The following is a 44,256-nucleotide window of genomic DNA, read 5'->3' as shown; positions in this document are numbered from 1 at the left end:
GCTCCTCGAGCCCATCGGCAACATCCCGCCTGCCGAAGCCGAAGCGAACTACTATGCTGCCGCTGAGCAGATCGTTATGGCGGCGTGACTCACATCTAATGGCCTCCGGCAAACCCGGCGCGGTTCAGACCGGCTATGCTCGCAGAACGATGACCTTCGACCCTAAAGCCATCACAGGCATCATCCTAGGAGCAAGGTGCCCTGACGCTGTCGTAGATCATGCGAAGGGGTTGGCCGCGTCTCATGGTTTGCATGTTGCGCAGATGGTCCCGGATGAAAGTACGTTCCAGCTCATCTTGCAGGACGTTGATCTTACATGAACTCGGGCGCAGTGGCTCATCAGAAGTCCTCAGTTCCGCGTTCTGCCTTGAAAGCCTAGCAGGTCGACGAACTGATGGGGGTGCTCCGCAAATGAGCGCCTGATGATCGCAGTGGCGCGCACGCACCAGTTTGTGCAATGTGCCGCTGTGGCTGGGATAAACCCCGAGATCCTGATCTGGGCACGCGAGACTGCTGGTCTCGATCTGGAGACGGCTGCGCGCAAGATCGACCTGGGCGCAGCGCGTGGGGTATCTGGCGCTGAGCGCCTAGCCGCAATGGAGGCTGGCGAACTCGTCCCCAGCACCTCTCTCCTTCGTCGAATGGCCGATAAATATCGGCGCCCAATGCTAACTTTCTACCTCCCAAAGGTGCCCGCTCCGCCGGAATTGGGTCAGGATTTCCGAACTCTGCCCGATCAGGGCGACGAGTCCAACGTGCTGCTCGCGAGCTTACTCCGAGACGTTAAGGCTAGGCAGGCCCTCGTGCGAGAGACCCTCGAGGACGACGAAGACGCGATCGAGGTCGAATTTATCGGTTCCGGCAAGAGGATCCTCGACGCCGCCGAACTCGGCCGAGCGATAGCTCGCGCGATCGGATTTGATCGGGCTGAGTACCGAGCAAGAGCGAAAGGAGAGGAGGCGTTTGCTTACCTTCGGTCGTTGGTTGAGGCCAAGGGGGTTTTCGTTTTGCTTGCAGGTGACTGCGGGCACTGGTCCACGGCGATTGACGTCAGGATCTTCCGCGGGTTCGCGATTGCCGATCCGCTTGCGCCGTTCATTGTGATCAACGACCAGGACGCGAAATCGGCTTGGGCGTTTACCCTTCTCCACGAGCTCGCGCACCTACTTCTCGGCGAAACAGGTGTCAGCGGCGGCACGCCGGCAGCTGGTGTCGAGCAATTGTGCAATGATGCTGCCGCAGCGGTGCTAGTGGACCGCGCCGAGATTGGTAACCTGCGGGGACGCTTAGGAGGCGGGGGTGGCGACCTCGATGTAATTGCAGCGTTCGCTGACAACGCCAACATCAGTCATTCCATGGTAGCCTATCAGCTGTTTCGCGCGGGCGTCGTCGATGAGGCTCGCTGGACAGAGCTGCGGGACAGGTTTCGCGCACTCTGGCTTGGGCAAAAGGATCGCGAGCGACAAAGAAATCGTGGCAAAGCCGGCGGTCCCAACTGGTACGTCGTGCGCCGGCACCGGCTCGGTTCTGCGCTGTTGGCGCTCGCGCGCCAGGGGATGGCCGACGGCTCCTTAACGCCAACGCGCGCCGCTACTATGCTTGGGGTGAAGCCGATGAACGTCTACCCGCTTCTGGCTGAAGCACGGCGAGCCCCGAACTGATGCTCTATCTGCTGGACGCCAACGCGCTAATTACCGCGCACAACACTTGGTACGGTCAAAAGCGGGTTCCCGAGTTTTGGAGCTGGCTCATTCATCATGGTGCAGCGGGCACCATAAAGCTGCCCCAAGAGATCTACGCCGAGGTGGAGGCCGGAAAAGACGAGCTCGCGGCTTGGATGCGTGATGCGGTCACGAAACAGGCACTAATGTTCGACGAGGACAGCGACCTGGAGGCGGTTCAAACTGTGCTGGCCCGCTATGGTGATCCGCTGACGGAAGACGACATGATTAGGATCGGGCAAGACCCGTTCCTCATCGCGGCCGCCATCGGTAAAGCGGACCGCTGCGTTGTCACTGCCGAGGTCTCGAAGCCAAATCGGACTGGCGCGCGTCGACATGTCCCCGATGTTTGTGGAGATTGTGGTGTCAGCTGGATCAGTCCTGTGACCTTCATCGCCGAGCTCGACTTCTCGACGGATTGGGATTCTATGGATAAGCTGGTGGGATGATTGCGGTGGAACGTCGCTAACGCATTTTGCTGCTGATTTCGCCATTGCTTCATCTGGGCGGGGAGCATTGTATGAATGCGCGGACCGAAATCATCCCGGACAACGCTAAAAGTGCCATCCTTGGGGAGTCAGCGCGCTATTCGTTTTGGGCTTCCGCTGAACATCTAGCGTTGATTTCAAGCCTAGTTGGAGGCTTTCTCGTTTTCTGCGGCATGGGATATTACAAGCGACTCTTTGCGGAGTTTGCTTTGGACCCTGGGTTGGTGGAGATAAGCAACTTTCAGTTGATTGCTAAGGGAGTAGACTGCTCCTTTTACTCCCTAATTCAACTTGTCGTGAGAAACTGGTACCGCTGGGGGCTGAGCATTGTCATAGGATCTGTCATTGGCCTCATCCTAATCGCGTGCCTTTGGCACCGCGGAGGTATGGCTCTTTTGGATCGGATTGAGCCCGTAAACGCCCGCGTAGGTCGATGGACAATGACAATCCTCAAGTGGAACTTCGCGATTCTGTTGGCCTCGACAGGATTCCTCGCCGGCTCAAATGGAGGCGGCGCCCAAGCCTCATATTTGCAGCAGGTGCGGGCTAACCCGACAAACTGTTATGCCCTAGATGGAAAGCTCTATTCGGGCGTTATTTTAGCTCAGGATCGTCAAAGAACGGTGCTGATACGGCCTGACCGGACTATGATTGTAGATAATTCGAAGTTAAACTACGTTATTGCTTGTGATCGGTACTAATTGTTCAGTGTCTTCGATCTCGTAGGGAAAACGGGGCCGCGGACTCGCATTTTGGTGGATGGGTAAGGTCGCTGCAGCTGAAGTACATCGGCGTACGTGCCGCGGAGCCAGCGCTCAGCGTCCGCCGGGTCTAGGATGGTGATCATAGCCTTCGGGTGGATGGGCTCAACCAGTTCATTTGCGTCACACGTCACCATCGTGAAGCCGGGGCCGTCGACGGTTCGCTGCCAAAATCCCGCTACGGCGAATATCGGCTGATCGGCAACGCTGAACCACATCTCGCCCTTCAGCGGCGGCTTGCCGTCCCCGAGATCGTGCTTCTCTGGGGTGAACTCGGCGAACTCGGTTATCGGGATGATGCACCGGTTCTCCGGCGTCTCAGCGAGCCGGCGCCACTGCGGGAGCTTGAGGTTCCTCACGTTCGTCATCGGGTAGGCGGCTTGTCCGCCGAGGACGTCCCAGGTCATCACGTCCCAAGCCCGTTTCCCGTCCTGGTCGCGGATGACATAGTTCCGCGACTTCGGCCGCAGCTCCACCGGGTCGAACCGGTTGTCTCGAGGGCGCTCGGTAAACAGCTCGGCCGCAGATCCAAACAGCGTTTCGGGTTCACCGCGATAGCGGGCTCTATTGCACATGGGGCCAAGCTAGCATCCGGATTCTCATCTGCAACGTTGTCTATGCCGTCTCGACGGCGCTGCTCTGGAATGGTGGCCGTTCGCCGGTCGCATCACGGGACGAAGCAGCATGACCGAAGCTGCGACAGCGACAGGCGACGAACAAGTGGGGGAGGAAGCATCAGGCGCTTTCAGCATGAAGCCACTGATGTTCGAGACCTTCGTCTGCTCGATGGCGATGATGTCGTTCGTGGCGCTCGCGGGCCCCATCGCGCGCGTGCTTGGCCTCGAGCCATGGCAGGTCGGCGGGGCGATGACCGCGTCGGGCATCGCCTGGATGATCATGGCGCGGTTCTGGGGCGGCCTTAGCGATCGGCGCGGCGCTCGTCGCTTGACGGCTTGATTGGATCGGGGGCGCCGCGATCAAGCGTTACCGCTCGGTTAGAGAATGGGATGACCAAATTATCGCTGCAACTTTGCCATCGCTTCCACTTCGATGGTTGTAAGCTCGTCGATTGTCAGGTCGAGCGCAGAGCGCTGCGTCTTCAAGTCGACCAACCTTTCCCGGATGCGGGCAATCAATCGCTCCATTTGCTCCTTATGCTCGGGATCGGCATCGTAGAGATCGAGAAACTCCTTGATTTCCTTGATGGAGAAGCCAAGGCGTTTGCCGCGCAAAATCAGCTGTATGCGTCCGATCTCACGCCTGGAATATGCCCGGGTACTGCCTACCCGTTGAGGGGCGATAAGCCCCTCCTTTTCGTAGAAGCGTAGCGTGCGAAGTGTCAGTCCGAGTTCCTGAGCGACATCCTGGATGCCGTACACTTGTAAATCCGCATCCTTTGCGCGGGTTCTCCCCTTGTGCGTGGGGTTGTCGCGATCCGCGTCCTTAAGCGTTTCATCGTCCTCGGCGAGGTGGAGCGAGTTCCCCATGCCATCCACTCCCTGTCCTCCAATCACGGCTACCCTACCACTCAAGCGCATAAGCCTCGTAGCTTGACAGGGGATAGAGGCTCAGGCGAGCTTTTTGTTCTCCTCCTCGATCAAATCCTTCTTCGAAAGTTTGCCGATCAACGTCTTGGGCAGGCTGTCCCGGAATGCGAAGGCCTTGGGCATCTCGATCTTGCTGAGGCGATCCTGCAAAAAGACCTTGAGTTCATCGACGGTCAGGTTCGATCCCTCGTGCAGCGCGATGAACAACTTGGGAGATTGACCTCTGTAGGCGTCAGGAATCGCGATTGCGATCGCCTCCTTTACCGCCGGGTGCTGGTAGGCCGCATCCTCGATGATCCGGGGATATACATTATATCCGCCACAGAAGATGATGTCCTTGATGCGGTCGACGAGGAAGAGATAGCCATCCTCATCAAAATAGCCGATATCGCCGGTTCGTAGCGCGCCATCGACGAAGACAGCACTGGTTTCTGCAGGGCGCTGCCAATAGCCCTTCATCACCTGAGGGCCGCGGGCGCACACTTCTCCGCGTTCTCCCTGGGGAAGAATCCGCGAGGGATTCTCCGGATCTCGGATCTCGATGATGGTGCCGGGGAAACTTGGGCCGCAGCTATTGTCCTTCACCGTCCCAAACAACGGGTTGCAGGCGATGATCGGGGCGGTTTCGGAGAGCCCATATCCTTCCACGACCCTGGCACGCGTGCGTGCCTCGAACTCCTCGCGTACCTCGAGCGGGAGCGGTGCGCCGCCGGATATACAGGCGCGCACGGCCGAGAGATCGGGTATCTCGTCGTCCGGAAGCGCGTTCAGGGCAACATAGATCGTAGGCACGCCGAAGAACTGTGTCGGCGGCTTGCGCTTCATCGTGTTGAGAACCTGCTTCATCTCAAACCGTGGCAGCAGGACGATTTCGGCGCCGATTTCGACTGAGAAGTTGAGCACCGTCGTGAGTGCGAAGACGTGAAACATGGGCAGGACGCCGAGAGTTCTCTCCTGCTGCGGGCGAAGTCCTCCCACATGCACCACCATCTGGGCGCTGTTCGCCGTGAGGTTGGCGTGGGTCAGCATTGCGCCCTTGGGCACGCCGGTTGTGCCTCCGGTATATTGAAGGACCGCGACATCATCAGGGTGACGTTCTACCGCGTCAGGTTCGGCATCATGGGCGAGAAGCGCCTTGAGCCGGACATGAAGGCCTTCGTCGAGTATCCGCGCGTGGTCTTTTCGCTTGAATAGCGCAAAGCCCAGGCCTTGCAGCCAGGGCAGCATATCCCTCATGCCGCACAACACGATCTTGTCCAGCCCGGCACGTGGCGCGACGGCTTGCACTTTCTCGTGGATTATCCGGACGTCCGGTACCGCCATCATGCGCGTTCCCGAGTCCCGGATCTGATGCTCCAGTTCGCGCTCCGTGTAGAGCGGGTTGAAGTTGACCACGATCGCACCCACGCGCAGCGCCGCGAAGTACAATATCGCGAAATAGGGGCAGTTCGGCAGGCACAGGCCGAACCGATCGCCCTTGCGCAGCCCCTGATCCTGCAATCCACGTGCTGCACGGCGAACGAGTTGCCCCACCTGCGCATAAGTCCAGGTTCGCCCGAGAAAGTCGATGGCGACGCGTTCGGGATAAAGGTTCAACGCATTGTCGAGGAGGTCGGTCAGGAGCCGTGGCGGAATTGCCGGTTCCGGTATCGACGGGAAGGCGCTGATGGCGGGCTGGGGCATGGCGATCTCCAGCATCAGAAGTGGAAACGTCCGCCGAGCGACAGCACGACGGCGTGCGCGTCCTCGAGCTTGCCGTCCATCAGGATCGGCGTCTGCACGGCCGTGCCGGCATAGGCCGCTGTCGTGCGATCAATAGTCGTATCCTTGAACGTAATATACGCTGCGCCCGCATCGAGCGTGAACCGGGAAGACACGGCATAGCTTGTGCCGGCAGCGAAATTCCAACGGTTGCTGTCAGGCACTCGAGCGTCCCGATTGCCGTTGCGCGTCGGGGTCTGGGCGTGTTGAACGCCGGCACGAACGGTCCAGGCTGGTGTGACCGCGTAATCGATGCCGCCTGCGAAGCTCCAAGTGTCCCGGTAATTTTGCGGGATTGAAACGTTGAGCGGCGCGCCGAGCCGGATAGCGTCGAATTTCGACCAACCCATGCGGGTCACCTGACCGTTGAGGGTGACCTTGGGCGACACCGCCACGCGCGCTCCGAAGATCGCCTGCCAGGGGGTCTCGAACGTGGCGTTTGCATTCACTACGCTGTTTTGCCCGGCGAGCGGACCAAGAAGACCGGTCGTCGTCACCGAACCGTCGAGATTATGCTTCACGCTCGACTTGTAGCTGGCGCCCAGTTGCATGGGGCCGGCGCGATATTGCAGCCCGGCCGACCAGCCAAGATCCCAACCATTGCCTTTCAGCTCCTGGTGGCCGTCGGCGAGAAGAGGCGATAGGTTCGGCAGATAGTTGGACAATGATGCGTCGGCATATTCGATATTAAGCGCGGCGCCGATGCTAAGATTTGGCGTAACGAGGTAGGCGATCGATGGCTGGATGTCGTATGTTCGCAGCTTGGTCTTGTCGGCGCTATACCGTGCCCAGCTGTCGGCATCATAATTGGTTGTGAAGCTATAAGGGGAGGCGACGGTCAGCCCCAAAGCGAGCCGTGATGTCAGGCCGACGGCTATCGCGCCGGAGGGTAGTACGCCATTATTGATCGGATCACGAGAGCGTTGGCTCCCGCCTACAGCCGCAGCCGACTGCCCGGGACGGACAATGAGCGTGTTGACATTGTCAACCGACCCTTTGGGAAGGATTACGCTTACGGCCTGGTGGGCATCGACTCCTTCCATGCCGGCGATCGCAGCCGGATTCCACCAGAGGGACTGTACGCCCTGGTCGGCGACCTCGCCCGAAAAGGCTCGTCCGGCACCTCTGGACGATTGTTCCTGAAGGTAAAAGGCCTGCGCGCTCGCGGCTTGCGGCGCGAGCAATCCAGCCGCCACGGCCGATGTTGCGATCCCAACTTTCCAATTTTTGCCTGCCACGCCCATCTCCCCTTTCGTGATTGTCAAATTCCTCGTGCTTATCGAAGGCGCGTCCATGTCTGCGTCTTGCACAGGGGCCAGACGATGCAGCCCTTGAGGCGCAAATGATCCCGATCGGCTAACGTGACCGTCGCGCTGTATGTACCGCCATCCTCAGCGTTGTAGATGGAACCACCCGACCAACTGCCCGACTTCCACGTAAAACCCTGCAGAATCTGCAATCCACGAAGCGGACGACCGCGCAACGCAGCGGTCTTGTTCTTTTCGTCACGTAGTTCGGGGTTGGCTTTGATCCCGTCGGAACTGATCAAGGCACCGCAGATCGATTGCCCGCAGCGGGTGATTTCCACGACGCCATGACGGCTCTCGGTTTGCCAGCGACCGACAACGGCGTCGGCGGGCAATGCAGTGCTCGAAGCCAGTAGTGTCAGAATGATCGACATTGTTCCTCTCCGCGCGCCTTCAGGCGACCGTCTGTTTCACGTCTGGAGCCAATATGCGGCAAATCAGCGTCCCATAACCATCTCAATGACGTATAGGTAAGTCAATAGCTCAATGCGTCATCAAAATGCCTATTAGGTTGTGTGCGAATTGGAGGGGTCAGGCGCTGCTGGCCCCGTCGTCAGGGTTCGGGCGTGTTCGTGTGTGACGCCGTCAAGCTATTGATCTGTGCGTGCCTTCAAGCAAGGAAAGATTGCGATAATTGCCCAGTTCCTGAATGCGCTGGATGGAACGCGACACTTCGCCGTCAGCCGCCCCGTTCGCGGCAACGACCAGGCGCCCGTAGCCGCCGGCGTGAATGCGAAAGTCGCTCCAGATCCGGACGCTATCCCCGATGATGCAGGAGACGAGATGGCCCGGATGGAAGTCGGCCCGATCGACAACCGGCTCGGCGTAGCTATCGTTCGCCACAACGACGATGTGGGTTGCGCGGATGACCAGGCCCGGCAGCGTTTCCATCCACTGCAAGGTATCACTGAAGGGGCCGACGTCGGGAGCAGACCAGAACTGCGCGTCCGCGCTGACCGAGGTTGACGTTAGCGTCGTGGTGACCGCTTCACTGTGCCTTTCCCAGGCCAGCCGCCCGTTGGCGGACCACTCCGTTTCCAGGTGGCGCCGGTTGCGATCGATTCCAGAGGCGCATCGCTGCTCCAGGATCAGCCATTCCTTCTCCCGGTCATTCTCATCGACCAGGCGAATCGTCTGAAATGCCATGGCGGGCAATTCGAGTGCAGGAAAACGGCGCAGATGCATTTCGCCGACGATCTGACGCCGGAGGGGATGCTCAGAAAATCGCATGTGTGCGCCTTCGAAAACAGGTGCAGTGGCGCTTGGGGAGAGGCGCAGCCGTCGATAAGACGGGCGCGAGCATCATCGCCGGGATGAGAGTGCGCGGTTTTTCACTGGCGAGCATCCGTACGTTCCTCGGCCAAGACCTCCGATATCAAGCCTCCCGGGAACCGGTGCATGACGATTCCCTCGACGGCGTGAGAAGAGTGCCAAAGATTTTAGTTGACGTAAACGTCATTTCACGCACCATTAGGTAATCAGATGTCCGATTCCCTGGAGAGGCTATCATCGATGCGTAATGTGGTTGTTGCGGGCTATGCCCGGTCCCCCTTTCACCTGGCAGGCAAGGGCGCGCTGGCGCGCGTCCGCCCTGACGATCTGGCCGCTCAGGTCATTCGCGGACTGATTCAGCAGACCGGCGTGAAGGCCGAAGATATCGAGGATATCGTGCTGGGCTGCGCTTTTCCTGAAGGCGAGCAGGGCTTCAACATCGCGCGCCTTATCGGTCTTCTCGCCGACCTGCCGCTCTCTGTCGGCGGCATGACCGTTAATCGCTTCTGCGGATCGTCGATGAGCTCGGTCCACATCGCTGCGGGCCAGATTCAGCTTGGCGCCGGCGAGGCCTTCATCTGCGCGGGCGTGGAGTCGATGAGCCGCGTGCCGATGATGGGGTTCAATCCGCTGCCGAACCCCGAGCTCGCGAAGAAGAGCGCCGCCTATATGGGCATGGGCGACACGGCGGAGAATATCGCGACCAAATATCAGATCACCCGTGCCCAGCAGGAAGCCTTTGCGGTCGCCAGTCAGGACAAGGCGGCCGCGGCTATCGCGGCCGGCAAGCTCGAGGCCGAGATCGTGCCGATCACGACCAAGGCGGGCGTGGTCGACAAGGATGGCACGCCGCGTGCCGGCACGACGACGGAAACCCTCGCCGGGCTGAAGCCGGCCTTCAGCCAGGACGGCACGGTAACGGCGGGAACGTCCTCGCCGCTGACCGATGGCGCAAGCGCAATCCTGGTCACGAGCGAGGATTATGCGCGCGCGCATGGACTGCCGATCCTTGCCCGCATCAAGTCGGTTGCTGTCTCTGGCTGCCAGCCGGAGATCATGGGCATCGGACCGGTCGAGGCCTCGCGCAAGGCGCTGCAGCGGGCGGGGCTCAGTGTGGACCAGCTTGACGTTGTCGAGCTCAACGAAGCCTTTGCGAGCCAGTCACTGGCCTGCATCAGCGACCTGGGGCTTGACCAGTCGAAGGTCAATCTGGACGGCGGCGCCATCGCGATAGGCCACCCTCTGGGGGCGACCGGTGCGCGGATCGTGGGCAAGGCCGCGGCTCTGCTGAAGCGCGAAGGCGGCAGCTATGCGCTTGCCACCCAGTGCATCGGCGGCGGTCAGGGCATCGCCACCGTGCTGGAGGCGGCGGAATGAGCGAGCAGGCCATCAAGCCAGTCGGCGCCCCGCCGGAAACCATCAAAAAGGTCTGCGTGATCGGCGCAGGCGTCATGGGCGCCGGCATCGCAGCGCAGGTCGCCAATGCCGGCGTGCCGGTGCTGCTGCTCGATATCGTGCCCAAGGAGGGCGGCGATCGTGACGCCGTGGCGAAGGGTGCGGTCGCGAAGATGCTGAAGACCGATCCGGCGCCCTTCATGTCGAAGGCTGCGGCGAAGCTCGTTGAAACGGGCAATATCGACGACCATCTCGAGCGGGTGGCCGAATGCGACTGGATCGTCGAGGCGATCGTCGAACGGCTCGACATCAAGCAGGCGCTCTACGCCAAGCTCGAGCAGCTCAAGCGTCCGGGCACGGCGGTATCGTCCAATACCTCGACGATTCCGCTTGGCCATCTGGTCGAGGGGCGGGACGATCAGTTCAAACAGGACTTCCTGATCACCCATTTCTTCAATCCGCCGCGCTACATGCGGCTCATCGAAATCGTGACCGGCCCCGACACTGATACGGCTGTGGCGAGGCGCGTCTCGGATTTCGTCGATCGAAAGCTCGGCAAGCGCATCGTGCCGGCGCGGGACACGCCGGGCTTCATCGCCAATCGCATCGGTACCTACTGGCTGGCCGTCGCGATCAATGCCGCGATGGACCAGGGGCTGACGGTGGAGGAAGCCGACCAGATCGGCGGAAAGCCGATGGGCGTGCCCAAGACCGGCATTTTCGGCCTTGTCGATCTCGTTGGCGTCGACCTCATGCCGCTGCTCACGAAGAGCCTGTCCTCGACGCTGCCGGCAGGTGACGCCTATTTCGACACGGTGAGGCCGATGCCGCTCGTCGACAGGATGATCGCGGAAGGCTTTACCGGGCGGAAGGGCAAGGGCGGTTTCTACGCGTTCGACAAGGCGACGAAGACCAAGAAAGCGCTCGATCTCGCGACCGGCGAATATCGCGTATCGGTGAAGCCGGCTTCCTTGCCGGGCCGGGCCGAGAAGGACCTGGCAGCATTGGTTGCTGCGCCCGGCAAGGTCGGCGCCTATGCCTGGGAAATTCTCGGCAAGGTTCTTTCCTATGCCGCGAGTCTGGTCGGTGAAGCTGCGGACAACATCGTCGGCATCGATGACGCGATGAAGCTCGGCTACAACTGGAAGTTCGGGCCGTTCGAACTGATCGATCGCCTCGGGCCGGGCAAGCTCGCCGAACGGCTGGCCGCCGAGGGGCGGGATGTTCCCGCGATCCTCAAGGTAGCCGGAGATCGGCCTTTCTACCGGGTGCAGGACGGCCGTCGGCAATATCTCGATGCCGCCGGCGACTATCATGATGTCGTGCGGCCCGAGGGCGTGCTGCTGCTGGAAGACATCAAGCTCCATAGCCAGCCGATCCTCAAAAATGGTTCGGCGGCACTCTGGGATGTCGGCGACGGCGTTGCCTGCCTTGAGTTCACCGGCAAGATGAACGCGCTCGACGGCGATGTGATGAAGCTGATCGGTCAGGCGATCCCGGTCGTGCAGGACAAGTTCAAGGCGCTCGTCGTCTATAATGAGGGCAGCAATTTCTCCGCCGGCGCCAATCTCGGTCTTGCTCTGTTCGCACTGAACATCGCGGCATGGGGCGAGATCGAAAAGCTCGTCGCGGGCGGGCAGCAGGCCTACAAGGCGCTCAAATATGCGCTGTTCCCGGTCGTGAGCGCTCCGGCCGGCATGGCATTGGGCGGCGGTTGCGAGATCCTGCTCAACAGTGATGCCGTGCAGGCCCATGCCGAAAGCTATGTGGGTCTGGTCGAGTGCGGCGTGGGTCTGATCCCTGGCTGGGGCGGATGCGGTGAAATGATCGATCGCTGGCGCTCCAGTCCCGGCATGCCCAAGGGGCCGATGCCGGCCGTAGCCAAGGTCTTCGAGACGGTATCGACAGCCACTGTGGCAAAGTCGGCCGCCGAGGCGAAGGAGCATGGCTTCCTGCGTCCCTCGGACGGCATTACGATGAACCGGGACCGTCTGCTGGCGGACGCCAAGGCGAAGGCACTGGAACTGGCCGACGGTTACAAACCGCCTGTGGCTCCGGAATTCCGCTTGCCTGGCGCGGGAGGCAAGTCCGCTCTTTCGATGGCTGTCGAAGGCTTCCAGGCCCGTGGCCTCGCCACATCTTACGATGGTGTCGTATCCGGCGCGCTCGCCGACGTCCTGACGGGCGGCGAGAAGGATCTCATCGACATCGTGACCGAAGAGGATCTGCTGGCGCTCGAGCGCAAGGCCTTCATGCAACTGGTGCGCGACCCGCGGACCCAGGCGCGCGTCGAGCAGATGCTCGTCACCGGCAAGCCGCTGCGTAACTGATTGGCGGCCGGCGGCCGGATGGCCGACCGGTCAGGAGATATAAATATGCAAGTCTATGACGCCCCGTTGCGCGACATGCGCTTCGTGCTCAACGAACTCCATGCCGATGACGGCTTCGGGGATATTCCCGCGCTGTCGGAGTTCACACCGGATCTCACCGATGCGATCCTCGAGGAGGCGGCGCGCTTCTGTCGCGACGTCCTGTTGCCGATCAACCGGTCGGGCGACGAGGAGGGGTGTCATCTGGAAAACGGCGTCGTGCGGACGCCGGCGGGGTTCCCCGAAGCCTATAAGCAGTTCGCCGAAGGTGGCTGGACCGCGCTCGCATCCGATCCGGAATGGGGTGGGCAGGGGCTGCCGGAAGCGGTCAACAAGCTGGTCGAGGAGATGATCTGCTCGTCCAACCTCTCCTTCGGCCTCTACCCGGGCCTCACCCATGGTGCCACCACTGCGATCGAGGGCCATGGCAGTGACGCGCTCAAGCAGGCCTACCTGCCCAAGATGGTGAGCGGCCAGTGGTCCGGCACGATGTGCCTGACCGAGCCTCATTGCGGTACCGATCTCGGGCTCCTGCGCAGCCGCGCGGTCCCGCAGGGCGATGGCAGCTACAAGGTCACCGGCTCCAAGATCTTCATCTCCGCCGGTGAGCATGACCTGACCGAGAATATCATCCATCTCGTGCTCGCCCGCCTGCCCGACGCCCCCAAGGGCGTGAAGGGCATCAGCTTGTTTCTCGTCCCCAAATATCTGCCCAGGGAGGACGGTACTCCCGGTCAATCGAACGGCGTCGCCTGCGCCGCGATCGAGCACAAGATGGGTCTCAAGGCGTCGGCGACGTGCCAGATGAACTTCGATGATTCGATCGGCTGGATCGTCGGTGAGCCTGGCAAGGGCATGGCCGCCATGTTCACGATGATGAACACGGAGCGTGTCTCCGTCGGCATCCAGGGCCTGGGTGTGGGCGAGGCGGCGTATCAGGCGGCGGCCTGGTATGCGAAAGATCGTATTCAGGGTCGGGCGCTCTCGGGACCCAAATATCCCGATCAGGCAGCCGATCCGATCATCGTTCACCCCGATGTTCGCCGCATGTTGATGACCATGCGGGCTTATAATGAGGGATGCCGGGCGCTCTCGGCCTGGGTCTCGCGCGCCCTGGACGCGGAAAAACATTCTCCCGAACCCGAAGTGCGCCAGCGTGCGAGTGACTTCATTGCGCTCATGACCCCCGTCGTCAAAGCGCTCTTCACCGACCTTGCGTTCGACAGCGCGAACCTTGCGGTCCAATGCTATGGTGGCCACGGCTACATCCGCGAAAGCGGCGTCGAGCAATATGCCCGCGATGCCCGGATCACCATGATCTATGAGGGGACGAACGGCGTTCAGGCGCTCGATCTCGTCGGCCGCAAGCTCGGCGCCCATATGGGCCGCTATCTGCGCAGCTTCTTCCATCCGGTGTCGGCTTTCATCGAGGAAAACAACGTCGACGGACCGATGAAGCCGATGATCGAGGCGCTCGCCAAGGCGTTCGGGGCGCTGCAGCTTTCGACGGCCACGGTCGCGCAGCGGGCGCTCAAGGATCCCGAAGAGGCGGGCGCGGCGTCGGCGGACTATCTGCGTCTGATGGGCCTGGTGGCCATGGGCTATTGCTTTGCCAAGGCGACCAAGATCGCAGGCTTGCAGCTCTTCTTCGGCAGCGAGGACAAGCGCTTCTACGATGCCAAGATCAAGACGGCGACGTTCTTCTTCGAGCGTATCCTGCCTCAGGCGACCGCCAGCTTCCTGGCGATCAAGGCAGGCAAGAAGTCGCTGATGGCGCTGGAAGACGACGTGTTTTGACGCTTCCGGCAAGCCTCGAAAAGCGGCTGGCCATTCCAGCCATCGTTGCGCCGATGTTCCTTGTGTCGGGACCGGACCTTGTCGTCAGTTGCTGCGAGGCGGGACTGCTTGGTACTTTCCCGGCGCTCAACCAGCGCACCAGTCAAGGTTTCGGTGAATGGCTGGATGAAATCGAGGAGCGGCTGGCTCCCATGCCGGGAGCGGCGCCCTTCGGCGTCAACCTCATCGTCCATAAGAGCAATCCGGAGGCTCGACGCCGATCTGGAACTGATCGTTCGGCACCAGGTGCCATTGGTCATCACCTCGCTCGGCGCCATCGCGGATCTTGTCCAGGTGGTTCAGGGCTATGGCGGGCTGGTCTTTCACGACGTGACGAACGTGCGTCATGCGGAAAAGGCGCTCGAAGCTGGCGTCGACGGTCTGATCGCGGTCGCTGCCGGCGCGGGGGGACATGCCGGCACGATGAGCCCGTTCGCACTGGTTGACGAGATACGGCGCTTCTTCCAGGGGCCGCTGGCGCTTTCCGGCGCCATCACGCGCGGCCACCAGATCGCGGCCGCGCAGATGATGGGGGCCGATCTTGCCTATATCGGATCCCACTTCATCGCGTCGGAAGAGAGTCTCGCCTCGCCGGCACAGAAAGACATGGTGATCGGGGCCGGACCAGCGGATATCGTCTATACGGACCGGGTCACCGGCGTCGGGGCCAATTTTCTCCGGCCCTCGCTGGAAGCCGCGACTCTCCCTGAGCCACATGGCGCGCTTTCGGTTTCGGAGGAGGCCAAGGCCTGGAAGACGATCTGGTCGGCAGGCCACGGTGTCGGCGCTACCACTGCCGTCCAACCGGCCCGATCCATCTGTGAGAGACTCATTGCCGAATATCAGGCGGCATTACAATCAGAGTAGGATTGATCCATGAAGGTGCTTGTGCCCGTCAAGCGGGTTATCGATTATAATGTGAAACCGCGCGTGAAGGCGGATGGGACGGGCGTCGATTTGGCGAACGTGAAGATGTCGATGAACCCGTTCGACGAGATCGCCGTCGAAGAGGCTATCCGCCTCAAGGAAAAGGGAGTCGCGACCGAAATCGTGGTGGTGTCGATCGGCGTCGCCAAGGCGCAGGAAACGCTGCGCACCGCGCTCGCCATGGGGGCCGACCGCGCGATCCTCGTCCAGACTGACGATGAGGTCGAGCCGCTCGCCGTCGCCAAGATCCTGAAGGCCATCGCCACCGAGGAGGCTCCAGGCCTGGTGATCCTCGGCAAGCAGGCCATCGACGATGATGCCAATCAGACCGGCCAGATGCTGGCAGCCCTTCTCGGTTGGGGGCAGGGCACATTCGCCAGCAAGGTCGAAGTATCGGGCGAGACTGTCGCGGTGACCCGTGAGGTGGATGGCGGTCTGGAGACCGTAAGCCTCAAACTGCCGGCGATCGTGACGACCGATCTGCGTCTCAACGAACCGCGCTATGCGAGCCTGCCCAATATCATGAAGGCCAAATCCAAGCCGCTGGCGACGAAGACGCCGGCCGATCTCGGTGTTGAGATCGCCTCGCGCCTCAAGACGCTCAAGGTGACCGAACCCCCCAAGCGCTCGGCGGGCATCAAGGTGGCCGACGTCGATGAATTGGTCGCCAGGCTCAAGGAAATGGCGATTTGATAAACTTTCAAACGCGCCGAACTTGCCGAACCTCTCCCATGCAAGTGACGGCGCACCCCGCTTCATCCTGTGCGCACAGAGATGAAGCGGGGGCGGATTTCTCGGAGAATAAGTTATGAATACGCTCGTCTGGGTTGAACATGACAATGCGTCGGTCAAGGATGCGACGCTATCGGCCGTCACCGCCGCTGCCAAACTTGGTGAGGTCCATCTGCTGGTTGCCGGTGCGGGCATCGGCGGCGTGGCCGAGGCTGCTGCGAAGGTCGCGGGTGTCGCCAAAGTCGTAACGTTCGACGATGCGGCGTTCAAACACGCTTTGCCCGAGAATGTCGCGCCGGCCGTCGCGGACCTGATGCGCGGCTATGACGCGTTCGTGGCGCCTTCCACTTCGAATGGCAAGAACATCGCGCCGCGCGTGGCGGCCTTGCTTGATGTGATGCAGGTCAGCGACATCCTGTCGGTGGAAAGCGCTGACACGTTCACGCGTCCCATCTACGCGGGAAATGCGATCGCGACGGTCCAGTCGTCTGATGCAAAGAAGGTTATCACGGTGCGTGGCACAGCCTTCGAGAAGGCGGCCCGCGAGGGTGGCTCGGCCAGTATCGAGGCTGCGACGGGCACGGATGCGGGACTTTCCAGCTTCGTGGGTGCCGAGATCGCCCAGTCCGAGCGCCCGGAACTCACCTCGGCCAAAATCATCGTCTCGGGCGGGCGAGCGCTGGGCTCGGCCGGGCAGTTTCATGGCGTGATCGATCCGCTGGCCGACAAGCTGGGCGCGGGTGTGGGCGCAAGCCGCGCAGCGGTCGATGCTGGCTATGCGCCCAACGATTTTCAGGTCGGCCAGACCGGCAAGATCGTGGCGCCGGAAGTCTATGTCGCCGTCGGCATATCGGGTGCGATTCAGCACCTTGCTGGCATGAAGGATAGCAAGACCATCATCGCGATCAACAAGGATGAGGACGCGCCCATCTTCCAGGTCGCCGATATCGGCCTGGTCGGCGACCTCTTCAAGATCGTTCCTGAACTGACCGAAAAGCTTTGAGGTAAGCGATGACCGGTCTGGAAGAGATCGAACAGTTCATGGCGGCCGGCACCCGGCCGCCCATGATGGACCTGTTCGACATCGATCTGCTTGAGGCGGAGGAGGGGAAGGTCGTCTTTGTCGCGACGCCCACCTCGCAGACCTACAATTTCATGGGCATCGCCCATGGTGGCTATGCCGCGACGCTGCTGGATTCGGCCTGCGGCATCGCGGCGAACTCCGCGGCCCAAGTGCCCATCAACTGCGTCACGCTCGAACTCAAGGTCGCCCATCATGCGCCCTTGACCGACAGGGTCGGGATGGTCCGTGCAATCGGCCAGGTGGTGTCGATGGGCAAGAGGGTGGCGCATACCGAGGCGCGTCTGATCGACATGGCCGGCAAACTCTATGCCTCCGCGACATCGACCTTGCTGCTCGTCGATCGGGCGGCCTGAACAGGAAAGAAGATATGGAAGTCGTTATCCCGCACAGCCTTGGTAAAATCGAAGCGAAGAGCAGGATCGAGGCCGGCCTGCCCAAGCTGGCAGCGCATATCCCGGGAGGCGGTTCGCTCAGTTCCGAGTGGGTATCGGACTACGCACTACACTTGGTCATCGGGGCGATGGGGCAGAATATCCCGGTGCAACTCGACATTGAGGATAGCGAGATTCGCGGCGACGTCAGCGTACCGCTGTTCCTCAAAATGATGTCAGGACAGATTTCGGATTTTGTGAAAACGAGCGCCGAGAAAATGCTCAGCAAGGCATGATGAATTTACTGGCCGCAGGACAATATCGTTGCTCTGCGATGGTTGAGTTTACGAGAATCTGCCCTGTTTCCTAGCCGATAGTGTCCGCGCGAGGGCTTTGTGATGGAAGAAATCGCTCCCCGAGTTTTCAGGATCATTAGCCGTCAGCTCGGCGTCTATCCGGATCAGATTGCCCTTGCTTCGTCTTTCTACGATGACATCGGCGTGGATAGTCTCGATGTGCTGGAAGTTGTGATGGCGCTTGAAGACGAATTCGGACTCACTATCCCGGATGAAGCCGCCGGTGAGGTCAAAACAGTAGAGGATGCGGTCAAGCTGGTCGAAGCATGGATAGCCAAGTGAGATAAAACCCACGATCCTCTGAAACCGCAATTCACGACGACAATGAAATCTAGATAGCTCTTTGGTCGCCTGACGTATCACTTCCATGATCATGGCTACCGTGATCGCGCATAGCCGCAATATGCTTTGCGCCAGAAACGGGATTTCATCTATCGCTTTGCCCACTCGATGACGGAATGGTGTTTCCGAAAAGAATATAGCGAACCATGTTATCTAATGACGAATTGCTGTCTTCTCACATTTGACGAACTGGCTGGTAACGTCGGAGCGGGAAGATGCATGAAAGAGGTAGATCATGCGATACCGTTCATTAGGCCTGGCTACAGTCTTGATTGTCACGAGCACCGCTTGGGCGCAGACGCCGTCGGATAACCAACATGCGCTGATCGGACCGCCCCAACTCCACGCCCTTCCCGTCACCGCTCCGACGCTCGTCGAGGCCTATGGTCCTGATCCTCTGCAGATCGGTGAACTGCGCTTGCCTGCAGGTCCTGGCCCGTTTCCCGTCGTCATGGTCATTTACGGTGGCTGCTGGACCAAAGGCTATGAGACACTGGCAGGCACGGCGCCGTTGGCGAGCGCCTTGACGGACAAGGGCGTGGCGACATGGAATATAGAGTATCGACAGGTTGGTGACACCCGCGGCGGGTGGCCTGGGACCTTCCAGGATTGGGGAGCGGCGCTCGATCACTTGAGGGTGCTGGCACGAACCCAGCCTCTGGACCTGAAGCATGTGGTGACGGTGGGACATTCTGCCGGCGCCCACGCTGCCCTGTGGCTGGCGGCCCGTCCCAGATTGCCTGCCGACAGCGAGGTCCGCGGCGCTGATCCACTGAAGGTTTCCGCCGCGGTCGCCATCGACGGCCCAGGCGACCTGCGAACCCTGTACGGGTTCGACAAGGATAGCCGAATGCGTTCTCGGCAGTGCGGAACATCAACGTCAGCAACGTGATTTCATCGCCGGTCGTCGAAATCGTAAGCGCCACAAGGACCAACCATCCCCAGCCTTGCCGAAACTCAACTCCCACTCACTTAACCTTCCGCACAGCCCCGCACTTTCCGGGTCACTCTGCACACTTCAAATCTCAACCGACAATCAGGTGAATAGCTTTAGCGTCGTTCTGCCAACCACTTAAGCGCCGATAGGCTTGGCATGAACAGATATTCGCCTCCCTTCATGACATTGAAAGTCTGCACACCGTCGATGCGCTTGCGCGCGGGCGCCTGCGGGATGGTGAACCGACCGTCCTCCTCATGCAGGCCGACGATTGGATCGCGCTCTTCGCCAAGGTCGACGAAATTCCCGCGATTGATCCATTCCTGCTGCATGAACTCGATCGTGTCATAGGCACGCGCGCTGATGAAGATGAAGAACAGGCCGCGATCGCCTTTCTTATCGTCCTGCGGCGTGACATCCTCGGAATAGACCGGCCCGAAGGTCGAGGAACGACGGATGATCCTGTGGATGTTGACGTCGGTGAGCAGCGTCAACTCGGAGTCGCGGGGATTGAGCCGGCGCATATGGCAGCCAAGCGGCACAACGCGACCTTTGGGGTCATCCTTGAAGCTGAAGTCGTTGTTGCGCTGCGGGTCGGCGCCGAGGTCGGGATCGTCGTGATCGGGCGACAGCGTCAAGGGCGCGCCGGAACGCCAGCGACCGAACATCTTGGCGGCTAATAGCTCGCGTTCCTCCGGCGTCTCGCCATGCGCCTTGAGGAAGGCGTTAAAACAGCCGACCCGGCTGTTGTACTTGCGCATAACGACGAAGGTGCCGTTCTTGCCCAGCCCGGCGGGCTCGGGCATGCCAAGCGGTTGGCCGTTCTCGCTTTCATATCCAAGAATGAACTCGCCCGCCTTGATCGGGCGCTCCTCGCCCGGCAGCGGATCGACGCCGCTACCCTCGACGGCGGGCTGGGAGATCGAATCCCGGAAACCGAACGGGTTTTTCGCGCCATCCGGCGCGCCGAAACGATGCTCGCCGAGCAGGGTCACGCCGCTGCTCCGGTCGAGTTCGGTGCGCGCCGTCGCCAGCGCCTTATCGAGCGCAGCATCATCCACGGCGTAGATAGTCAGCGCGAGATGGCAGTTGCCGGGCTTGAACACCTCTTCCCAGTTTTCAGGCGCGTTGGGCCCGAAGTCGCGAAGCTGCTCCGCGCGTGCGGCCATGCCCTGCTGGAAGGGGAGCGGGAATGTCTTGAGCTGCGCTTCGGGAACGCCGAGCGCCTTCAGCCCCTCGAAGCTGAGTGCGGCCCCGATCCAGAAATCAAGATCCTCGCTCCAGTTGTCGGCAGATGCGATATGGGGCGCGAGCCGGCCGAGAAGATCGCGCGCGCCCTCCGCCTCGTCGAAATGGAGCATGGCGTGGATACCGACATAAGGCTCGGGCCGGCTTCGCAGGATCAGCGCCTGAATGTCGTGCAGATCGAGCGTAACGCTGTCGCGCCGGAAGCGCTCTTTCAGTTTCTGAAGGATCGCCATGGCTCAGCCCACCTTGTCCAGGAATTCGTTGACCGCATGCTCCATCCGCTGAAGGCGGCGCACGTCGACGACGGTCACCTGCGGGTTGGCGACGAACCAGCCGGCAGCGGTGATCTGATGCTCGGCGATGAAATCCTTGACCTTGGGGCTTGCGATGCCAGGCCAACCTTCGACCGAAGCGAAAAGCAGGTCCATCAGGTCGGGGATCTTGGTGGCGAAGTCGTTGATATAGGTGTCCCAGTCGCCGTCATAGGCGGTGGCGAACAGGATGCGTGTGTCGTTGTCGAAGAACACGAACCGCATATTGTGGAGCGTGCCGACCTTCTGCGCGCCATCGAAATTGCCGTTCACCAGCCCGAAGATGCGTTTCAGCCGGTCCGCGCCGCCTGGCTTCAAGTTTGCGATGGCTGTGAGCTCGGAGACATTGCCGGACTGGGCGCCGACACGGCCAGCCGAGCCCGCCGTGCCCTTGAGGTCGGGATTGTGCTTCGTCACCATCTGCTCAAGGGCGAGCTTGGCGAGCTGCGGCGCGTCGCCGGCCACTTCCTCGATCCGCCGCCGGATGGCTTGAAGGCGGGTTTCGTCGATCTGCGGGGTATCTTCGGTTTCGGCCATGGCTGGCCTCCTTTCGTGATTGCGTGTGACGATCGGTGCGTCAGTCCGGGATGGCGTCGATGTTTGTCGGCTCGACACGAGGCTGGGCGTTCATCTCATGGCGGTAGCGGGTGGATCGCTCATAGGCGGCGATGCGCACCCGCATGATCGATCCGAGCGGCTGATGATCGCGGATACCGTGCCAGGGATTGAACGACAGCACGTCATCGCCATAGACCCGCCGCGCCGGCGAATAGGCGTCCTGCGGCGGGATGCGCAGCGTGGCGATCGGCTGGTGTGGCGACAGCTCTTCGGGCCAGAGCACCGCCGCGTCCTCGACAGGCATCTTGTCGAGATCAGCGCAAAGTTGGGCGCGCAGTTGATACTCAGCACCTTGGTCGCGGAAATGCTCGACAACCAGATCGCGCATGGTGGCATCCTCCACCGTGCCGACGTCCTTGCCGGTGAGCGCGCGGACATTGTCGGAAAGCGGCGCGGCGCTGATCTTGGCGATGTAATCGCCAAAACGGATCGCCGCCATCGAGTGATAGGTCTCGCCAAGCAGATGGTCGTTGTCGCGCGCGAGACCGCGCAGCGTGGCGCCGGGCTCGACGCCGACCGCTTCGACCGCAGCTTCCACGCCGCGCGCCACCCCAGCCATCGCTCGCTGGAGAAAGACCGGGTTCTGGGCATTCTTCTCCAGAAGGCTGATGAGCTGGCGATATTTACCGATCGTGCCGAAGCTCAAGGTCGGGATGTTGACGAGCAGGAAATCCTGGTTTTGGCCCTGGTCTTCGGGGAGAAGCCGCTCGCCTTCGACGCCGATCACCTTGATCGCCATGCCGCGCGGGGCGGGAATCGTGTCGGAGTGAATGTCGCCCGGCGCTGATGAGAGGCGGATCACCATGGAATAGGTGGCCGGGCGAGCGAAAAGCCCCTGACGCAGATGCTCCGGCAGTTCCGGTACGACGAGTTCGCCCTTGAGGAACCCGTGGCTCTTGGCATGGGCGTCGCGCACCGCATGGCGGTGGCGTTCGAACGCCTTGCGGTTGGTATTCGCCATGATCTCAAGGATCTCGGCGGTCAGCCGCTCCTCGTCCTTGCCGAGAACCTCCACGTCCGGAGAATAGCCAATGTAGGTTTGAGCCAAGAGCGCTCCTTCACACTGAGATTTCGTTGCCCAGGAACGATTTCGGGTCGAAATCGCCGTTGATTTCGGATATCAGTTGATATCTGGTCTCACTGAGAACGCGGAACCTCCGAAAAGGTTTCGCACGTCTCGCCCGTTGGTTGGAGAACGAACCCATGCCGCTTACGCGCAAGGACACGCAGCGCCAGACGCGGGACCGGCTGATCGCGGCCGCGCATTCCTCGATTATCGAGGAGGGGGTCTCTGCCATGTCGATTCGCAACATCTGCAGCGCCGCAGGGCATTCGCAGGGCGCCTTCTACTCGAACTTCGCCAGCAAGGATGATCTGCTGGTCGAGATCCTGCAAAGCCATATCCAGGACGAGGTCACACTGCTTCGCGACCTGGTCGCGCACTGCTCCGGCGACGATATCGAGGCGACGCTGCAGGTGCTGGCCGCGCGGCTCGCGAAGTTGGCCGACGAGGCACAATGGTCACTGCTCTCGATCGAATTGCAGCTCCATGCCCGGCGCGATCCGGCTTTCGCCGAGCGGCACCGGGAGGGCAAGGCGGCCTGCTATCGGATGTTCGGTGAGCTCGTCGCCGATCTGACGCAACGCTTCGCACTTCGTCCGGCCTTGCCGCCGATGCAGACCGGTATCGGTCTTTACGCGGTCTGGATGGGACTGGCGGTGCAGGGCGATGTCGAAGGCGCCATGCCGCGCGACGAGATGCTCGTCGGCTTCTTCCGCGCCATGGCAGGACTGGGTTCGTCGCATGAGGAGCAGGCGTATTCGTGAGCGGGATCGTGTCAGATCGTCGACGCATCGGCTGCGATGAGCACGGACACCCACTCGTCGGCGAGGTGGATGAGCATCGGCGCTTCCATATCCGCTTCCGCGCCCGGGACGCCGACATCGACGAACTCGGCCATGTCAACAATGCGGTCTGGGTGACCTGGATTCAGGATGTGTCGGTGGCGCATTGGCTGACGGCCGCGCGGCCGCAGGATCGCGACCGGTTCGTCGCGGTCGTGCTGCACCATGAGGTCGACTATCGCGGCAATGTCCGGGCGGGAGACGAGGTCAGTGCGATCACCTGGGTCATCCGAGCGCCGCGGGGTGCCCGCTATGCACGATGTGTCGAATTCCATGCCGAAGACGGCCGGACGATCGTCGCCTCGCTGACCCAATGGGCCCTGGTCGATCGGGAAACCGGCAAACTGGCCCGCGTCCCGGTGGAGGTGGCGGCTCCGTTTCTAAGTGACGATACCGCGCAGAAGGAAATTGGATGAGCGATATCAGGAAAGTGGCGGTTCTCGGCACGGGAGTCCTCGGGAGCCAGATCGCCTTCCAGACGGCCTATAGCGGCTTCGATGTTGTCGCCTACGACATCAGCGAGGAAGCGCTCGAACAGGCGCGCGCACGGCTGGCGGCGCTCGTCGAAACCTACACGAACGAGGTGTCGGGCGCGGCTGGCGGCAAGGCGGCCGGGGTGCTCAAGCGGATCGCTCTGCTGAGCGATCTCGGCGCGGCCGTCGCGGACGCGGACCTCGTGATCGAGGCGGTTCCGGAGGTTCTTTCGATCAAGCAGGCGCTCTACGAGAAACTGGCGGGGGTCGCGCCGGACAGGACGATCTTCGCCACCAATAGCTCGACCCTGCTGCCGAGCGACCTGAAGGCTTACACCGGCCGACCGGACCGGTTTCTGGCGCTGCACTTCGCCAACAGCATCTGGAAGTTCAACACCGCCGAGGTGATGGGCACGGACGACACCGATCCGGCCGTGTTCGATGCCCTGATCGCCTTCGCCTCCGCCATCGGCATGGTGCCGATCCCGGTGCGCAAGGAGAAAGCGGGTTACGTCCTCAATTCGCTTTTGGTGCCGCTCCTGAACGCGGCCGCCGATCTGGCGGCCGGCGGCTATGCCGAGCCGGAAGATGTCGACAAGGTCTGGCGGATCGCCACCGGCGCGCCGATGGGGCCGTTCCAGATCTACGACATCATCGGATTGAACACCCCCTACAACATCCTCTCGCATGGCGACGAGCATGCTCAGTCGCTCGCCGCCTGGCTGAAGGAAAACTACATCGACAAGGGCAGGCTCGGCATCGCCTCGGGCGAAGGCTTCTACAGCTACAAGCCCTCCGCAGACTGATCCCAACAAGAAGAACAGGAGTTCGCCATGCACTATAGCAGCGGAAACTATGAAGCCTTCGTGCGTCCCCGCAAGCCCGAGGGCGCCGACAAGAAGACGGCCTGGTTTGTCGGTTCGGGGCTGGCGGGGCTTGCCGGCGCGGCCTTCCTGATCCGCGACGGCGGCGTTTCCGGCGACCGCATCACCATCCTTGAAGAGCTGGAAATCCCTGGTGGCGCGCTCGATGGTCTGGACGTGCCCGAAAAGGGCTTCGTCATTCGCGGCGGCCGCGAAATGGAAGAACATTTCGAGTGCCTGTGGGACCTTTATCGCTCGATCCCCTCGCTGGAGATCGAGGACGCCAGCGTGCTCGACGAGTTCTACCGGCTCAACAAGGACGATCCCAACTTTTCGCTCCAGCGCACGACGCAGAACCAGGGCCAGGACGTGCCCGACAAAGCGCTGTTGACGCTAAACGACAAGGCCCAGAAGGACCTGCTCTCGGTCTTCCTCGCGACGCGCGAGGAGATGGAGAACAAGCGTATCAACGAGGTCTTCGGCGAAGACTTCCTCAAAAGCAATTTCTGGCTCTACTGGCGCACCATGTTCGCCTTCGAGGAATGGCATTCCGCGCTGGAGATGAAGCTCTACCTGCACCGCTTCATCCATCATATCGGCAGTCTCGCCGACTTCTCCTCGCTCAAGTTCAACCGCTATAACCAGTATGAATCGATGGTCCTGCCGCTGGTGAAGTGGCTGACCGATCACGGCGTCACGTTCCGCTACGGCGTCGAGGTCACCGATGTCGATTTCGACATCCAGCCCGGCCGCAAGCAAGCGACCCGCATTCACTGGAAAGAGCGCGGCGTCGAAGGCGGCGTCGATCTCGGGCCAGACGATCTCGTCTTCATCACGATCGGCTCGCTGACCGAGAATTCCGACAATGGCGACCACAGGACGCCGGCGAAGCTCAATGAAGGACCGGCGCCGGCCTGGGACCTGTGGCGCCGCATCGCCGCGAAGGATCCGGCCTTCGGCCGCCCCGACGTGTTCGGCGCCCATATCCCGGAGACGAAATGGGCCTCCGCCTCCATCACCGCCCTCGACGCCCGCATTCCGGCCTATGTCGAGAAGATCACCAAGCGGAACCCCTTTACCGGCAAGATCGTCTCCGCCGGTATCGTCACGGTGAAGGACTCGGCGTGGCTGCTGAGCTGGACGGTTCATCGCCAGCCGCATTTCAAGAAGCAGCCCAAAGATCAGATGATCGCCTGGTTCTACGCGCTCTTTGTCGATTGCCCCGGCGACTTCGTGAAGAAGCCGATGCAGGAATGCACCGGTGAGGAGATCACCCAGGAATGGCTCTATCACCTCGGCGTGCCGGTCGAGGACATTCCCGAACTCGCGGCATCCGGCGCCAGCACCGTTCCCACGATGATGCCCTATATTACCGCCTTCTTCATGCCGCGCCAGGCGGGTGACCGGCCGGACGTGGTGCCGGAGGGCGCGGTCAACTTCGCCTTCATCGGCCAGTTCGCGGAATCGAAGCAGCGGGACTGCATCTTCACCACGGAATATTCGGTGAGAACCCCGATGGAGGCCGTCTACACGCTGATGAATGTCGAGCGCGGCGTGCCGGAGGTCTTCAACTCGACCTATGATATTCGTACACTTCTTGCTGCGATCGGTCCGCTGCGGGACGGCAAGGGCATCGATCTTCCCGGACCGGCCTTCCTGCGCAAGCTGCTGATGAAGAAGCTCGAAGGCACAGAGATCGCCAAGCTGCTCGAAGAGTTCCATCTGATCGAGGAGTGAACAAAGACCGAAAGGCACGCGCGGCGTGTGAAAGGTGATGAATGGCCGACGACGATCAGAAGAGCGAACGCGCCGCCGAGGTGACTGGGGCGCACGGCCATCATCACCATCATGAGCCGGACGGCGAAACGCCGTCCGGTCACGTCGACCATGATCCGGTCTGTGGCATGGTGGTCGATCCCGCCAGGACCGCTCACAAGGCTGAGTATGAAGGCGAGCGTTACGCCTTCTGCTCGGCCGGCTGTAAGGCGAAGTTCGACGCCGACCCCGTGCATTATGCAGCACGGGTAGCGCATGCCGAGCCGCACCATGAGGGTGCTGCTACCCATAGCGATCATTCCCACCCTACGCGGCCATCTTCTCGCATTCTTCCGCGCAACCTTTCAGCCGAGGGACTAGCGAGTGCATGCCGTCCTTCCCGATTGGGAACGCATGATGAGCAGGAGAGGGAAGGGGGAGCACCACTCGAGCAAACCTGTAAACGCTCGCGATAAATGGCGGCGTTCTGATCGCGCTATTTGACGTTAGCGATATCTAATTTGCCCGCGAGTCGAAGGACCGCGTGTGTTCGAGACCGCGCATACCGATGAGAGCGGTTCGAGCCCCCAAACGCAAAATTTTCCTATAAAGATGGGGCCGATCAGCGCGCGTGGCATGCGCAGGAGGATTCTTCAGGTGTCTGAACCGCCACTGCTGAATGCAATTGACGCGTCGCTGCGAAACCTATCGTTGCGACAACGCGTTATTGCGGGAAATATCGCCAACAGCGAGACGCCTGGATATAAAGCGCGTGATGTCAACGCGCCTGATTTTGCTAAACTTCTTGAGAGTACTTTGAGTCCGAGAAACGGGCCACAGATAGCACGACCGCAGGTGGCAATTACCGCAAGCATGGCAGCATTGGGGGCTCGTCCGCCACAGCTGTCCAATGAGATCGTACTCGATAGAGACACAAGTGAAACAAAGCCAGACGGCAACAACGTGACGTTGGAAGACCAGCTTCTTAAAATGGGCAATATTCAGGCTGAATTCTCAACGGTCGCGGGGATCAGCCGCAAGCTGGATAGCTACATGAAAACCGCTCTCGGTACAAAGCGAGGGTAAATACCAGCTCCAACGTGCTTCTAGTGTCGGCTTTTGGATCAACCCATACCCGTTACGCGGATGCCGTCTTGGCCTCCGCGGAGCGCACATAGGCATAGAGCGTCGGTTTGGAGATGCCTAGCATGGAGCAGACTTTGGCGATCGGCATCGTGTTCTCGTGATATAGCCGAACGGCCAGGTCGCGCTTGTCCTTGCTGAGCGCGGTCGGCCGTCCGCCCTTCTTGCCACGGGCGCGGGCGGCAGTGAGGCCTGCCTGGGTGCGCTCGCGGATCAGGTTACGCTCGAACTCCGCCAGCGCACCGAACAGATGGAACGTCAGCTTGCCCGAGGACGTATTGGTGTCGATCGCCTCGTGCAGGCTCAGCAGCCCAACCTTCTCTTCGTCGAGATAGGTCATCCACCCGATCAGATCGCGCAGCGAGCGGCCAAGCCGGTCGAGCCGCCATACCACCAGTGTGTCGCCGGCACGAAGCTGCTCCTTCACCTGGTCGAGGCCGGGCCTGGCGGCGGTCGCGCCCGACGCCTTGTCGGTGATGACCTTCCCGCACCCGGCCGCGAGCAGGGCATCCTTTTGCAGGTCGAGATTCTGCTCGGCGGTCGAGACGCGCGCGTAACCGATCTTCATGGTTGGCGGCTGTTGCGGCGCCGGCGACCGGCTGTTGGCAAGGAAGTCGTCATTGACAGGATTATGTTGCCCTAGTTTTCTTTACCGGGTAGATTTACGTCGAACAGGCCGGTTTTGCAATCGAGCGGATCTCGCAACGTGGCAGGCAAGCAAATCTCCGTTTTCCTTACCTCCGGCATGGACCGTCGGCGGTGACCCACCCGGCGCTCGTTCCGCCACTGGCGACCGAGCGCTATCGCATCCTCGAACCGCATCTGACCGAAAACATCCCGCTCGCGGACCTCGCTCGCACCGGCACGGTGAGCGAACGAACATTGCAGCGTTGGCTCGCTCGCTATCGGTCAGACGGCCTCGTCGGCCTCGCGCGCATCTCGCGCGCCGATCGGGGCAGGTTGCAACTGCCGGACCACCTGGTCGAGCTTGTCCGCGACCTTGCCATCAAGCGTCCACGTCCCCCGATCGCCGCCATTCACCGGAAGGTCCAGGAACTCGCCGTCGCTGAGGGGCACCGGTCACCAAGTTATTCGGCCGTCGCGCGTGTCGTCAGGGCAATACCGGCAAGCCGGATCGCCGTGGCCTCCGATCCGGCCGCCTATCGCGACGAGCACGAGCTGGTGCATCGGCGTGAAGCCGCGGCCTCAAACGAGATGTGGCAGGCGGATCATACCGTGCTCGACATCATCGTGCTCGATGACAACGGAACGCCGGTGCGCCCTTGGCTGACCGTCATTCTCGATGATCACAGTCGGGCCATCGCCGGCTACTTCCTTAGCCTCGACGCGCCGAGCGCCCTCAATACCGCGCTGGCATTGCGGCAGGCGATCTGGCGCAAGCCCAATCCCGAGTGGATAATCAGCGGCATCCCCGAGCAGCTCTACGTCGACAACGGCTCGGATTTCATCTCCGAGCACATCGAGCAGGCGTGCATCGCCCTCAAAATCCGCCTCATCCATTCGCTGCCGGGTCGCCCGCGCGGGCGCGGCAAGATCGAGCGGGTGTTCCGCACCATCAACGACATGTTCTTGTCAGAGCTGCCCGGACACACAATCGCTGGCAAGCCGTTGTCGGCCCCGGCACTCACGCTCAACGAGTTGCATGCCCGGTTCGAGACGTTCGTATGCGACGTCTATCACCGCCGCCCGCATGGCAGCACCGGAGAACTCCCGATCACGCGATGGCAAAAGGGCGGGTTCCTGCCCGCCATGCCGGACAGCCTCGAACAGCTCGATATGCTGCTCGTGCATGTGCCCAAGCCCCGCAAGGTGCTGCGCGACGGCATCCGCCTGATGGGCAGGCGCTATGTCGAGCCGACGCTCGCCGCCTTCGTCGGTGAACAGGTCGAGGCGGTCTATGATCCTCGCGACCTGACCGAAATCCATGTCTACCACCAAGGCCAGTTCGTCTGCCGGGCGCTCAGCCCCAAGCACGAAGGTAGCCCGTCGCTGCGCGCGATCCAGCGAGCGCGGCGCAGCGCAAGAGAGCGCGACAAACAGGCGCTCGCCACCCCGGAGATCTTCGATGGCGACCAAGAGGATACGGCTTCCCGGCCCACCACCTATCGAGGCCTCCGGCTCTACGCCGCTGACGATTGAGTTCCCGGCCGAGCAGCCGTTCCTGCCGACGCGCGAACATGCCCGGTTCGTCGAGTTTGCCGAAGCCTGCGGGCACTACCGCTATATCGGCGTGTGTCACGGGCGACCGGGAGTCGGAAAGACGCGATCGGCGCGGAAGTTTGCCAGCCTTCCCAATCTGCAAGGCTATGGCGCAATGAGTCCCATCGCTCCGGCGCTGGCGGAGGAAATCGCTCGATGCCGAGCCATGTTCTACACGGTTTCGGTCAGCAACACGCCCAAGGCAATCGACCAGGCGATGGGAGTCAATCTAACGAAATTGGGCTACGCGCGCATGACCATCGTCGCTGGCTCGGTGGATGACGTAGACCATGACGCTGCCCGCATGGCCTGTCCGCTCGTTATCCTCGATGAAGCCGACCGGCTGACCATCAAGTCGCTCGAACACCTTCGCGACATGGCCGATCGCCGTGGGTTCGGATTGATCCTGATGGGAATGCCGGGCCTTGAAAAGCGCCTCGCCCGCTATGCCCAGCTCTACTCACGGATCGGCTTCGTTCACGAGTTCAAACCGTTGACGGAGACGGAAATGCGCTTTTTGCTCGCCACCCACGTCAGCAATTTCGGCATCACCTTCGATCCGACCCAGCTCGACGCGATCGAGGCACAGGCAGCGGTAATCCGCATCACGCGCGGCAACTTCCGGCTGATGGAGCGCCTGTTCGCCCAGATGCGCCGGATCATGACCCTCAACCGCGTCGATGACGTGTCGCCCGACATCGTGCAGGCCGCCCGCGACTGTCTTGTGATAGGACCAGGCAACTGACAAATATCGCGATAAGAAAGCCGACATTTAGCGAGGACGTTTACACAAACCCTGCGAAACCGTTGCCGCCGGATTCTCAAAAGCCGTTCTCAAAATGGCTTTCTCAGAAAGGGCGTTCCACACGGAGTTGAGAGAATGAAGCACAATGCTCATCTGCTAGCTCGGGTGCGTAGACGCTCGCGCTAAGTGGCGGCATTCTGATCACGCTATCAGACGTGCTCCAAGCTAAGCAGGGAAGAGCTCGGCGACCCGAAAAACACCTGTTTGTCGTACATCCCTGTCGAAAACAGGGTTTTCCGTCAATCCGCCGCCGGCATTGGCGGGCATTGGGACATATCCGCCATTATTGCATTACGTGTCCAACGGCAGGTTTTGCCAAGAGTCGACGTCTAGAACATCCGCGCTCACTCATCCAAAGACAGGAAGCGAGGGAAAGCTCCTTCGCTGCGGGAGCCGCGCACACATGGGCGCACAACCACCGCAGTATCGGCAACTACCTTTGTTCAAGCGCCGCCCACGCCAGAATGCCAGTCACAAGGTCGGCTGGTACGTGACAGGAAATTTGGCTGGCGCATAGTTCCAACCATCCCCTCACCGGCTCCCAAGATGGGAACAGATACGTTCATCTGCTCGTCAAGCCATCTGAAGATGAAATACACGTTGCACGAACTTTCGCGTCGTAAAGAAAATGGTTCCCGCTGCAGCGGTAACGAAAATAGCAGGCACTAAAGCCGTTAAATTGGAGATCTGGACCGCTATTAGCACCACTGCTCCACCAGCAGCGAAGGCGATGGCTGTCGGGATCAGCGGTCGTAGAGGGGAGTAAACGGCAAAGTGTAAATGGATCATCCTCCGCCGGATCAAGGCCCTGGCGATGTACCCCAACAACAGCCCCGAGGCGATTCCGACCATACCGAAACGTGCCAGGAGAAAGGAAGCCACTATGCCGATTACTGCGCCTGCTACCGTTATTACAAGCCCTTGCCCCGGCGCGCGATACGCGAACAGCAGATCGGCTATGCCGAAGCCAGCCTGCAGAATCTCGGCAAGGCACAGGATCAGCATTGGAGCATAGGCGGCAGGATAATAGCCGCCCAGCAGACGAAGTATCGCCGCTCCCATGCCGGCGATCAGCAGGAAGGTCGGCAACTGCAGATCCAATATCTTCCTGCTCACGCCGGCGATGGTGTGCCTCGCCGGACCGAGACCGGAAAGTCGCAACTCCCGCGCAACGATGGGCGTCAACAGCGCATCGAAGGACTGTCGCACCTGCCGAAGTGGCGTGCAGACCTGCCGTGCCACACCATAGATGCCTGCCGGAGCATCACCTAACATCAAACCGACGATGTAAAGGTCTACGCGTTCTGCAAGCGCGGTGACGCAATCCGTCGCCGTCACCCAGCCATTGTGGCGGATCGTGCTGAACAACTGCCGAAAATCAGAGGGCCTTATGGTCACGCCTCGCATGTCAAAGCTCCGCAGCACTGCGGACAGAGCAAAGACAATCGCCGCAAGCGTCCCGGCGGCATAGCCTATCACGAGGCCAAATTGCGGGGCGCCGAACCAGAAGGCGACCACGGATACCAGAACCGCCACATAGGGTTCGATGATGCTCCTGCAGAGCACCTCGTAGCGGACAAGCCCCTGCCAGCGTGTGGCGGCAAGCAGGAGATCCAGCAACGCTTGCCCAGTGATGATCGGCGCCATCCACAACAGGGTCCGGCCAACTAGTCCCAGCCCCGGCAAGAGCAATATGCAGGAAACAATCAGCACCGTTACCAGCGCACTGGCACCGACGACGATCAGACCGGTTTCGAGCAGGCGGTCACCCGGCGATGTTGAATGCTCCGCATTTTCCAGGATCTGGAAAAGCATGGTCTTCATGCCCGCCCCGCCGATGGTGATGGAAACCTCAACGACGGCGAGCGCGACGCTGTACGCACCGTAAAGCGTGGCGCCATATAGGACGGCCGCCACCAACAGGAAGGAAATGCGGGCACCGAACTTGATCGCGAACCCGCCGCCCACCGCCAGCGCTCCGCGCTGGAGCCGTCGATTTCCATCAGAACTCTGCGCGTCGGGTGCCTTAGGCGGCGACCCGTCAACGGTCATTTGGGGCCATTCGGGGGAGGCGGCGTTGCAGGCGTGTCCGGCTGCACCTCCGGCTTGCGCTTGCGATGGCCGTGAACATGCAACGCGTCGATTTCCGCCTGCCTGGACTGGAGGTAGGATGCCCGAGAAGCCGCATATGGATCCGGCGAGTCGCGGAATTTCTGCAACTTGTCGGCGAATTCAACACGGTCGTCCAAGGTTCCGATGATGGTGGCGGGCAACGTATACCAGACGCGGTTGAAGGGCTTTCCAACTGTCGAGGGCAATAGCAGCTTGTCTACGGACAAGCCGACCAGATCGCGCACCGTAGTCGGCCCGACGAGCGGAAGGAAAAGAAAGGGCCCCGGCTTGATGCCATAGAAGCCCATCGTGTTGGCAAAGCTGTTGCGCCTTTTGGGAAGCCGGAAGGGCTTCTTCTTCGCCACGTCGACCACGCCGGCAATGCCGAGCGTGGAATTGACTCCAAAGCGCCCGACCGTTTCGAACGCTTTCCCGATCTTGTGCTGCAGAATATAATTTACGAAAACGACCGGTTCGTTCAGATTATTGAAGAAATGGCGCAATCCCGCGCGAATGAAGGACGGCACTATTTTGGAATAGGTCTTTGCCGCGGGTGCGACGACCAGCTTGTCGGCCGTCTGCACGACGGCGTAGGTCTTGAGGTTCACTTCCTGAAGAGGATCCTCGCGGGGCGGACGCGGTCTCGCACTGACGACGATCTCGTCATCTTCCGGATTTGCCTGCTGGGCTTGCTCGGGTGCGGCGCTGGCGGCCTGCGGCACAGTGTGGGTCGGCGCAATGGTGGCTTGCCCCGGCTCGGTTGCAGCGCTGGCGGCCCGCGGCGCGATCTGACCCGGTGCAACCGTGGCTTGCTCCGATGCGGAGGTGGACTGGGCATCCAAAGCGGGCACTACAACGGAAAGGACCGGCACCGCGATCAGTTCGTCGGGCGTGCCTGCCGGGTCCGCCGCCGCAGGACCGCTGGCCAGGAGCATCGCCGCTATGAGAGGAGAAACACCCATTATTGGACATTCATGGCAGTGTGTCTCGCTGCATTCGGCACGGATATGGGGCGACTGTCACCGACATTCCGATCGTCCGGAGAGGTCGACAGGACGGGTTTGGCGGGCGCAAATCGTTCCTTATCAGCAAACTCAAACGAAAGTCACCGCCCATTCGTGGGCCGGCGGGCACCGGATGCAGGCCATCTCCGCAACCGCCCTTGGGAGCCTGCCTGAACCGGCGATGACGGCCATTGCAAATCGCTTGCTGAGCGGGCACCTTAACCCGTAGATTACGCTTCAATGACGCTTGCCATCACCGACCTGTCACGAGACCGTCGGATAGAAGATCCGACCAACCTGTGGATTATCCATCCAGCGGCGCGCCGCCTGCTGCCCTGGTTCCTTGCGCGCGGGATCTCCGCCAATGCCGTTTCCCTGGGCGGGCTCGCCTTGGGCACGGTAGCGGCGCTCGCCTACGCGCAGTGGAAAATCTGGCCTTTCGCCCTTGCCGGCTTGCTGCTGTCCGTCGGCTGGCTCATCGCCGACGGCCTGGACGGGATGATCGCGCGTGCCACCGGCACCGCCAGCCCGCTGGGGCGCGTGCTGGACGGGGTATGCGACCACGGCGTTTTCATCCTGATCTATGTTGCGCTGGCCTTGTCGATCGGCACGGTGGAAGGCTGGGCATTGGCGGTCGCCGCCGGCGTTGCCCATATGGTGCAATCCAACATGTTCGAGAGCGAGCGCGCCCGCTTTCACCGTCGTTGCAAGGCAGTGGCGATGATCGCGCTTCCTGCGCCCAGCCGCAATCCGCTCGTTCGCCTGTATGATTTTGGCTGGGGGATGTTGGATCGCGTCGCGGCGCGATTCGATGACGTGCTGCAGCATCACCCTGCGCCCGCGGACCTTGCGGCGACCTATGGAGCCTTGGCCGCCAAGCCCATGCGGCTGATGAGCCTGTTGTCCGCCAATGTTCGGGTCTATGCGATTTTCCTTGCCTGCCTCATCGGCAATCCGCGCCTGTTTTGGTGGGTTGAACTCGTCCCACTGAACATCATCCTTATCCTCGGACTGTTCCAACATCGCATGGTCGAAAAACGCCTCGGAACAGTGTCGATGAAACACTCTTCACGAATTGAAGGAATAATGAAGTAATGCCGGCCATTAACATCGCCATCGTTGGTGTAGGAAACTGTGCCAGCTCTCTCGTGCAGGGGCTTTCCTACTATCGCGAAGGTGCAAATGAGACCGTCGGGCTCATGCATTGGGACCTGGGCGGCTATAAGCCGAACGATATCCGTGTCGTCGCTGCATGGGACGTGGATCAGCGCAAGGTCGGTAAGGACGTGTCGGAGGCGATTTTCGCCAAGCCCAATTGCACGGCCATCTTCTGCGAAACCGTGCCGCCTACCGGCACGAAGGTGCAGATGGGGCATGTTCTCGACGGCGTCGCCGAACATATGGCGGACTATGACGACAATCGGACCTTCCTGCTTTCGAGCGAGCGCGAAGCAACCAAGGCGGAAGTGGTCGCAGCCTTGCGCGAGACCAAGACCGACGTGCTGATGAACTATTTGCCAGTCGGCTCGCAGGCCGCCAGCGAGTTCTACGCCGAATGCGCGCTCGAGGCGGGCGTGGCGTTCGTCAACAATATCCCGGTGTTCATCGCCAGTGACCCCGTATGGGCGGAACGCTTCACCAAGGCTGGCGTGCCGATCATCGGCGACGACATCAAGGCGCAGCTCGGTGCCACCATCGTGCATCGCGTGCTGACCGATCTGTTCGCCAAGCGCGGCGTCAAGCTGGAGCGGACCTATCAGCTCAACACCGGCGGCAACACCGACTTTCTGAACATGTCGAATCACCGCCGTCTCGCCTCCAAGAAGATCTCGAAGACCGAGGCGGTGCAGTCGGTCGCTGCCGAGCGCCTGGACGACGAGAATGTTCATATCGGCCCGTCCGATTATGTGCCGTGGCAGAACGACAACAAGGTGTGCTTTCTGCGGATGGAAGGGACCATGTTCGGCGGCGTGCCGATGAACCTCGAGCTGCGCCTTTCCGTCGAGGACAGCCCCAACAGTGCCGGCGTCGCCATCGACATGATCCGGTGCGCCAAGCTGGCCAAGGATCGCGGGCTGGCGGGGCCGATCGATGCGGCATCGGCCTATTTCTGCAAGCACCCGCGTTTTCAGATGACCGACGATCTGGCGGCGCGCGCGGTCGACGAGTTCATTGCACTAGCAGCGGAATGATCGACACCGGCATTGTTCTCGCGGCAGGCGAAGGCTCGCGCCTTCGTGCTGTCGCGCCGCTCAAGCCGCTCTGCCTCGTTAACGGGCAGACCCTGCTTGCCCATGCCGTGTTCGGCATGGCGCAAGCCGGGCTTGCGCGAACGATCGTGGTCGTTGGCTATGAGGCAGAGACGATCGAAGCCTACCTAGCCGCGAACAGCTGGCCGATCCGTGTCGAGACCGTACGGGTAGAGGACCATCGGTATCCCAACGGGTCGTCGCTGCTCGCCGCCGAGCCTCTGCTGGACGGTGTGGAGGCAATCCTTGCGATGTGCGACCATCTGGTCGAGCCACATTTCTATCGGCGCATGGCCGGCACGGCGACGGGCGGCGGTGCGGCGCTCGGGATCGATCGTCGGATCGACAACGACTGGATCGACTTGGACGATGTGACGTGCGTTCAGACGGAGGGCGATCGTCTGGTCGGCATTGGCAAGGGCCTGGCCTTCTATGATTGCTTCGACACAGGCGTCTTTACGGTCGGCAAGGGCCTCTTCGATGCACTTCGCGGATTGGAAAAGCCCTCTCTCACCGAAGGGATGCGGCGCCTGGCATCCGACGGGGCCGCCGGCATCAAAGATTGCAGCGATCTTGAATGGATCGATGTGGACGATGAGCGGGCGTGGCGCATTGCGGAAACATGGCTAACATCAAGCCGTCATCGCGAGGGCGACGCTCAACATCGGCGCTGATAGCGGCCGGATAATGAGGGGGGTGGACACCTAGTCGCGAGATTGGAGGACCAGGAGGACGTCGCGCGCTGGACGGGCACGAGATAGAACGCCGTCGCGATGCTTCGCGCAAAATCGATGGGTTTAAAGGCACGACGAAGCTCCTGATCGACCGAAAAGAGGCGCGAACCGCCGGGAGCCAGAAACGCTGCCGATGACTGCTTTCAGCGAGAGCGGCCGTTCCCGCGCTGATCGGGAACGTCTTGAGTTGGTCGAAAGCGGCCACGCATGCGCCTGTCGGAAAACACATGATTTCCGACACCCTGAGCGACAACCCTGTTTCCGCGATCGTCTTGTCTTAGAAAATGATCGACAAACCCTGTCGCTTTGATGCAGTGTACAGAAAGCTGATTTCGAGGGTTTGTCGTACATGCTCATTGGATACATGCGGGTTTCGTCCGCGGACGATCGCCAATCGGTGGATCTGCAGCGTGACGCGCTCACCATGGCGGGTGTCGACCCGCGGCACATTCATACCGACAAGGCTTCCGGCGCACGGGACGATCGACCAGGCCTTAAAGCCTGCCTCGGCTATCTGGCTGAAGGTGACACACTGGTGGTTTGGAAGCTTGACCGCCTCGGGCGCTCTTTGCCCCACCTCCTCTCGATCATAGCGGACCTGAAAGAGCGGGGTATCGCATTCCGCTCCCTTACCGAGCAGATGGACACGACCACCCCCCACGGCGAGCTGCTGTTCTCCCTGTTCGGTGCTTTGGCACAGTACGAGCGCGCTTTGACGCGAGAGCGAGTGATGGCCGGCCTCGCCGCTGCAAAGCGGAGAGGGCGTAAGGGCGGAAGGCCGCCGGCGATCGATGCGGAGAAGATGGAAGCGGTCATGCAAGCACTGGCATCCGGCACCAGCAAAGCGGCGGTGTGCCGGAATTTCGGCATCGCTCGCTCTACGCTCGTGGGCACCCTTGCTCGTACCGGGTGGACGGGTCCTTCAGACGCTTAGCCGCGTCCGCTCATGGGTCGGAAGCCCCCGGTCCGCTCTCGCCCCACTTCCGGCGGTTGCGAGTGACGGCCTGTTCAAAAGCGGTCGTACCCCCCCGCTGCTGTTGGCACGTGAGATATCGTGATCAGGATGCCGCCACATAGCGTGCGCGTTACGCCCATCTCGAGACTGTCCGCTAAAAGATCGTCGTTCGGACAGGACCGCGCAAGACGGTGGCAGCATGTAAGCGCGCACGGTGCGGGAACGGCTTCCGTGTCGACGCAGCAGAGGGAAGGTAGCTCAGCTGCGCTGTTCGCCAGGTCCTCCAGATTAGGTCCTACAGCAGCTGGCAAGTTTGCCTATTTAGACAGCTCGATAGCGTCAGCGAACGTGACGGTGAGCAACACGGTTCCTGCATCGTCTTGCACCTGGATTTGGTGCTTCAAATCGAGGCGGCCGAGGCGCACCGAATGCGAGGCCAGGTCGCGCGCGGCTTGAATGGCCTTTAGGTGGGCCTCCGCGAGGTTCTGAAGCTCCTGCCCCTGCTCATCGGGAACTTCGATGTCGTTGATGATGCGGAAGTAGAAGCGCGCCATAACGCGGCAATGCTCACCTCGCGCTCGGGTTCCAAGCTTCCCCTTGGGTCATGCTCATTCGTCGACGAGCAGCTCTGAAGGCGGAAGCGGGTTAGCCGGCGCATCTATGGTTTAGTGTCATGTCGCTACGTGCCGAGGCTGGGTATGAAGATAGGCGGCGTCGAAGGTTGCGACTTTTCTGAAGCGGTCCCAATCACGAACTCGGAGCATACCGGAGGAGCGCTCAATGAGCCCTTCGTCACTAAGCTGCCGAAGCATGCGGTTGACATGGACGCTCGTAAGGCCCGTCGCGTCGCCAATCTGCTCTTGTGTGAACGGAAGTCGCGTGTTCTCCGCAGCTCCGAGACCGGCTGCTTCACTGCGGACGACAAACTCGCAGAGCATGTGGGCGATTCTGGTCCTAGCATCGCGGCGGCCGACGTTGAGCACCCACTCACGAAAGATAGACGCATCAATCAGCGCGTCGCGCCAGAATGCGGTGCCAATCGCAGGCTGCCGCGCAATGAGATCACGCAGCGCAGCCATCGGCATCCAAACGAGCTCTACGTCTGTCACTGCGTGCACGGAGTGATCGGCACGCTCCAGGAACAAGTGCTGAAGGTCGAGCATGTCGCCTGCAACGTGGAACGATACGATCTGGCGTCCTCCGTCAGCGGAGAGCTTACTGCGCGCAGCGTACCCGTCGATCAGCAAACAGCATTCCTGTGGCCTTTGGCCCTCCCGAACGATGTACGTGTTAGCGCGCGCGCTAGCTACACGATGAGGCAAGGCACGGATGGCGGCTACGTCTTCTGGCCGGATGTCAGCAAGACGCTGCACCTTCGCAATGAAGCCGCGCAGGGGATGAAGGGCGTCGTTCATTGTCCATCCTCAACGAATTCTGCCGCCGTCAAACTTCTGTGCCTTCCAATCGTTCCATGTATGGAATGGGTGTGCGATCGCGAGACGCTTAAGCCTGCGTTGGAGGTCAACCGTTTCAGCATCTCGCTCCGCGTCAACGTGGCCGAAGGGGAACTGCCCGAGTTCATCCGTGAGCTTCAGCGGGTCTGGTGCGCGGCTCACGCCATAACGTGATGCGGAGGTGTCGCATTTCCACGTTGCGCTTACATCGGGGTAGTTTCGTAGTTTGCCGCCAGTTAGAAAAGGCACATTCCGCCGCAAGATAGAAATGGCACACGCCGCTCTTGGCAGCGGGGGCTGCGTGGAGCCCTCCTCATAGCGCAGCGCTGCCCCCGCTGATGCCCATCACGCCCGGCTCCTGACCCCGGACCCGCGGCGCACGCAGTGGGCCCGGTCACACCGCCTCAACCGCCGGTGCTCGTGCTATCGGGTATGGTATCCACGGAGCTCCGGTCGGACAGGCAGCTCGCGCCCACTTTCGGCCGTTCGACCTCTATGTCATGCCTGCTTCATGAGCGGAAAGTTCACGCGGAACATGGGGGCAGCCTTGTCAGCTTGCGCGCTTGCGCTCGCTGGATGTGCCGAGGGATGGAAGGCGAGTGAGGCCGATAGCCGCGATTGGCTTCCCGGAGCGTTCCCCCATCTCAAGCGAGTAATCGTGCTTCTTCGGACATGTCAGCCCAAACGGCCAAGCGGTTATAACAACATCTGGGTTGACGGATCGAACGACGACGAAAGGCCTCACTGCACCTTCGGTGATGACAGCGGGATCGACCAAATTAGGTCGGAATTGAAGCAGGCTGGAGTTCTTGGCGTCTCTTACTGGCCGAGCGGCACTCCCCGTGGACGAGTGGATTGGGCAGAGTTCGTCTTATTCCGAGAAGGTATTGTCACTTCGGGATCCAGCACGTCCGTGATGTACAAGGCGGAGCCACAGTCTTGCGTCGGTACAACTGAGGGTGACGGAAGCTTCCGAGTGACGTCTCGTTCCATCTCTACCGCGCGATGCCATTGGTTCTGGACCCGATCCGAAGGATAAAGCGGAACGCCGCTTCCCACCCACTCCTGGCCATTGCGAGCGGCGGGCTGTCCAAAAGCGGCTGACATCCCTGCGCTCGTGAGGATGTACGACAAACAGGTGGTTCCGGACACCCCTGCAATCCCAATCTCGGGAGGTCTGCTATACCTGGTGCGCGATGGCACAGTCTCTTTTGAGTGTGTTGATGGCGATTGAAGCACCGGCTGCAGCCTGGTCCTTGAAGGGCATACCCAAAGAGCACCGCCGTTGGCGCGTTCCACCGCAAGCTTCCGGACGAACCAAGCCCGAGACGACCTTGGAGCCGATCGTTGGAGGAGGTGGGTCAGGCGCCTCCTCCGGCGCGACCTTAGGCTCGACGATATCGAAACCGGCTTCCGCTTTCCTCGCGAAACAGCCATTCGGGCATTGCAGCCCTCTGGCTGCAGAATGGAGGTGATTTCCATAGACACACAATCTGCAATCGCGGTGGCGATGCTCTGCATCGCCTTCGCGGGTCTCGTGATCAAGATCATAGAGGCCGCCCGTAAATAACGGGTGAGGGGGCAGGCTCTGGCAGGCCTGTCCCCAATATGCAGAAAGGGCGCACCGCTGGCACGGCACGCCCTTGGAGATGATTCCATAGAAACAATCTGCATGAGCTATATAGGCCGGTGGGCCCTGATGGTCAACGTGGAGGCGAGCGGTAGGAGAGGGGAGGGAGCTTGGACAGGTTTCCCAGTAGGAAGCGCCCTCCTCCCGGCCCCCAACAGCAGCCCCTCTCATGGAGAGGAGAACCGCGGCTGCACGTCGGCTTTGAACATTTGGCTGTAAGCTGCAAGATGTCGCGCTATGCTAGCTCCAACGACAAGGCATCAACGGAGATCTGATGATTACCAGGGGTTCGGAATGGCGTCGCTGGGAGCCCCATATTCACGCGCCGGGAACTGTACTGAACAACCAATTCCGCGGACCCGATCCATGGACCGGCTATATTGACGCCTTAGAGGCCAGCTCGCCGTGCATCGAGGCTATCGCTGCGACCGATTACTATGTAACAGATACCTACTCGCAAATCTTGGCCTACAAAGCGGCAGGCCGGCTTCCGGATGTCGGGTTGATATTTCCAAATATCGAGCTTCGGCTCGATGTGACTGCCCGAAAAGGGTACGTTAACCTGCATCTTCTAGTAAGCCCGGAAGACAACAACCACTTGGTGGAAGTAGGACGCATCCTCAAGCGCCTGCATTTTCATGCCTTTGATGACTCCTTTGATTGCAGCCGGGACGAGCTTATCCGTCTTGGCCGTCGCGCAAACCCGAGCCTGGCAGAGGATCGGGCTGCGCTAGCGCACGGTGCCACCCAATTCCGCGTGAATTTTGCGCAGCTGCGCGAGGTGCTCAAGGGCAGCGAGTGGGCCAGGAAACACATTCTCGTTGCAGTAGCCGGTGGCGCGGATGATGGAACGTCGGGCTTGCGTCAGGCGGCAGACGCAACTGTCCGACAGGAGATCGAGAAGTTCGCGGACATAATCTTCGCAAGTAGTGTTGCCCAGCGAGAGTTTTGGCTCGGCCGCCGAGGCGTGTCCGTCGACCAGCTTCAGGACGGGTATGAAGGCTGTAAGCCCTGCCTCCACGGAAGTGATGCCCATGATCACGCTAGCGTTGGTAATCCGATCGAGAACCGCTATTCTTGGATCAAAGGCGCTGTGACATTCGACGCGCTACGTCAGGCATGCATTGATCCTGCGGGTCGTGCGTACGTCGGTGCTGAGCCGCCACACACGGCCATGCCCTCACAGGTGATCTCGGAAATCGAGCTCGGCAACGCCGCTTGGGCTACAACCCCGAAGTTGCCGCTTAATCCCGGTCTCGTCGCCATCATCGGCGCCCGCGGTTCTGGGAAAACTGCGCTCGCCGACATGATTGCAGCTGGCGCCGATGCGATTCCGCCAGCTGCCTGGAAAGCTGACGAAAATATAAGTCCATCATTTCTCGCCCGTGCTCGCTCTCTGATAGGCGACGGATCATCAACCCTCACTTGGGGCGGAGGAACAACCGTCACGCGGTTTCTGGACGGCCGTGACGCAAATAGTGCCTCCGCATTTCCGAGGGCACGTTACCTCTCCCAGCAATTTGTAGAGGAGCTGTGCTCTTCCAAGGGCGCTTCGGAAGGCCTCATCCATGAAATCGAACGCGTCATTTTCGAGGCTCACCCGCGCGATCAGCGAGACGGAGCGGTAAACTTTGCTCAGCTGCGAGATCGCTGGACTATGCGTTTCCAGCAGGCTCGTCAGCGAGAGAGTGAAGCGATTTCGACGATTTCCGAACGGATCGCAGAGGAGATCGAAAAGGAAACGCTTGTCACCTCGCTGAGCAATCAAGCCGCTCAAAAGCGACTTTTAATCGAAGGGTACTCAAACGACCTTGCTAAGCTGGTCGTTAAGGGCACAGAGGCTCAGGCACAGCGTCACGCTCAGCTTAATGCGGCAGCTCAAGGCGTTAACTCCCGTATCCAACAATATGCCAATCAGCGACGGACCTTCCTCGCCATGCAGGACGAAGTTCGCAGCACCAAGGTCACGAAGGCACCAGAGCTCCTGCGCCAAGCTCAAGCTCGCCATGCAAGCAGCGGCCTCAGCGCAGCGCAATGGGAGGACTTTCTCCTCGTCTACAAGGGCAACGTCGAAAAGGCACTGCAGGAATACATCATCTGGGCCGATCAGGAGATTGCAAACCTTCGTGGCGCCCCCCCGCCACCGACTTCGAATCCGAGCGTCCCACTTGTCGCGGATGACGCAGACCTGGCCACACTACCCTTGGCGCTCATCCAAGCTGAAATGCATCGCCTTGAGCAACTCATCAGCGCTGATCAGGTCGTGCGAGGGCAGTATAATGCACTGTCTGCCCGCATTGCTCAGGAAAACAGTGAACTACAAGGAATTGATTCTTGTCTGCTGGACGCGCAGGGAGCTGCGGCACGACGGAAGGACCTTCAGGTCGAGCGGGACGAAGCCTACGCCCGAATTTTCGAAGCCATCATCAACGAACAGAATGCATTGGCAAAGCTTTACGCGCCTTTGATGGCTCGCCTCGCAGCCGCGCCTGGAACACTCGGAAAGCTTAGCTTTTCTGTTGGCCGGGTGGTAGACGTTCGCCGCTGGGGAGCGTTCGCTGAAGATAATCTTATAGATTGTCGCAAATCGGGTCCTTTCTTCGGACGTGGCTCGCTAATTGATCTTGCGGAAACCACGTTTCGCACGCCTTGGGAGACGGGAAGCTCCTCAGATGTGCAAATCGCTATGTCCGGCTTCATCGCCGCTCACACACGTGATCTGTTTGCGCATGCTCCTTTTGCGCAAAGTCAACGGGCAGAGTTTCGTTCATGGTCAAAGAGCTTTGCGCATTGGCTGTTCAGCACCGACCACATCTCAGTCCGTTATGAAATAAGATACGACGGCATAGACATTCGGAAGCTTTCCCCTGGCACTCGCGGCATTGTCCTGCTTTTGCTGTATCTCGCGTTGGATGATGGGGATGATCGTCCCCTAATAATCGATCAACCGGAGGAAAACCTCGACCCGAAATCGGTTTTCGACGAGCTGGTGTCGCTCTTCATATCGGCCAAAAGCAAGCGGCAGGTGATCATGGTGACGCACAATGCTAACTTGGTCATCAACACCGATGCTGATCAGATCATCATCGCAGAATGTGGTACACATCAGAGCGGTGGCCTTCCGCCTATCACCTACGTTGCCGGAGGTCTGGAAGATGAACACATACGCAAGGCTGTCTGTGACATCCTCGAAGGGGGTGAGCAGGCATTCCGCGAGCGAGCGCGCAGATTGCGCGTAAGGCTGAAAAGATAGCGAGCTTCAGGCCACGCTACGTGACGGGGCAGCGCCGCTGCCCCGTCCGTTTCCGGTCACGCAGCTGCCTGGACGTGCCGGACCATCTCTCGCTTCCATCCAATCATTGCGATGGCGCCGGCTACGAGAACGCCAGTGGAGAGCACTGCCGCCACAGGGGTGGAAAGTCCCGCGTGTGCGACTTCGTACCCTCTCATGACCGTCATTTTGGAAGCGGAGCCGCACAGAACCTACACCAAAACTGAGGTCCGGTGTAATTGAAACTGATGATGCACCTGATGGGTGTGCCGCGAGCCGATCGACGACGATTGATCATGC

At 60.9% G+C, this 44,256-nt stretch carries 41 protein-coding genes and 1 pseudogene; 28 read left to right on the top strand and 14 right to left on the bottom strand.

Annotated elements, in window-relative coordinates:
* Positions 1 to 422 precede the first annotated feature (422 nt).
* From CA234_RS19570 to CA234_RS19560, 3 genes are read left to right on the top strand one after another with little or no spacing between them, the layout of a single operon-like run.
* On the top strand, positions 423 to 1,661 hold the full coding sequence (locus CA234_RS19570) for an ImmA/IrrE family metallo-endopeptidase (protein ID WP_206431249.1): 1,239 nt from the start codon (positions 423 to 425) through the stop codon (positions 1,659 to 1,661).
* A complete protein-coding gene (locus CA234_RS19565) occupies positions 1,661 to 2,170 on the top strand; it encodes a DUF4411 family protein (protein WP_126002541.1) in 510 nt (169 codons plus the stop codon). The genes CA234_RS19570 and CA234_RS19565 overlap by 1 nt, the downstream gene beginning before the upstream one ends.
* Positions 2,171 to 2,196: 26 nt before the next feature.
* Positions 2,197 to 2,910: a hypothetical protein gene (locus tag CA234_RS19560; RefSeq protein WP_126002540.1), complete on the top strand. Its 714-nt coding sequence runs from the start codon at positions 2,197 to 2,199 to the stop codon at positions 2,908 to 2,910.
* Here CA234_RS19560 and CA234_RS19555 read toward each other — a convergent pair.
* A complete protein-coding gene (locus tag CA234_RS19555) occupies positions 2,907 to 3,545 on the bottom strand; it encodes an SOS response-associated peptidase family protein (RefSeq protein WP_126002539.1) in 639 nt (212 codons plus the stop codon). The genes CA234_RS19560 and CA234_RS19555 overlap by 4 nt on opposite strands.
* A 109-nt stretch (positions 3,546 to 3,654) precedes the next feature.
* Here CA234_RS19555 and CA234_RS19550 point away from each other — a divergent pair, with 109 nt between their 5' ends.
* Positions 3,655 to 3,927 carry a hypothetical protein gene (locus tag CA234_RS19550; RefSeq protein ID WP_017503288.1) on the top strand — a complete coding sequence of 91 codons (273 nt, stop codon included), beginning with the start codon at positions 3,655 to 3,657 and terminating at the stop codon, positions 3,925 to 3,927.
* A gap of 59 nt (positions 3,928 to 3,986) precedes the next feature.
* Here the strand turns inward: CA234_RS19550 and CA234_RS19545 are convergent, their stop codons facing one another.
* The 5 genes from CA234_RS19545 to CA234_RS19525 form a co-directional block, all read right to left on the bottom strand.
* Entirely contained in the window at positions 3,987 to 4,457 is a 471-nt protein-coding gene (locus tag CA234_RS19545) for a MerR family DNA-binding transcriptional regulator (RefSeq protein ID WP_017503287.1), read from the bottom strand.
* 81 nt (positions 4,458 to 4,538) lie between these two features.
* Entirely contained in the window at positions 4,539 to 6,200 is a 1,662-nt protein-coding gene (locus CA234_RS19540) for a long-chain fatty acid--CoA ligase (protein WP_125972982.1), read from the bottom strand.
* Between the two features lie 14 nt (positions 6,201 to 6,214).
* Positions 6,215 to 7,522 (bottom strand): porin, encoded by a 1,308-nt coding sequence (locus CA234_RS19535; protein WP_125972984.1) that lies wholly within the window; start codon positions 7,520 to 7,522, stop codon positions 6,215 to 6,217.
* Between the two features lie 32 nt (positions 7,523 to 7,554).
* Positions 7,555 to 7,959 (bottom strand): DUF2147 domain-containing protein, encoded by a 405-nt coding sequence (locus tag CA234_RS19530; protein ID WP_125972958.1) that lies wholly within the window; start codon positions 7,957 to 7,959, stop codon positions 7,555 to 7,557.
* 211 nt (positions 7,960 to 8,170) lie between these two features.
* Positions 8,171 to 8,815 (bottom strand): DUF3422 family protein, encoded by a 645-nt coding sequence (locus CA234_RS19525; protein ID WP_125972960.1) that lies wholly within the window; start codon positions 8,813 to 8,815, stop codon positions 8,171 to 8,173.
* 282 nt (positions 8,816 to 9,097) lie between these two features.
* Between CA234_RS19525 and CA234_RS19520 the strand changes: the two genes are divergently transcribed.
* The 10 genes from CA234_RS19520 to CA234_RS19475 all read left to right on the top strand — a co-directional run bounded on the left by CA234_RS19520 (position 9,098) and on the right by CA234_RS19475 (position 19,161).
* The gene (locus tag CA234_RS19520) at positions 9,098 to 10,234 is read left to right on the top strand and encodes a thiolase family protein (RefSeq protein WP_066861522.1); all 1,137 of its coding nucleotides are present in this window, start codon (positions 9,098 to 9,100) and stop codon (positions 10,232 to 10,234) included.
* A complete protein-coding gene (locus CA234_RS19515) occupies positions 10,231 to 12,582 on the top strand; it encodes a 3-hydroxyacyl-CoA dehydrogenase/enoyl-CoA hydratase family protein (protein ID WP_004206971.1) in 2,352 nt (783 codons plus the stop codon). The genes CA234_RS19520 and CA234_RS19515 overlap by 4 nt, the downstream gene beginning before the upstream one ends.
* A 45-nt stretch (positions 12,583 to 12,627) precedes the next feature.
* The gene (locus tag CA234_RS19510; protein ID WP_017503705.1) at positions 12,628 to 14,418 is read left to right on the top strand and encodes an acyl-CoA dehydrogenase C-terminal domain-containing protein; all 1,791 of its coding nucleotides are present in this window, start codon (positions 12,628 to 12,630) and stop codon (positions 14,416 to 14,418) included.
* A gap of 153 nt (positions 14,419 to 14,571) precedes the next feature.
* On the top strand, positions 14,572 to 15,324 hold the full coding sequence (locus tag CA234_RS19505) for a nitronate monooxygenase (RefSeq protein ID WP_241213589.1): 753 nt from the start codon (positions 14,572 to 14,574) through the stop codon (positions 15,322 to 15,324).
* Positions 15,325 to 15,333: 9 nt separating this feature from the next.
* Positions 15,334 to 16,077 (top strand): electron transfer flavoprotein subunit beta/FixA family protein, encoded by a 744-nt coding sequence (locus tag CA234_RS19500; RefSeq protein ID WP_004206977.1) that lies wholly within the window; start codon positions 15,334 to 15,336, stop codon positions 16,075 to 16,077.
* 115 nt (positions 16,078 to 16,192) lie between these two features.
* A complete protein-coding gene (locus CA234_RS19495; RefSeq protein WP_004206978.1) occupies positions 16,193 to 17,119 on the top strand; it encodes an electron transfer flavoprotein subunit alpha/FixB family protein in 927 nt (308 codons plus the stop codon).
* 8 nt (positions 17,120 to 17,127) lie between these two features.
* Positions 17,128 to 17,553, top strand: a complete 426-nt coding sequence (locus tag CA234_RS19490) for a PaaI family thioesterase (RefSeq protein WP_125972964.1) — start codon at positions 17,128 to 17,130, stop codon at positions 17,551 to 17,553.
* A 14-nt stretch (positions 17,554 to 17,567) separates the two neighbouring features.
* Complete coding sequence (locus tag CA234_RS19485) at positions 17,568 to 17,867, top strand: polyhydroxyalkanoic acid system family protein (RefSeq protein WP_004206980.1); 300 nt, start codon at positions 17,568 to 17,570, stop codon at positions 17,865 to 17,867.
* Positions 17,868 to 17,969: 102 nt separating this feature from the next.
* Positions 17,970 to 18,209 (top strand): acyl carrier protein, encoded by a 240-nt coding sequence (gene acpP / locus CA234_RS19480; RefSeq protein ID WP_004206981.1) that lies wholly within the window; start codon positions 17,970 to 17,972, stop codon positions 18,207 to 18,209.
* A 328-nt stretch (positions 18,210 to 18,537) separates the two neighbouring features.
* Positions 18,538 to 19,161: an alpha/beta hydrolase gene (locus CA234_RS19475; RefSeq protein ID WP_206431248.1), complete on the top strand. Its 624-nt coding sequence runs from the start codon at positions 18,538 to 18,540 to the stop codon at positions 19,159 to 19,161.
* A gap of 158 nt (positions 19,162 to 19,319) precedes the next feature.
* Here CA234_RS19475 and CA234_RS19465 read toward each other — a convergent pair whose 3' ends face one another.
* The 3 genes from CA234_RS19465 to CA234_RS19455 are packed head-to-tail and all read right to left on the bottom strand — an operon-like array spanning position 19,320 to position 22,431.
* Entirely contained in the window at positions 19,320 to 20,687 is a 1,368-nt protein-coding gene (locus CA234_RS19465; RefSeq protein WP_017503243.1) for a Dyp-type peroxidase, read from the bottom strand.
* 3 nt (positions 20,688 to 20,690) lie between these two features.
* Complete coding sequence (locus CA234_RS19460; RefSeq protein WP_017503242.1) at positions 20,691 to 21,302, bottom strand: hypothetical protein; 612 nt, start codon at positions 21,300 to 21,302, stop codon at positions 20,691 to 20,693.
* A 40-nt stretch (positions 21,303 to 21,342) separates the two neighbouring features.
* Entirely contained in the window at positions 21,343 to 22,431 is a 1,089-nt protein-coding gene (locus tag CA234_RS19455; RefSeq protein ID WP_026109628.1) for a catalase family protein, read from the bottom strand.
* Positions 22,432 to 22,586: 155 nt separating this feature from the next.
* On the opposite strand from CA234_RS19455, the gene CA234_RS19450 reads away from it, so the two are divergent.
* The 6 genes and pseudogenes from CA234_RS19450 to CA234_RS19425 all read left to right on the top strand — a co-directional run bounded on the left by CA234_RS19450 (position 22,587) and on the right by CA234_RS19425 (position 27,465).
* Complete coding sequence (locus CA234_RS19450) at positions 22,587 to 23,210, top strand: TetR/AcrR family transcriptional regulator (protein WP_017503240.1); 624 nt, start codon at positions 22,587 to 22,589, stop codon at positions 23,208 to 23,210.
* Between the two features lie 65 nt (positions 23,211 to 23,275).
* On the top strand, positions 23,276 to 23,704 hold the full coding sequence (locus tag CA234_RS19445; RefSeq protein WP_126002543.1) for an acyl-CoA thioesterase: 429 nt from the start codon (positions 23,276 to 23,278) through the stop codon (positions 23,702 to 23,704).
* Positions 23,701 to 24,567: a 3-hydroxyacyl-CoA dehydrogenase gene (locus tag CA234_RS19440; protein WP_125972968.1), complete on the top strand. Its 867-nt coding sequence runs from the start codon at positions 23,701 to 23,703 to the stop codon at positions 24,565 to 24,567. The genes CA234_RS19445 and CA234_RS19440 overlap by 4 nt, the downstream gene beginning before the upstream one ends.
* 27 nt (positions 24,568 to 24,594) lie before the next feature.
* Positions 24,595 to 26,361, top strand: a complete 1,767-nt coding sequence (locus tag CA234_RS19435; protein ID WP_035219816.1) for an oleate hydratase — start codon at positions 24,595 to 24,597, stop codon at positions 26,359 to 26,361.
* Positions 26,362 to 26,402: 41 nt separating this feature from the next.
* A pseudogene (locus tag CA234_RS19430) lies at positions 26,403 to 26,648 on the top strand (YHS domain-containing protein); the annotation flags it as partial.
* Positions 26,649 to 26,925: 277 nt separating this feature from the next.
* Positions 26,926 to 27,465, top strand: a complete 540-nt coding sequence (locus CA234_RS19425) for a flagellar basal body protein (RefSeq protein ID WP_346962896.1) — start codon at positions 26,926 to 26,928, stop codon at positions 27,463 to 27,465.
* A gap of 52 nt (positions 27,466 to 27,517) precedes the next feature.
* Here CA234_RS19425 and CA234_RS19420 read toward each other — a convergent pair whose 3' ends face one another.
* Positions 27,518 to 28,090 carry a recombinase family protein gene (locus CA234_RS19420; RefSeq protein ID WP_126002538.1) on the bottom strand — a complete coding sequence of 191 codons (573 nt, stop codon included), beginning with the start codon at positions 28,088 to 28,090 and terminating at the stop codon, positions 27,518 to 27,520.
* A gap of 191 nt (positions 28,091 to 28,281) precedes the next feature.
* Between CA234_RS19420 and CA234_RS19415 the strand changes: the two genes are divergently transcribed.
* Both CA234_RS19415 and CA234_RS19410 read left to right on the top strand, forming a co-directional pair.
* Positions 28,282 to 29,682, top strand: coding sequence for a Mu transposase C-terminal domain-containing protein (locus tag CA234_RS19415; RefSeq protein ID WP_125972972.1), 1,401 nt, complete (start codon positions 28,282 to 28,284; stop codon positions 29,680 to 29,682).
* Positions 29,609 to 30,487, top strand: coding sequence for an ATP-binding protein (locus CA234_RS19410; RefSeq protein ID WP_126002537.1), 879 nt, complete (start codon positions 29,609 to 29,611; stop codon positions 30,485 to 30,487). Before CA234_RS19415 ends, CA234_RS19410 begins: the two co-directional genes overlap by 74 nt.
* Positions 30,488 to 31,120: 633 nt before the next feature.
* Here the strand turns inward: CA234_RS19410 and CA234_RS19405 are convergent.
* Both CA234_RS19405 and CA234_RS19400 read right to left on the bottom strand, forming a co-directional pair.
* Positions 31,121 to 32,599 (bottom strand): oligosaccharide flippase family protein, encoded by a 1,479-nt coding sequence (locus CA234_RS19405; protein ID WP_126002536.1) that lies wholly within the window; start codon positions 32,597 to 32,599, stop codon positions 31,121 to 31,123.
* Positions 32,596 to 33,621 (bottom strand): VacJ family lipoprotein, encoded by a 1,026-nt coding sequence (locus CA234_RS19400; protein WP_126002535.1) that lies wholly within the window; start codon positions 33,619 to 33,621, stop codon positions 32,596 to 32,598. Before CA234_RS19400 ends, CA234_RS19405 begins: the two co-directional genes overlap by 4 nt.
* Before the next feature lie 282 nt (positions 33,622 to 33,903).
* Between CA234_RS19400 and CA234_RS19395 the strand changes: the two genes are divergently transcribed.
* The 4 genes from CA234_RS19395 (at position 33,904) to CA234_RS19380 (ending at position 37,580) form a co-directional block, all read left to right on the top strand.
* A complete protein-coding gene (locus tag CA234_RS19395; protein WP_126002534.1) occupies positions 33,904 to 34,758 on the top strand; it encodes a CDP-alcohol phosphatidyltransferase family protein in 855 nt (284 codons plus the stop codon).
* Positions 34,758 to 35,855 (top strand): inositol-3-phosphate synthase, encoded by a 1,098-nt coding sequence (locus CA234_RS19390; protein ID WP_126002533.1) that lies wholly within the window; start codon positions 34,758 to 34,760, stop codon positions 35,853 to 35,855. Before CA234_RS19395 ends, CA234_RS19390 begins: the two co-directional genes overlap by 1 nt.
* Complete coding sequence (locus CA234_RS19385; RefSeq protein ID WP_126002532.1) at positions 35,852 to 36,586, top strand: NTP transferase domain-containing protein; 735 nt, start codon at positions 35,852 to 35,854, stop codon at positions 36,584 to 36,586. The genes CA234_RS19390 and CA234_RS19385 overlap by 4 nt, the downstream gene beginning before the upstream one ends.
* 409 nt (positions 36,587 to 36,995) lie before the next feature.
* Positions 36,996 to 37,580 (top strand): recombinase family protein, encoded by a 585-nt coding sequence (locus CA234_RS19380; protein WP_126002531.1) that lies wholly within the window; start codon positions 36,996 to 36,998, stop codon positions 37,578 to 37,580.
* A gap of 338 nt (positions 37,581 to 37,918) precedes the next feature.
* Here the strand turns inward: CA234_RS19380 and CA234_RS19375 are convergent, their stop codons facing one another.
* Together CA234_RS19375 and CA234_RS19370 are read right to left on the bottom strand one after the other, a co-directional pair.
* Positions 37,919 to 38,155: a hypothetical protein gene (locus tag CA234_RS19375; protein ID WP_126002530.1), complete on the bottom strand. Its 237-nt coding sequence runs from the start codon at positions 38,153 to 38,155 to the stop codon at positions 37,919 to 37,921.
* Between the two features lie 117 nt (positions 38,156 to 38,272).
* Positions 38,273 to 38,842: a Crp/Fnr family transcriptional regulator gene (locus tag CA234_RS19370; protein WP_241213588.1), complete on the bottom strand. Its 570-nt coding sequence runs from the start codon at positions 38,840 to 38,842 to the stop codon at positions 38,273 to 38,275.
* On the opposite strand from CA234_RS19370, the gene CA234_RS25050 reads away from it, so the two are divergent.
* Both CA234_RS25050 and CA234_RS19365 read left to right on the top strand, forming a co-directional pair.
* Complete coding sequence (locus CA234_RS25050) at positions 38,723 to 39,229, top strand: hypothetical protein (protein ID WP_241213590.1); 507 nt, start codon at positions 38,723 to 38,725, stop codon at positions 39,227 to 39,229. The genes CA234_RS19370 and CA234_RS25050 overlap by 120 nt on opposite strands.
* Before the next feature lie 1,730 nt (positions 39,230 to 40,959).
* The gene (locus tag CA234_RS19365) at positions 40,960 to 43,938 is read left to right on the top strand and encodes a TrlF family AAA-like ATPase (RefSeq protein ID WP_126002528.1); all 2,979 of its coding nucleotides are present in this window, start codon (positions 40,960 to 40,962) and stop codon (positions 43,936 to 43,938) included.
* Positions 43,939 to 44,256 lie beyond the last annotated feature (318 nt).

The organism is Sphingomonas sp. ABOLE (assembly GCF_003950455.1).
Classification (GTDB): Bacteria; Pseudomonadota; Alphaproteobacteria; order Sphingomonadales; family Sphingomonadaceae; genus Sphingomonas; species Sphingomonas trueperi.
The sequence above is the reverse complement of the archived record's forward strand: the minus strand, read 5'-3'. Positions and strand labels throughout refer to the sequence as shown.

Bases quoted from the DNA above. Each gene is read 5' to 3' on its own strand.
- CA234_RS19380 (WP_126002531.1), top strand. From the start codon at position 36,996: ATGCTCATTGGATACATGCGGGTTTCGTCCGCGGACGATCGCCAATCG.
- CA234_RS19410 (WP_126002537.1), top strand. From the start codon at position 29,609: ATGGCGACCAAGAGGATACGGCTTCCCGGCCCACCACCTATCGAGGCC.
- CA234_RS19390 (WP_126002533.1), top strand. From the start codon at position 34,758: ATGCCGGCCATTAACATCGCCATCGTTGGTGTAGGAAACTGTGCCAGC.
- CA234_RS19530 (WP_125972958.1), bottom strand. From the start codon at position 7,959: ATGTCGATCATTCTGACACTACTGGCTTCGAGCACTGCATTGCCCGCC.
- CA234_RS19420 (WP_126002538.1), bottom strand. From the start codon at position 28,090: ATGAAGATCGGTTACGCGCGCGTCTCGACCGCCGAGCAGAATCTCGAC.
- CA234_RS19500 (WP_004206977.1), top strand. From the start codon at position 15,334: ATGAAGGTGCTTGTGCCCGTCAAGCGGGTTATCGATTATAATGTGAAA.
- CA234_RS19405 (WP_126002536.1), bottom strand. From the start codon at position 32,599: ATGACCGTTGACGGGTCGCCGCCTAAGGCACCCGACGCGCAGAGTTCT.
- CA234_RS19520 (WP_066861522.1), top strand. From the start codon at position 9,098: ATGCGTAATGTGGTTGTTGCGGGCTATGCCCGGTCCCCCTTTCACCTG.
- CA234_RS19545 (WP_017503287.1), bottom strand. From the start codon at position 4,457: ATGGGGAACTCGCTCCACCTCGCCGAGGACGATGAAACGCTTAAGGAC.
- CA234_RS19400 (WP_126002535.1), bottom strand. From the start codon at position 33,621: ATGGGTGTTTCTCCTCTCATAGCGGCGATGCTCCTGGCCAGCGGTCCT.
- CA234_RS19510 (WP_017503705.1), top strand. From the start codon at position 12,628: ATGCAAGTCTATGACGCCCCGTTGCGCGACATGCGCTTCGTGCTCAAC.
- CA234_RS19540 (WP_125972982.1), bottom strand. From the start codon at position 6,200: ATGCCCCAGCCCGCCATCAGCGCCTTCCCGTCGATACCGGAACCGGCA.
- CA234_RS19450 (WP_017503240.1), top strand. From the start codon at position 22,587: ATGCCGCTTACGCGCAAGGACACGCAGCGCCAGACGCGGGACCGGCTG.
- CA234_RS19495 (WP_004206978.1), top strand. From the start codon at position 16,193: ATGAATACGCTCGTCTGGGTTGAACATGACAATGCGTCGGTCAAGGAT.
- CA234_RS19460 (WP_017503242.1), bottom strand. From the start codon at position 21,302: ATGGCCGAAACCGAAGATACCCCGCAGATCGACGAAACCCGCCTTCAA.
- CA234_RS19555 (WP_126002539.1), bottom strand. From the start codon at position 3,545: ATGTGCAATAGAGCCCGCTATCGCGGTGAACCCGAAACGCTGTTTGGA.
- CA234_RS19490 (WP_125972964.1), top strand. From the start codon at position 17,128: ATGACCGGTCTGGAAGAGATCGAACAGTTCATGGCGGCCGGCACCCGG.
- CA234_RS19570 (WP_206431249.1), top strand. From the start codon at position 423: ATGATCGCAGTGGCGCGCACGCACCAGTTTGTGCAATGTGCCGCTGTG.
- CA234_RS19395 (WP_126002534.1), top strand. From the start codon at position 33,904: ATGACGCTTGCCATCACCGACCTGTCACGAGACCGTCGGATAGAAGAT.
- CA234_RS19535 (WP_125972984.1), bottom strand. From the start codon at position 7,522: ATGGGCGTGGCAGGCAAAAATTGGAAAGTTGGGATCGCAACATCGGCC.
- CA234_RS19465 (WP_017503243.1), bottom strand. From the start codon at position 20,687: ATGGCGATCCTTCAGAAACTGAAAGAGCGCTTCCGGCGCGACAGCGTT.
- CA234_RS19375 (WP_126002530.1), bottom strand. From the start codon at position 38,155: ATGGCGCGCTTCTACTTCCGCATCATCAACGACATCGAAGTTCCCGAT.
- CA234_RS19565 (WP_126002541.1), top strand. From the start codon at position 1,661: ATGCTCTATCTGCTGGACGCCAACGCGCTAATTACCGCGCACAACACT.
- CA234_RS19550 (WP_017503288.1), top strand. From the start codon at position 3,655: ATGACCGAAGCTGCGACAGCGACAGGCGACGAACAAGTGGGGGAGGAA.
- CA234_RS19435 (WP_035219816.1), top strand. From the start codon at position 24,595: ATGCACTATAGCAGCGGAAACTATGAAGCCTTCGTGCGTCCCCGCAAG.
- CA234_RS19365 (WP_126002528.1), top strand. From the start codon at position 40,960: ATGATTACCAGGGGTTCGGAATGGCGTCGCTGGGAGCCCCATATTCAC.
- CA234_RS19485 (WP_004206980.1), top strand. From the start codon at position 17,568: ATGGAAGTCGTTATCCCGCACAGCCTTGGTAAAATCGAAGCGAAGAGC.
- CA234_RS19385 (WP_126002532.1), top strand. From the start codon at position 35,852: ATGATCGACACCGGCATTGTTCTCGCGGCAGGCGAAGGCTCGCGCCTT.
- CA234_RS19440 (WP_125972968.1), top strand. From the start codon at position 23,701: ATGAGCGATATCAGGAAAGTGGCGGTTCTCGGCACGGGAGTCCTCGGG.
- CA234_RS19525 (WP_125972960.1), bottom strand. From the start codon at position 8,815: ATGCGATTTTCTGAGCATCCCCTCCGGCGTCAGATCGTCGGCGAAATG.
- acpP (WP_004206981.1), top strand. From the start codon at position 17,970: ATGGAAGAAATCGCTCCCCGAGTTTTCAGGATCATTAGCCGTCAGCTC.
- CA234_RS19515 (WP_004206971.1), top strand. From the start codon at position 10,231: ATGAGCGAGCAGGCCATCAAGCCAGTCGGCGCCCCGCCGGAAACCATC.